Source organism: Aminobacter sp. HY435, from assembly GCF_027568395.1.
GTDB lineage: Bacteria > Pseudomonadota > Alphaproteobacteria > Rhizobiales > Rhizobiaceae > Aminobacter.
Genome location: NZ_JANKZL010000006.1, coordinates 111,131 through 168,499, shown reverse-complemented (window position 1 = coordinate 168,499; position 57,369 = coordinate 111,131). Strand labels below are relative to the sequence as shown.

At 64.6% G+C, this 57,369-nt stretch carries 48 protein-coding genes, 1 pseudogene and 1 riboswitch (2 of these 50 only partly in view); of the genes and pseudogenes, 27 read left to right on the top strand and 22 right to left on the bottom strand.

Annotated elements, in window-relative coordinates:
• The 8 genes from PCJ21_RS10125 to PCJ21_RS10090 form a co-directional block, all read left to right on the top strand.
• A protein-coding gene (locus PCJ21_RS10125) for an ABC transporter ATP-binding protein (RefSeq protein ID WP_269931274.1) crosses the window boundary here: on the top strand, positions 1–577 show its 3' portion. It extends 554 nt beyond the left edge of the window; 577 of the gene's 1,131 nt are visible here — the last part of the coding sequence; its start codon lies off the left edge, out of view; it ends in the stop codon at positions 575–577.
• Positions 578–679: 102 nt separating this feature from the next.
• The gene (locus PCJ21_RS10120) at positions 680–1,810 is read left to right on the top strand and encodes an ABC transporter substrate-binding protein (protein ID WP_269931273.1); all 1,131 of its coding nucleotides are present in this window, start codon (positions 680–682) and stop codon (positions 1,808–1,810) included.
• Between the two features lie 150 nt (positions 1,811–1,960).
• Positions 1,961–3,028, top strand: a complete 1,068-nt coding sequence (locus PCJ21_RS10115; protein ID WP_442866001.1) for an ABC transporter substrate-binding protein — start codon at positions 1,961–1,963, stop codon at positions 3,026–3,028.
• 80 nt (positions 3,029–3,108) lie between these two features.
• A complete protein-coding gene (locus PCJ21_RS10110) occupies positions 3,109–3,915 on the top strand; it encodes an HAD family hydrolase (RefSeq protein ID WP_269931271.1) in 807 nt (268 codons plus the stop codon).
• Positions 3,912–4,766, top strand: a complete 855-nt coding sequence (locus PCJ21_RS10105; protein ID WP_269931270.1) for an inositol monophosphatase family protein — start codon at positions 3,912–3,914, stop codon at positions 4,764–4,766. The genes PCJ21_RS10110 and PCJ21_RS10105 overlap by 4 nt, the downstream gene beginning before the upstream one ends.
• A 144-nt stretch (positions 4,767–4,910) precedes the next feature.
• Positions 4,911–5,735 (top strand): inositol monophosphatase family protein, encoded by an 825-nt coding sequence (locus tag PCJ21_RS10100; RefSeq protein WP_269931269.1) that lies wholly within the window; start codon positions 4,911–4,913, stop codon positions 5,733–5,735.
• A gap of 41 nt (positions 5,736–5,776) precedes the next feature.
• A complete protein-coding gene (locus tag PCJ21_RS10095; RefSeq protein ID WP_269931268.1) occupies positions 5,777–6,421 on the top strand; it encodes a dual specificity protein phosphatase family protein in 645 nt (214 codons plus the stop codon).
• A gap of 29 nt (positions 6,422–6,450) precedes the next feature.
• Entirely contained in the window at positions 6,451–8,181 is a 1,731-nt protein-coding gene (locus PCJ21_RS10090; protein ID WP_269931267.1) for a metallophosphoesterase family protein, read from the top strand.
• On the opposite strand, the gene PCJ21_RS10085 is transcribed toward PCJ21_RS10090, so the two are convergent.
• Both PCJ21_RS10085 and PCJ21_RS10080 read right to left on the bottom strand, forming a co-directional pair.
• Positions 8,139–9,158 (bottom strand): LacI family DNA-binding transcriptional regulator, encoded by a 1,020-nt coding sequence (locus PCJ21_RS10085; RefSeq protein WP_269931266.1) that lies wholly within the window; start codon positions 9,156–9,158, stop codon positions 8,139–8,141. The genes PCJ21_RS10090 and PCJ21_RS10085 overlap by 43 nt on opposite strands.
• A gap of 141 nt (positions 9,159–9,299) precedes the next feature.
• Positions 9,300–9,779, bottom strand: a complete 480-nt coding sequence (locus PCJ21_RS10080; protein ID WP_269931265.1) for an NUDIX hydrolase — start codon at positions 9,777–9,779, stop codon at positions 9,300–9,302.
• A 199-nt stretch (positions 9,780–9,978) separates the two neighbouring features.
• On the opposite strand from PCJ21_RS10080, the gene PCJ21_RS10075 reads away from it, so the two are divergent.
• The 3 genes from PCJ21_RS10075 to PCJ21_RS10065 all read left to right on the top strand — a co-directional run bounded on the left by PCJ21_RS10075 (position 9,979) and on the right by PCJ21_RS10065 (position 14,560).
• Positions 9,979–11,004: an ABC transporter substrate-binding protein gene (locus PCJ21_RS10075; protein WP_269931264.1), complete on the top strand. Its 1,026-nt coding sequence runs from the start codon at positions 9,979–9,981 to the stop codon at positions 11,002–11,004.
• A 3-nt stretch (positions 11,005–11,007) separates the two neighbouring features.
• Complete coding sequence (locus tag PCJ21_RS10070) at positions 11,008–13,263, top strand: ABC transporter permease (RefSeq protein WP_269931263.1); 2,256 nt, start codon at positions 11,008–11,010, stop codon at positions 13,261–13,263.
• 220 nt (positions 13,264–13,483) lie between these two features.
• Complete coding sequence (locus tag PCJ21_RS10065; RefSeq protein ID WP_269931262.1) at positions 13,484–14,560, top strand: ABC transporter ATP-binding protein; 1,077 nt, start codon at positions 13,484–13,486, stop codon at positions 14,558–14,560.
• Between the two features lie 621 nt (positions 14,561–15,181).
• Here the strand turns inward: PCJ21_RS10065 and PCJ21_RS10060 are convergent.
• From PCJ21_RS10060 to PCJ21_RS10030, 7 genes are all read right to left on the bottom strand, one after another.
• A complete protein-coding gene (locus PCJ21_RS10060; RefSeq protein WP_269931261.1) occupies positions 15,182–15,622 on the bottom strand; it encodes a YqaA family protein in 441 nt (146 codons plus the stop codon).
• Positions 15,623–15,639: 17 nt separating this feature from the next.
• Positions 15,640–16,038, bottom strand: coding sequence for a Cu(I)-responsive transcriptional regulator (gene cueR / locus PCJ21_RS10055; RefSeq protein WP_269931260.1), 399 nt, complete (start codon positions 16,036–16,038; stop codon positions 15,640–15,642).
• Positions 16,039–16,208: 170 nt separating this feature from the next.
• Complete coding sequence (locus PCJ21_RS10050; protein ID WP_269931259.1) at positions 16,209–17,693, bottom strand: multicopper oxidase family protein; 1,485 nt, start codon at positions 17,691–17,693, stop codon at positions 16,209–16,211.
• 70 nt (positions 17,694–17,763) lie between these two features.
• Entirely contained in the window at positions 17,764–18,198 is a 435-nt protein-coding gene (locus tag PCJ21_RS10045) for a hypothetical protein (RefSeq protein ID WP_269931258.1), read from the bottom strand.
• A 40-nt stretch (positions 18,199–18,238) separates the two neighbouring features.
• Positions 18,239–19,252, bottom strand: a complete 1,014-nt coding sequence (locus PCJ21_RS10040; RefSeq protein ID WP_269931257.1) for a 2Fe-2S iron-sulfur cluster-binding protein — start codon at positions 19,250–19,252, stop codon at positions 18,239–18,241.
• Positions 19,253–19,254: 2 nt separating this feature from the next.
• Complete coding sequence (locus tag PCJ21_RS10035; RefSeq protein WP_269931256.1) at positions 19,255–19,518, bottom strand: glutaredoxin family protein; 264 nt, start codon at positions 19,516–19,518, stop codon at positions 19,255–19,257.
• Between the two features lie 73 nt (positions 19,519–19,591).
• A complete protein-coding gene (locus tag PCJ21_RS10030) occupies positions 19,592–22,126 on the bottom strand; it encodes a heavy metal translocating P-type ATPase (RefSeq protein WP_269931255.1) in 2,535 nt (844 codons plus the stop codon).
• 269 nt (positions 22,127–22,395) lie between these two features.
• On the opposite strand from PCJ21_RS10030, the gene PCJ21_RS10025 reads away from it, so the two are divergent.
• The 7 genes from PCJ21_RS10025 to PCJ21_RS09995 all read left to right on the top strand — a co-directional run bounded on the left by PCJ21_RS10025 (position 22,396) and on the right by PCJ21_RS09995 (position 27,887).
• The gene (locus tag PCJ21_RS10025; protein WP_269931254.1) at positions 22,396–22,593 is read left to right on the top strand and encodes a heavy-metal-associated domain-containing protein; all 198 of its coding nucleotides are present in this window, start codon (positions 22,396–22,398) and stop codon (positions 22,591–22,593) included.
• A gap of 211 nt (positions 22,594–22,804) precedes the next feature.
• A complete protein-coding gene (locus PCJ21_RS10020; protein ID WP_269931253.1) occupies positions 22,805–23,650 on the top strand; it encodes a cytochrome c oxidase subunit II in 846 nt (281 codons plus the stop codon).
• Positions 23,651–23,721: 71 nt separating this feature from the next.
• The gene (ctaD, locus tag PCJ21_RS10015; RefSeq protein WP_269931252.1) at positions 23,722–25,491 is read left to right on the top strand and encodes a cytochrome c oxidase subunit I; all 1,770 of its coding nucleotides are present in this window, start codon (positions 23,722–23,724) and stop codon (positions 25,489–25,491) included.
• Complete coding sequence (locus PCJ21_RS10010; RefSeq protein WP_269931251.1) at positions 25,488–26,192, top strand: cytochrome c oxidase subunit 3; 705 nt, start codon at positions 25,488–25,490, stop codon at positions 26,190–26,192. Before ctaD ends, PCJ21_RS10010 begins: the two co-directional genes overlap by 4 nt.
• A 9-nt stretch (positions 26,193–26,201) precedes the next feature.
• On the top strand, positions 26,202–26,924 hold the full coding sequence (locus PCJ21_RS10005; protein ID WP_269931250.1) for a heme-copper oxidase subunit III family protein: 723 nt from the start codon (positions 26,202–26,204) through the stop codon (positions 26,922–26,924).
• Between the two features lie 9 nt (positions 26,925–26,933).
• Positions 26,934–27,317, top strand: coding sequence for a cytochrome C oxidase subunit IV family protein (locus PCJ21_RS10000; protein ID WP_269931249.1), 384 nt, complete (start codon positions 26,934–26,936; stop codon positions 27,315–27,317).
• A 99-nt stretch (positions 27,318–27,416) separates the two neighbouring features.
• Positions 27,417–27,887: an aminoacyl-tRNA deacylase gene (locus PCJ21_RS09995; protein ID WP_269931248.1), complete on the top strand. Its 471-nt coding sequence runs from the start codon at positions 27,417–27,419 to the stop codon at positions 27,885–27,887.
• Positions 27,888–27,959: 72 nt separating this feature from the next.
• On the opposite strand, the gene PCJ21_RS09990 is transcribed toward PCJ21_RS09995, so the two are convergent.
• Positions 27,960–28,796 carry a DUF2189 domain-containing protein gene (locus PCJ21_RS09990; protein WP_269931247.1) on the bottom strand — a complete coding sequence of 279 codons (837 nt, stop codon included), beginning with the start codon at positions 28,794–28,796 and terminating at the stop codon, positions 27,960–27,962.
• A gap of 246 nt (positions 28,797–29,042) precedes the next feature.
• On the opposite strand from PCJ21_RS09990, the gene PCJ21_RS09985 reads away from it, so the two are divergent.
• A complete protein-coding gene (locus PCJ21_RS09985; protein ID WP_269931246.1) occupies positions 29,043–29,441 on the top strand; it encodes a c-type cytochrome in 399 nt (132 codons plus the stop codon).
• Positions 29,442–29,776: 335 nt separating this feature from the next.
• Here PCJ21_RS09985 and PCJ21_RS09980 read toward each other — a convergent pair whose 3' ends face one another.
• Genes PCJ21_RS09980 through PCJ21_RS09965 form a run of 4 tightly spaced genes read right to left on the bottom strand, consistent with a single transcriptional unit; the run spans position 29,777 to position 32,969 of the window.
• The gene (locus tag PCJ21_RS09980; RefSeq protein WP_269931245.1) at positions 29,777–30,250 is read right to left on the bottom strand and encodes a hypothetical protein; all 474 of its coding nucleotides are present in this window, start codon (positions 30,248–30,250) and stop codon (positions 29,777–29,779) included.
• On the bottom strand, positions 30,251–31,132 hold the full coding sequence (locus PCJ21_RS09975; RefSeq protein WP_269931244.1) for a MurR/RpiR family transcriptional regulator: 882 nt from the start codon (positions 31,130–31,132) through the stop codon (positions 30,251–30,253). It abuts the gene before it with no gap.
• Positions 31,129–32,196: an ABC transporter ATP-binding protein gene (locus PCJ21_RS09970; RefSeq protein WP_269931243.1), complete on the bottom strand. Its 1,068-nt coding sequence runs from the start codon at positions 32,194–32,196 to the stop codon at positions 31,129–31,131. The genes PCJ21_RS09975 and PCJ21_RS09970 overlap by 4 nt, the downstream gene beginning before the upstream one ends.
• A 5-nt stretch (positions 32,197–32,201) precedes the next feature.
• Positions 32,202–32,969, bottom strand: coding sequence for an SDR family oxidoreductase (locus PCJ21_RS09965; RefSeq protein WP_269931242.1), 768 nt, complete (start codon positions 32,967–32,969; stop codon positions 32,202–32,204).
• Positions 32,970–33,161: 192 nt separating this feature from the next.
• On the opposite strand from PCJ21_RS09965, the gene PCJ21_RS09960 reads away from it, so the two are divergent.
• From PCJ21_RS09960 to PCJ21_RS09945, 4 genes are all read left to right on the top strand, one after another.
• Positions 33,162–34,397 (top strand): ABC transporter substrate-binding protein, encoded by a 1,236-nt coding sequence (locus PCJ21_RS09960; RefSeq protein ID WP_269931241.1) that lies wholly within the window; start codon positions 33,162–33,164, stop codon positions 34,395–34,397.
• A gap of 193 nt (positions 34,398–34,590) precedes the next feature.
• Positions 34,591–35,460, top strand: coding sequence for a carbohydrate ABC transporter permease (locus tag PCJ21_RS09955; RefSeq protein WP_269931240.1), 870 nt, complete (start codon positions 34,591–34,593; stop codon positions 35,458–35,460).
• Positions 35,457–36,284 carry a carbohydrate ABC transporter permease gene (locus tag PCJ21_RS09950; protein WP_269931239.1) on the top strand — a complete coding sequence of 276 codons (828 nt, stop codon included), beginning with the start codon at positions 35,457–35,459 and terminating at the stop codon, positions 36,282–36,284. The genes PCJ21_RS09955 and PCJ21_RS09950 overlap by 4 nt, the downstream gene beginning before the upstream one ends.
• Positions 36,285–36,322: 38 nt before the next feature.
• Entirely contained in the window at positions 36,323–37,795 is a 1,473-nt protein-coding gene (locus PCJ21_RS09945; RefSeq protein ID WP_269931238.1) for a M81 family metallopeptidase, read from the top strand.
• Between the two features lie 9 nt (positions 37,796–37,804).
• On the opposite strand, the gene PCJ21_RS09940 is transcribed toward PCJ21_RS09945, so the two are convergent.
• The 6 genes from PCJ21_RS09940 to thiC form a co-directional block, all read right to left on the bottom strand.
• Positions 37,805–38,767, bottom strand: coding sequence for a hydroxymethylpyrimidine/phosphomethylpyrimidine kinase (locus tag PCJ21_RS09940; protein WP_442865997.1), 963 nt, complete (start codon positions 38,765–38,767; stop codon positions 37,805–37,807).
• On the bottom strand, positions 38,758–39,363 hold the full coding sequence (locus PCJ21_RS09935) for a thiamine phosphate synthase (protein ID WP_269931237.1): 606 nt from the start codon (positions 39,361–39,363) through the stop codon (positions 38,758–38,760). Before PCJ21_RS09935 ends, PCJ21_RS09940 begins: the two co-directional genes overlap by 10 nt.
• Entirely contained in the window at positions 39,360–40,133 is a 774-nt protein-coding gene (locus PCJ21_RS09930; protein WP_269931236.1) for a thiazole synthase, read from the bottom strand. The genes PCJ21_RS09935 and PCJ21_RS09930 overlap by 4 nt, the downstream gene beginning before the upstream one ends.
• 245 nt (positions 40,134–40,378) lie before the next feature.
• Entirely contained in the window at positions 40,379–40,576 is a 198-nt protein-coding gene (thiS, locus tag PCJ21_RS09925) for a sulfur carrier protein ThiS (protein WP_269931235.1), read from the bottom strand.
• On the bottom strand, positions 40,560–41,549 hold the full coding sequence (gene thiO / locus PCJ21_RS09920; protein ID WP_269931234.1) for a glycine oxidase ThiO: 990 nt from the start codon (positions 41,547–41,549) through the stop codon (positions 40,560–40,562). The genes thiS and thiO overlap by 17 nt, the downstream gene beginning before the upstream one ends.
• Positions 41,546–43,372, bottom strand: coding sequence for a phosphomethylpyrimidine synthase ThiC (gene thiC, locus PCJ21_RS09915; RefSeq protein WP_269931233.1), 1,827 nt, complete (start codon positions 43,370–43,372; stop codon positions 41,546–41,548). Before thiC ends, thiO begins: the two co-directional genes overlap by 4 nt.
• Before the next feature lie 106 nt (positions 43,373–43,478).
• Positions 43,479–43,595, bottom strand: a riboswitch (TPP riboswitch).
• Positions 43,596–43,782: 187 nt separating this feature from the next.
• Here thiC and PCJ21_RS09910 point away from each other — a divergent pair.
• From PCJ21_RS09910 to lpdA, 4 genes are read left to right on the top strand one after another with little or no spacing between them, the layout of a single operon-like run.
• The gene (locus PCJ21_RS09910; protein WP_269931232.1) at positions 43,783–45,018 is read left to right on the top strand and encodes a 3-methyl-2-oxobutanoate dehydrogenase (2-methylpropanoyl-transferring) subunit alpha; all 1,236 of its coding nucleotides are present in this window, start codon (positions 43,783–43,785) and stop codon (positions 45,016–45,018) included.
• Positions 45,019–45,021: 3 nt separating this feature from the next.
• A complete protein-coding gene (locus tag PCJ21_RS09905) occupies positions 45,022–46,035 on the top strand; it encodes an alpha-ketoacid dehydrogenase subunit beta (RefSeq protein ID WP_269931231.1) in 1,014 nt (337 codons plus the stop codon).
• 3 nt (positions 46,036–46,038) lie between these two features.
• Positions 46,039–47,346, top strand: coding sequence for a dihydrolipoamide acetyltransferase family protein (locus PCJ21_RS09900; protein ID WP_269931230.1), 1,308 nt, complete (start codon positions 46,039–46,041; stop codon positions 47,344–47,346).
• Positions 47,347–47,350: 4 nt separating this feature from the next.
• Positions 47,351–48,748 carry a dihydrolipoyl dehydrogenase gene (gene lpdA, locus PCJ21_RS09895; RefSeq protein ID WP_269931229.1) on the top strand — a complete coding sequence of 466 codons (1,398 nt, stop codon included), beginning with the start codon at positions 47,351–47,353 and terminating at the stop codon, positions 48,746–48,748.
• A gap of 128 nt (positions 48,749–48,876) precedes the next feature.
• Here lpdA and PCJ21_RS09890 read toward each other — a convergent pair whose 3' ends face one another.
• Both PCJ21_RS09890 and PCJ21_RS09885 read right to left on the bottom strand, forming a co-directional pair.
• Positions 48,877–49,491, bottom strand: a complete 615-nt coding sequence (locus tag PCJ21_RS09890) for an invasion associated locus B family protein (protein WP_269931228.1) — start codon at positions 49,489–49,491, stop codon at positions 48,877–48,879.
• A 62-nt stretch (positions 49,492–49,553) separates the two neighbouring features.
• Positions 49,554–57,369 (bottom strand): annotated as a pseudogene (locus PCJ21_RS09885) (autotransporter-associated beta strand repeat-containing protein) (its annotated part continues 3,746 nt past the right edge of the window); the annotation flags it as partial.

The following is a 57,369-nucleotide window of genomic DNA, read 5'->3' as shown; positions in this document are numbered from 1 at the left end:
GCGCCTGCACGCCGAATTCAAGACGACCATCGTGTTCGTGACCCACGACCAGTGGGAAGCGATGACGCTCGCCACCACCATCGCCGTCATGAGCGAAGGGCAGTTGCAGCAGGTCGGCACGCCCAACGACATCTACGACCGGCCGGCCAACCGCTTCGTGGCGCAGTTCGTCGGCAACCCGCCGATCAACATCGTCGAACTTGGCGACGCAAAGTCAGAAGTGTCGCGGCTCGCCAATGGCTATCTCGGCTCGCGCTTTGCCGAGCTGCGGGATGCGGGCTCGATCGGCATCCGGCCGGAAGCGATACGCCTGGCGGACGCCGAGCGCGGCGTGGCGGAAGGGGCGCTGTCAGGTGAGGCCGAGGTGACAGGCATCCTGCCCACCGGCGGCAGCTGGATCATCGAGCTGACGGCATCGGGCGAGAAGCTGTTCATGACCACGCACCAGTCGCCGGAAATCGAGGTGGGCGAGGCCGTGACCTGGTGGACCAAGCCCAAGGCGCTGCATGTCTTCGACAAGACCGGCAACCGCATGGAGGCGGCCGACAGACTGATGCGGCCGGCAAAGCTGCATTGAGGAGATTTCGCGGGCGGTGGAGGACCGCCCGTCGGGAACAAAGCAGGACTATCGGGAAACAAGACGGCCGGCATGGCGCCGGCCCGACAGAGGGAGGAAAAGATGAGCAGGCATTTCGACGTGAAACGGCTTCTTGCTGCGACGGCGCTCAGCGTCGCTGCCGGCCTGTTTGCAGGTGCCGCGCAGGCAGAGGAGAAGTTCGATCTCAACGCGCTGATCGAGGCGGCCAAGAAGGAGCCGCCGCTCAGCGTCTATTCGAGCACCGGCAAGATCGTGAAGCAGGCCGAAGCCTTCAGCAAGAAGTACGGCGTGCAGGCGACCGGAACCAAGGCCAATGCTGCCGCCCAGCTCGAAATGGTGATCCGCGAGGGCCAGGCCAAGAACGTGCAGGGCGACGTGATCCAGATCAGCGACGTTCCGGCCGGCGTGGCGCAACTTGTGCCCCAGGGTTTCGTCGACAGCTGGCTGCCGCCTGATCTCGCCGACAAGATCCCGGCCAAGTTCCAGAACCCGCTGACCGTCTCTCAAGAGGCCAATGTCTTTGCCTACAACACCCAGCTCAACGAAAGCTGCCCGATCAAGAACATCTGGGAGCTGACGGAGGAAAAGTGGAAGGGCAAGCTCGCCATGCAGGACCCGCTCAACAAGGCGTCCTATGTCGACTGGTTCAACCAGCTTGCCACCCACGGCGACGACAAGGTTGCCGCCGCCTACAAGGCGCATTTCGGCAAGGATCTGGTGACCGACGAGGCGGGTGCGACTGCCGCCTGGGTCAAGGCGCTCGCCGCCAATGGCCCGCTGCTCACCGATGCCGACGAGGGCGCGGCCCAGGCAGCGGGTGCGCCGGACCAGAAGGAGCCCTTCATCGGCCTGATGAGCTCGGCCAAGTTCCGCAACAACAAGGACGTCGGCAGCAAGCTTGGGCTGTGCAAGGACCTGCAGCCCTTCGCCGGCTGGATGTATCCGAGCCTCGGCTTCATTGCCAAGGGCACCGACAGCCCCAACGCCGCGAAGCTCTTCATCCACTATCTGATGACCGAGGAGGGAATCGCCCCGCAGGCGGACGACGGCAAGATGTCGACCAACACCGATGCCAAGCTGCCGGATGACGAACCATCCGGCATCGGCAAGGTGCTCGACCAGATCTTCCCTTACGACGCGGCGACCGCCCAGAGCGACTGGGATGCGCGGCAGGATTGGCAGGACCTCTGGCGCGTCAATTACAAGAAATAGACGCCTGCAAGCGCAGCGCCCGGCAGGAAGCCGGGCGCCGGCGGCATGAATTTTGAACGGGAGGAAGAAATGACATCCACGTTTGGAATGAGCAGCAAGACAAGCAGGGCATTGGCATCGACCGCACTTGCAGGAATGCTCGCGGCAGCGATGTTTGGCGTGGTTCCAGCGCGTTCCGAAACCTTCGACATCAACGCGTTGGTCGAGGCGGCGAAGAAGGAAGCGCCGATCAACATCTATGACAGCACCGGCAAGATCGTCGAAATGGCCGAGAACTTCACCAAGAAGTACGGCGTGCAGGCGACGGGCATCAAGGTTTCGGCAAGCGCGCAGCTCGAAATGATCGTGCGCGAGGGCCAGGCCAAGAACGTCAAGGGCGACGTGGTGCTGATCACCGACGCGCCGGCCGGTTTGGCGCAGCTTTTGCCGCAGAAGTTCGTCGAGAGCTATCTGCCGCCAGACATGGCCGACAAGATCCCGGCCAAGTTCCAGAACCCGTTGGCGATCACCACCAACGCCGCGGTCTGGGCCTACAACACCGAGGCCTACGACGCCTGCCCGGTGAAGAACATCTGGGAGCTCACCGACCCGAAGTGGAAGGGCAAGGTTGCCTTCTACGACCCGCTGTCGAAGGGCACCTATCCGGACTGGTTCAACCAGACGGCGACGCATAACGATGACAAGATGAAGGCCGCCTACAAGGCGCATTTCGGCAAGGACATCGAGGTCGGTGAAGACAGCGCGACGGCAGCCTGGGTCAAGGCCTTTGCCGGGAATTCACCGCTGCTGGCGGACGCCGACGATGCGATCGCGGAAGCGGTCGGCGCACCCGGCCAGAAGGAGCCTTTCTTCGGCCTGATGAGCTCGGCCAAGTTCCGCGATAACGCCGACAAGGGCTTCAAGCTCGGACTTTGCGAGGGGCTCGAGCCGTGGCCGGGCTGGACCTATGTCAAGCTCGGGCTGATCGCCACCGGCACCAAAAGCCCGAACGCGGCGAAGCTGTTCATCCACTACATCCTGACGGACGAAGGCATCGCGCCGCAGGTGAAAGACGGCAAGCTGCCGACCAACCCAGACATCGGCCTGCCTGCCGACGAGCCTTCCGGCATCGGCAAGGTGCTGGACAAGCTGCAGCAGTACGACGCCTCGACGGCACTCGAGGACTGGGATGCGCGCCAGGATTGGCAGGACCTCTGGCGCGTCGCCTACAAGAAATAGTTTCCCGGTGGGCTAGGGACGGGGCCTTTCTCCTTCGGCTCCGTCCCTCTTTTTCCCGGGATCGCAGTGGAGACGGATTGATGACGAAAACCTCTGGCCGAACGCTTCTGGCGCCCACGGCGCTGCTGCTCGATTTTGGCGGCGTGATCGTGTCGACAAAGCACCTGCCTGGCTGGCGCGAGCGCCTGGCGGGGCATGTCCGCGGGCTGATCGACGCGGCTGGTGTCGCGGCGCCGGAGCTTTCGGTCGAACAGATCACCGACGACATCAAGGCGGCGGGCATTGCCGACTCGCACTGGAAGAATGCGATGTCGCGGCCGCTGGCGCCGCGCGAATTGCGCCATGAGGAATTCTGGGGCGACTTCGTCGCCGGCGACTGGGCAAAACCAGCCCAGGATGTCGTTGTCGCCGAGGCTTACGACCTGTGCCGCAAGATGGGCAACTGGAAGAGCGAGCGCAGACTGCGCAATGGCATGCTCGACCTGCTCGACGCAGCGGATGGGGCCGGTATCCCCGTCGGCATCGTTTCCAACGCGCTGTGCGGCCAGGTCCATATCGACTTCCTCGACGCCCACGGGCTGACCGGCCGCTTCGCGGTGGCGATCCACAGCGACGAGGTCAAGGTGCGCAAGCCGAACCCGGAGATGATTTTCCAGGCGACGCGGGCGCTTGGCGTCGAGGCTGGAGCGGCATGGTATGTCGGCGACAATTTCGACCGCGACGTGCTGTGCGGCAAACGCGCCTGCATAGGCGGAAACATCCTGATGGAAGACAAGGGCACCTACGACCTGCCCTATGAACTGAAGCTCAAGCCCGACGCCATCGTTGCCGATCCGGTCGGGCTGCTGGCGCTTTTCGTCCAGGCAATGCGCGGGATCGCGGCATGAACAGGCTCGAGGAATCCAGGTACCTGCGCGGCGTCGCAGAGCAGGCTTCGCAGCTGATGCGCGAACCGCTGCTTGCGGCGTTCCGGTCGAACATGGCCGTCGACTACAAGGTCGACCTGCATGATGTGGTGACGAAGCACGACAAGGAGTCGGAGGTTGCGATCCGAGCCTTCATCCTCGGCGAAGTTCCCGATTCGACTGTGCTCGGCGAGGAAGACGGGACCAGCGGCGAGGGGCGGGTGAAATGGTATGTCGACCCGATCGACGGCACCTCGAATTTCGCCCGGGGGTTCGCGTTCTGGTGCGTGTCGGTGGGGGTGGTGATCGACGGCGAGATCGTAGCCGGCGCCGTCTACGACCCCGTCACCGGGATGCTGTTTTCTGCTGATCTTGCGGGCTCTTGGCTGAACGGCGAGCCCTTGCGCTCGCGCGCCATTGCAGACGAGCGCCATGCAACGCTGATCACCGGTTATCCGGTGGCGCGCGACCTGCGCCTCGACGGGCGCGCGCAGGCGCTGGAGAACCTTGGCGAGCTGGTGGAGACATTCTCGACCTTGCGCCGGCCGGGCAGCGGCGCGCTCAGCCTTTGCCACGTTGCGGCCGGCTGGGTGGACGCCTCCGCCGGATTTGGCAGCAACCCGTGGGACGTGGCCGCGGCGGTCCTCATCCTCAAGCAAGCCGGGGGGAGCTACCACCCGCTGACGCTCGGCAAGGTCAGCGCCGACACCCACGACTTCATCTGCCCGGGCTACGTTGCCTTGGGCGAGGGGGCCGACTATCCGACGCTGATGCGCGTCGCGCGGCGCATCTCCGACAGCCGCGATGCGGCTCGCGCGCGCGATGCGGCATGATGGATGGAACGCGTGTGCATCCGCATGAAATATCAGGAATGCGTCTGGTTCTGCGAAGTGCGGAAACATTATTTGACTTAAGACGTTGACGATTTTGCACACCTGTGCAATTTGAGGTCAACTTTTACCACAGGCGGCATTGAAATGACGGTTCATGCAACAGCAACCGAAGCCACACCTGATACCGGTCTCGACCGGCGTGCCGCTTTCTGCCGGGACATAGCGCGCTCGGCGGGCGCGGTGGCGCTCGACGGTTTCACCAACCGCGTGGCTGGTTTTGGCATGAAGGGGCCGCAGGACTTTCTGACGGAGACGGATGCCGCCGTGGAGCGGCATCTCAAGGCACGCATCGCCGAAGCATTCCCCGAGGATGGTTTCCTCGGCGAGGAGGGCGGTGGGGCGATCAAGTCGGATATCTGGGTCGTCGATCCGATCGACGGCACGGCGAATTTCGCCCGCGACATTCCGCACTTCTGCATTTCGATCGCCTTCGTCAGCAATGGCGAGACCGAGATCGGCGCGATCTACAACCCGGTGCTGGACGAGCTGTATTTCGCCCGCCGCGGGCACGGCGGCACCCGCAACGGCAAGCCATTGTCGGTCGCCAGGACAAGCGATTTCGATGCCGCCTGCGTCGAGTTCGGCTGGTCGAACCGCAAGTCGAACGAGCGCTATCTCGACGTGCTGTCCAGCATCCTCGAGCGCGGCGCCAATGTGCGGCGCGGCGCGTCGGGTGCGTTGGGCCTCGCCTATGTCGCCGATGGGCGCTCGGACGCCTATGCCGAGCTGCACATGCATGCCTGGGACTGTCTTGCGGGCCTGCTGCTGGTCAAGGAGGCGGGCGGCGTGGTTGCGCCATTCCTGTCGCTCGGCGGGCTTACCAAGGGCGGGGAGGTGCTGGCAGCCGCGCCCGGGGTGGCGCAGGGCATGAGCGAGGCGACCGGCATCGCGCTCGAACAGTCGCGCTGACCGGCCCTCGCATCCAATCTGAAAGAACAAGACCCATGGATATGAACAGCCCGCGATATGAGCGTCCGGCGCTCAGCCTGATCGAGCGCGACATCTCGGAATATGGCGTCGACATCTATGTCGGCGGAATGGATGGGGCGGGCGATCTCGCGCTGCTCAAGCAGAACAACATCACCACGGTGGTCAACTGCGCGGTCAATCTCGATTTCAACTACGCCACAGAGCGCTTTGGCGAGGGCGAAGATGCGGACGCCATCTATGGCGTCGGTGCGGTGCGCTACTACAAGCTCGGGCTGATCGATGGGCATGGCAATCCCGAGACGATGATGCTGTCGGGCTTTTACCTGCTGCGCGGCGCCTTCAGCCAGGAACTGCCGGACAAGAAGACCTATCGCCGGCGTGAGAAGGGCAATGTGCTGGTCAATTGCCGCGGCGGGCGCAGCCGCTCGGTGACGTTGGTCGCGCTGTTCCTGCATGTCGAGATGCCCGACAGGTTCCCGACGCTCGACGATGCGCTCAACCATGTCCGGACCAAGCGCGAGCTTCGCCCGGACGAGTGGCATGAGGCGCCGAAGCCGATGCTGATCGCCGCCGCGCGAAAGGCGGCGCAGTGGATCGCCATGATCGATCGCGGCCTGCCGCCTGATCAGGGCATTGCCGCCGGCGCGGTGGTTGCGGACGACTGACGGACTATTCGTAGACAAGCGAGAATGACATGAAGATTGCCGTCATCGCTGACCCGCATTTCCACGACATCAACAACCGGCAGGGCGTTGGCGTGGGCGATGGGGTGGCTGTCCGCACCCTTGCCGACACGGCGGCTTCGACGCGCGTCTTCAACGAGAGCTATCACACGACGCGCGCTCTGCTCGACGACATCGTCCGGAGGGGCATTTCGCTGGTCGTCGTTGCGGGCGATCTTACCGACGACGGACAGCAATCGACTATGGCGGCCGCGACGATCCTGTTTGCCGACTATTCCAGGCGTTTCGGCCTGCGCTTCGTCGCGACGCCGGGCAATCACGATCTATACGCCATCCACGGCCGCCACCAGAGCAAGCGCTTCCTGAATGCCGACGGTTCGCACACGCTGGTGAGCAGCGATCCGGCCGTCGAACAAGGGCAGTCTATCGAGCGCGTCATCTCCGCGGAGATGTATTGCGGCGGCTATGGGCAGGCCATTCCGGCGATGGCTGCATTCGGGTTCTTCAGGCGCGAGGCCGACCTGCACTGGGAAAGCCCGTTCGGAAGCGATGACAGGCTGGAGGCGCGGACGTTCGAGATCGTCTCTGCCGATGGTCGTACGACACGGCGCATGATCGACGCGTCCTTCCTGGTCGAGCCCGTGGAGGGACTGTGGCTGCTGTCGATCGACGCCAATGTGTTCGAGCCACGCAATGGCGATCTCGATCCGAGGCTGGAGAAAAGCTACCACGACAGCACCGACGCCGGCTGGAACTCGATGCTGCGCAACAAGGGCTTCGTGTTCGACTGGATGGCGGATGTCGCAAGGCGCGCGCGCGCGCAAGGCAAACAGCTGATCGCGTTTTCTCACTACCCGATCATCGATCCGCTCAACGGCACTTCGGTCGACGAGGCGCGGCTGCTCAACGACACGTCGTTCCTGCGCCGGACGCCCAATGCCGAAGTTTCGAGGGCCGCAGCGGCTACTGGCATCAAGATCCATTTCAGCGGCCACCTGCACATCAACGACACGGCGGTCTTTCGCGCCGGCGACGACGTCCTGGTCAACGTTGCGGTGCCTTCCATGGTCGGCTTCCCGCCTGCCTACAAGATTGTCGACGTCGAGCGCGAGCGCCTCGACATCGAGACCGTCACCATCTCCGATGTGCCCGGCCATGATGCGGCGTTTGCGCTTTATCGCGTCGAGGCGGCACGCGAGGGGATTTCGGCGGCTGTTACGGACGCTGCGAACCACGCCGACTTCCTCAGTCGCCATCTCTCCGACATGGTTCGCCACCGCTATCTGCCCAAGGAATGGCCGCAGGATCTGGCCGTGCTTGTGCCGCATCTCCAGCTTGGCGATCTCGATGCCTTTGCCGGCACTGCCCGGCCGCTGTCGGTTGCGGATGCGGCAGATCGAGTGAGCGTCGGGGGAAGGGGCCAGGCGGAAGCCGCATGGGCCGCACTGCCCTTCTTCGAGATGGTCGTCGACTGGTACCGGCTGCGCAAGGGCAGGGAAATCGCGCACGATTTCATCGCCCCCGAACGCATCGCCGCCTATCGCCTGCTCGCCCAGCGCTACGCTTTGGGTTCATGGCCGCAGGGCAGCCTGCAGGACCGCCTCGCCTCGTTCATGCGCATGATGGTGGACTGGCTCGACAGCCAACCCTCGCGCGACTTTTCCATCGACCTCGCCACCGGCGCGGTCGAGCGCAAGGATCACTTGGGCCGCACCGTGCGGCGCCAGACCGGAGCGGCATGAAAGCAGACCCTCCCGCCGCGCACGGCATCGGGGTTTTCGCTGTCGAGCAAGGTGGTGATGTGCTCGGCGATCTGGGCGATCGGCTGGCGGAAGGTCGTCAGCTGGTAGGACGACCAGCTCGCCTGCTCGATGTCGTCGAAGCCGACGACGCAGAGTTCTTCGGGCACGTTCATGCCAAACTCGACGCGCGCCGCGTCCATGAAACCACAGGCCAAAAGATCGGTCACGCAGAAGGCGGCCTCGGGCCGATCGGAGCCGCTCAGCAACAGCCGACCCGCCTCGAATCCCGCGCCATAACCGGTCGGCCCGGCACGGGTGATGGTGACGCCGAGGCCGGCTTCCTGCGCTGCCTGCTCGAAGCCGCGCTCACGCGCGACCAGGCTTGGCGTGCCCGCCTGCGACGAAACCACGGCAATGCGGCGGCAGCCGGCGCGATGCAGCATGTGGAAGGCTTCGCGGGCAGCGACGCCATTGTCGACGGTGATGCTTTCGGGACCGTCGAGATGATCGTCGCGATTGATCAGGATGACGTGCTGGCCGCTGTTGATGCAGGTGTTGATCAGCGACGTCGGAGGCGTGCCCGACAAGACGACGGTCGCGTTGGCGCGGTAGTTCAGGGTCTGGCGCAGGGCGGCTTCGACGCTGTCGCTGTCGCCGGAGGTGTTGATGACCATGGCGACGCGGTTGATCGCCTGCAGGCGCCGGGTGATCGCATCGAGCAGGCGGGAATGGTACGGCGTGTTGATGTCGGCGCCGATGAGGCAGACGATGCCGCTGTTTTCATGGATGAGGCTGCGGGCCAGGTGATTGACGTGGTAGCCGAGTCGCTCGGCCGCCTCGAGAACCTTCTTGCGGGTGGTCTCGGACACGCTGGCGCCATCGGTGAATGTCCGGGACACGGCTGAGCGGGAAACGCCGGCCAGTTCAGCGACCTGCTGGGCGCTGACGAATGACCTGCCCGGCTTCAGTTCGGACATTGCGGGCTCCATTTTGGCACTACCTGGACACGGCTATTGGCCGTTGCACAAATGTGCAAAGCCTGCATCGTGATACAATCGGAAACCGGCCTGCGCAATCCTGCGGCCGCGATCCTGGCGAACAGAAAAACGGGCTGCTGTTCAGGCCGCGGCGTCGACGTGCTGGGCGATGTCGGCCAGCTTCAGGTTGCGGATCAGCGTGGACAATTCGGGTTCGTCGATCAGGATCGCCGCATCGGCGGGGCGCAGCCAGGCGCGCTGGCGGGCACCTGCTTCCTGCCAGTCCTCGATCTCGTCGGTGACCTCGATGAGGAAGGCGGTGACCTCGACATGGACGAAGCTGGTCGAGAGGCGCTTCCAGTAGCAATAGCTTCCAGCCGGCCTTTTCAAGGCTTTGCCAATGACGCCGGCTTCTTCGCGGGCTTCAATGAGGGCTGCCTGGCGGGCGCTCTTGCCTTTCATCGGCCAGCCCTTGGGCACGATGAAACGGTGCGTGCCGCGCGACGTGACAAGCATGACCTCAAGCTCGCCGTCACCGTTCACCCGGAACGGAATGGCCGCGACCTGGGCGATGCGCTCGCCCTTGTTCGCCTTGCGGATGGTCTTCTTGTCCTTTGGCATTTTCGCCCAGCAGGTCCTTTCGATGCGGCGGTTTCCGAGGCTTTGCACTTAAGTAGCATCACCGCCGGTTCTGCGTCATGACAGCCAAGATAGTGACATGAACACGATTGCAAAATGCGTAAAAACAACTCACTCTGCAACAGGCCAAGGCGACAGAAGATCGTTAGACGGCGAAAAATAATTGGAGGAAACTGAAAACATGAAAACTGCCTATTTGCGTTCGGCCGCGCTGGCCGCTGTTTTGGTTGCCGGTGGTACGGCTGCGCAGGCCGAAAGCCTGACCCTGTATTGCGCTGCCGACGAGGCATGGTGCCAGCAGATCAAGACCGGCTTCGAGGAAAAGACCGGCATCACCGTCGACATGACGCGCAAGAGTTCGGGCGAGACCTATGCCCAGGTTCGCGCCGAGGCCGGAAATCCCAAGGGCGACGTCTGGTGGGGTGGCACGGGCGATCCGCACCTGCAGGCAGCGCAGGAAGGCCTGACCGAAGAATATGTCTCGCCGATGCGCGGCGAACTGCACGACTGGGCGATCAAGCAGGCGGAAGCCGCCGGCAACAAGACGATCGGCGTCTATTCCGGTGCGCTTGGCTTCGGCTACAACAAGGATCTGCTGGCCAAGAACGGGCTGCCGGAGCCGAAATGCTGGGCCGACCTGACGAAGCCCGAGTACAAGGGCCAGATCCAGATCGCCAATCCGAATTCGTCGGGCACCGCCTACACGACGCTGGCGACGATGGTGCAGCTGTTCGGCGAGGACAAGGGCTTCGACTACATGAAGGCCCTGCACAAGAACATCAACCAGTACACCAAGTCCGGCTCGGCGCCGATCAAGGCGGCGGGGCTGGGCGAGACCACCATCGGCATCGTCTTCATGCATGACGCGGTGGCGCAGTCGGCCGCAGGCTTCCCGATCGTGACGGTCGCTCCTTGCGAAGGCACCGGCTACGAGATCGGCTCGATGTCGCTGATCAAGGGCGCGCGCAATCCCGAAGCGGCGAAGAAGTTCTACGATTGGGCGCTGTCGGCGGAAATGCAGGGCAAGGCCAAGGAGGTGAAGTCGTTCCAGCTGCCGTCGAACAAGTCGGCTGCGGTGTCCGAGCTGACGCCCGACATGTCGACCATCAAGTTGATCGACTACGACTTCAAGAAGTACGGCTCGAGCGACGAGCGCAAGCGACTGCTTGGGAAATGGGATACGGACGTCTCGACGCTGCCGCAGTAATCCATGCGCTCCCGCGACTTTAGCGGCGGCCTGCATCCGGCCGTCATCCTCTGGATGGCGGTCGGTTTGCTGGGCTTTGCCGTGCTCCCCTGGTATGGCATCGAAGATGGGTTCTTCGGTTTTTCCTGGCTGTTCGAGGGCTACCCTCTCGACAGCGAGCTCGCGCCTGCGCTGATCCTCAATCTCAAGGGCGAAAAGCTTTGGCTTGCGCCGATGGGCTTGCTGCTCGTCGCCCCCCTGCTGCTGTGGGGGCGCCGAAAATCCGATCCGCTGTTCGGCAGGGTACTGGTTGGCGTCGGCGCGGCCGGCTTTGCCTGGCTGCTGTTCCAGGGCTTCGCCATCGGTCTGCGCGGCTGGCAGTTCGGCTGGCTGCAGGAGCTCTTCGGCGAGCTCGGCGACCGCCAGTTCGGCATGGGCTATGGCGCGCTTTTGGTCGGCCTTGCTTTCCTGTTTCTGTTTTCACTTGGCCTCGCGGCGCGGGGCGCCGTCGGCGGCGATGTCTTCGTCGTTTCGACCATCGCCTTCATCGTTGTCGCGGTCGGCCTGTTCATCTTCATGCCGATCCTGCAGATGCTGGCCAATGCGCTGGTGACTTCCGAGGGCACCTATTCCTTCAGCGTCTTTCTCGGCAAGCTGTTCAGCGCCCGGCTTTGGGGCCTTGACTGCCTGGCCGGCGGCAGCCGTTGCGGCGTCGCCTGGAACTCGCTTTTCCTGGCCGTGCTGGTCGGCGTGCTGACCACGGTTCTCGGGCTGGTGTTCGCGCTGATGGTGACGCGCACCGGCTTCCGCCATGGCAAGCTGCTGCGCGCGCTGACGGTGCTGCCGATCATCACGCCGCCCTTCGTCATCGGCCTTGCCATCATCCTGCTGTTCGGCCTGTCGGGCGCCATCAACCAGTCGGTTTCGGAATTGCTGGGCATCCAGCCGACGCGTTGGGTCTATGGCCTGCCGGGATTGCTCATCGCGCAATTGCTGGCCTTCACGCCGATTGCCTTCCTGGTGCTGATCGGTGTCGTCGAGGGCGTCAGCCCGTCGATGGAAGAAGCAGCCCAGACGCTGCGCGCCAACCGCTGGCAGACCTTCTGGACGGTGTCGCTGCCGCTGATGCGGCCGGGCCTCGCCAACGCGTTCCTGCTCGGCTTCATCGAAAGCATGGCCGATTTCGGCAATCCGCTGGTGCTGGGCGGCAATTTCGACGTGCTTTCGACCGAAATTTTCTTCGCCATCGTCGGTGCGCAGAACGACGAGGCACAAGCTGCGGTTCTTGCCATTGTGCTGCTGGCCTTCACGCTTGTGGCCTTTTATGCGCAGCGTTTCTGGCTCGGCAAGAAGTCCTACACGACGATGACCGGCAAGGGCGACGCGGGCGTGCACCCGCATCTGCCGACCGGCCTCAGGCGCGCCGTCTATAGCGTCGCCGGCTTCTGGGTGCTGTTCACCATCGTCGTCTATGCGACGATCTTTTACGGCAGCTTCGTCAAACTCTGGGGTGTCGATCACAGCCTGACCTTCAATCACTACATCAAGGCCTTCGCCGTCGGCTGGAACGAGTTCGGCATCCACTGGAAGGGCTCGGCGTGGAGCTCGTTCTGGACGACGATGATGATCGCGCTGATCTCGTCGCCGCTGACCGCAGCCATCGGCCTGCTCACCGCCTATCTTCTGGTGCGCCAGAACTTCGCCGGCAAGAACGCCTTCGAGTTCGGCACGATGCTGTCGTTCGCCATCCCCGGCACGGTCATCGGGGTGAGCTACGTCATCGCCTTCAACGTGCCGCCGATCGAGCTGACCGGGACGGGCATCATCCTCGTTTTGTCCTTCATCTTCCGCAACATGCCGGTCGGCGTGCGGGCAGGCGTGGCGTCGATGTCGCAGATCGACAAGAGCCTGGACGAGTCGTCGCTGACGCTGGGGGCAAACTCCTGGCAGACCTTCCGCAAGGTGGTGCTGCCGCTGCTCCGCCCGGCGATTGTGGCGGCGCTCGTCTATTCCTTCGTGCGCGCCATGACGGCGATCAGCGCCATCATCTTCCTGGTCAGCGCCCGCTACGACATGTCGACGAGCTATATCGTCGGCCGTGTCGAAAACAACGAATACGGCATCGCAATCGCCTATTCGGCGGTGCTGATCGGGGTCATGCTGGCGGTGGTGGGACTGATGCAGCTGCTTGTCGGCAGCCGCAAGATAGGACGGCGCGGACATGACCTGGCGCAATCGCGCACGAATGTGAGCCAGCCGGCATTTTCGGGAGGTGGCTGATGGGTGCTCTTCTGCCGTCGATTTGGGACTTCCTACCCCCACCCCTAACCCCTCCCCACAAGGGGGACGGGAGCTGCCGGCGCACAGCCTTGCTTCAATCAGCCAGGGGAGCGGGAAGACCGACCGCTGGAGCCAAGGCGCAAGAATCCCCCTCCCCCTTGCGGGGAGGGGCTAGGGGTAGGGGTACTGCGGGACGCAGACAGAAATCGAGGAGGCGCTGATGGCCGAGATCAAGAGCAACGCCGCTTCGGTGGAGTTTCGCGACGTCACCAAGGTCTACGGCAAGAGCCCGACGCCGGCGGTGAACAATGTCTCGATGTTCGTCGAGGCGGGCAAGCTCGTGACACTGCTCGGGCCATCCGGCTGCGGCAAGACCACGACGCTCAGGATGATTGCGGGCCTCGAGATGGCGACGCGCGGACAGATCCTGATCGGGGGGGCCGACGTCACGACACTGCCGGCGACGGACCGCGACGTTTCGATGGTGTTCCAGTCCTACGCGCTGTTTCCGCACATGACGGTCACTGAGAATGTCGAGTACGGGCTGAAGTTCTCGGGTTTTGCCAAGAAGGAGACAGCCGACCGGGCGCGGGCAGGGCTCGAGCTCGTCGGTCTTGGCGGCTATGGCAGCCGGCTGCCGAGCGAGCTGTCGGGCGGCCAGCAGCAACGTGTCGCCGTTGCCCGCGCGCTGGTGCTTGAGCCGCAGGTGCTTTTGTTCGACGAGCCGCTGTCCAATCTCGACGCCAAGCTGAGGCGCCGTGTGCGCGAGGAAATCCGCGACATCCAGACCAAGCTCGGGCTGACGGTGGTCTATGTCACCCACGACCAGGAGGAGGCGCTGGCCGTCTCCGACCGCATCATCGTGATGAACAACGCAGTCATCGCCCAGGACGGCACGCCGCGCGAACTCTACGACGCACCGGCGGACGCCTTCGTCGCCGACTTCATCGGCGAGGCCAACATCTTCGACTGCGAGATCGCGTCGGTCGAGGGCGGACTGGCAAGCGTGCGGCTGGGCGGCCTCGAAACGAAGCTCGATGCACGCGGCATGATGCCGGGGGCGGCAAAGCTTGCCGTGCGGCCCAGCCGCATCGAGATCAAGCCGGCTGGGGCGGCGGGTACGATTCCCGGGCGCCTCGACAAGGTGACCTATGTCGGCTCCGACCTCGAATTCATGGTCGGCACCGAGTTCGGCGAGGTCTTTGCGGTGTCGCCGGATGTCGATGCGCCGTTCGTGCCGGGGCAGGACGTCGGGATTGGGTTTGCCGCGCGCGGGCCGGTGCTGATCAGGGCGTGATCGGGATGCTTGGGCTGCCCCTCAACCCCTGCCGGACCTTCTCCCCGTAAGGACGGGGAGAAGGAGGCGGGCCGCAACGCTGACGCCTCCCTTACCCCGTCCTTACGGGGTAAGGGGCTGCCAGGTCGTGCGTCCTTCGACAAGCTCAGGATGAGGCGCGCTGGCGCCGCCGGCCTTCACATCGCGAAGTTTGAAGCCCGGTTTCCAAATGGCCAAGTTGCAAGAAGCTGCGATTGCGCCCACGGTCCTCATCCTGAGCTTGTCGAAGGACGCACGACCTAGCGGCCATCGAATGTGCGGGGCCATGTTCTGCACCGGCCGTGGCTCCATCGATGTCACGGCATGGATTCCCGACACTCTCCGCTCGTTTCACTCGCTCACGAGGTCGGGAATGACGGAGAGCTTAGGCCGTCCATCAGGAGAGCGCCGGGCCGGACGACGGCTCATTGGAAGGCGTCAAAAGTTGGAACAGGCGCGCCTCTACAGCTCGTCATTCTCGACCTCGTGAGCGAGTGAAACGAGCGGAGAGTGGCGGGAATCCATGCCGTGAAGGGTCGTGACTTGCTGGGCTCCTTGGCGGCGTTCCCAGCGGATAGTCGCTCGCGCGCCACCCGCAATCCCTCACGAAACAAACCCCTGCGCTGCCGCCGCCACCGCCAGATAGCGTGTCAGTTTGGCGATGCCGACCAGTGCCAGAAAGCTCCACAGCGGCTCTTTCAACGTGCCGGCGATGAGCGTCAGCGGGTCGCCGATGATGGGCACCCAGGACAACAGCAGCGACCAGCGGCCATAGCGCCGGTACCAGTTTTCCGCACGGGCGAGTGCAGCCGGGCCGACCGGGAACCAGCGCCGGTCCCTGAAGCGCTCGACCTGGCGGCCGAGCAGCCAGTTGACCAGCGAGCCCAGAACGTTGCCAAGGGTGGCAACCGCAATCAGCAGGGCAAGTGAATAGCCGCCGTTGATGACGAGCCCGGCAAGCAGGGCCTCGGACTGGGCGGGCAACAGCGTCGCGGCGGCGAAGGCCGCGACGAAGAGGCCGCCATAGGCGGCGAGGCTTGTCATGGGAAAGCGTTCGCCGGCTACTGGGTCTGCAAGCGGCCGGACAGGCCGTCGATGATCGGGCAGTCGGGCCGGTTGTCGCCATGGCAATTGTGCACGAGGTGGCGCAGCGTGTTGCGCAGCTCGGTCAGCTCGGCGAGCTTGCGGTCGATCTCGGCAAGCTTGGTCTCGGCGAGGGCCTTGACGTCAGCACTCTCGCGTTCCTTGTCGCCGTAGAGCGACAGCAGCTGGCGACATTCCTCGACCGAAAAGCCAAGGCTGCGCGAACGCTGCAGGAAGCGCAGGCGATGCACGTCGGACATGGAGTAGTCGCGATAGCCGTTGTCGGCGCGGTCGGGGCGCAACAGACCGATGTCTTCGTAGTAACGGATGGTCTTGGCCGGCAGGCCCGACTTTTCCGAAGCGGTACCAATGTTCATCTGTCACTCCTCGATCAACTTGAGTGTCATATAAAGCTTCCAGTAACTGGAAGTTCAAGGGGCTGGCGAAATCGTGATGCAGGCCGGTGCAGGAAGCGCCGGCCCGCTATTTGGCTGGTGCATGATCTTTTCCGAAAACCGGCTTTCACTTTTCGGGATCATGCTCGGGCTCAATCGTCATAGGCCATCGAGGTCATCATGCCGCCGGCCATGTGGTAGAGATGGTGGCAGTGCAGCGCCCATTTGCCGGCATTGTCAGCGTCGAAGGCGATGGTCACCATGCCCATCTCGGCCGGCACCAGCACCGTGTCGCGCATCGCGCCGGCGAAGCGCTTGCCGTTGACGGCCACGACCTGGAAGGAGTGGCCGTGCAGGTGCATCGGGTGCGACATGGTGGTGTGGTTCATGAAGGTGAGTTCGAAGCGATCGCCGCCTGTCACTGCCAGCGGCTTGTCCTGGCCGTGCATGGCGCCGTCGAGCGTCCAGGCATAGTTGGGGCCTTCGCCCAGCATCATGGTGTGCTGGCGCGTGACGGCCTTGTCGACCAGCGGGCTGGCCGCGCGCAGCTTCTGCTCTAGTTCGACGCCGACGGCGGCGAAGTCTTCGTCGGCCATGCCAGCGAGCTTGCCGACCGATGCGCCCTTGGCAGCGAGGACTATGCCCGTGCGCCTGCGGCCGCCTTCCTGCACCGCAAACACCGGCCAGGCCGAAGCCTCCTTCGGCAGTTCGAGCAGGATGTCGAGGCGCTGGGCCACGGCGAACTCGAAGCGCGTGCCCTGAACCGGCTCGACCGGCATGCCGTCGACCGCGATCAGCTTGCCGTGAAGCTTGCCGAGATCGAGCCACATGTTGGTCGAGGCGGCACCGTTGATGAGGCGCAGGCGGACACGGGCACCCGGCTCGACGGCGAACACTTCGGGGTCGTCGAGGGTGCGGTCGTTGGCAAGCAGGGCGTCGTACTGCACGTCCTGCAGGTGGGACATGCCGCCCATCTGCATGCCGCCCATTTGTCCGCCACCCATCGCCATGCCTGGCATGTTGTGGCCTTCATGGCCGCCGCTCGCTGCAGGCGCTGGCGCCATGGCGCTCATGTCATGGCCGCCGGCCTTGAGTTCGGCGAGGATTTCCTGCGGATCGCGGAAGGTGAAGTCGTGAAACAGCACCACCACCTCCTGCACGTCCTGGCCGGCCTCGGCCGGGTCGCGCACGATCAGCGGGGCTGCGAGCAGCAGCTGCTCCTGCAGGCCGAAATGCGAATGCATCCAGAAGGTGCCGGGACGGGCGACGGGGAAATCGTAGTCGTGGCTGCCGCCGTCGGGGATCGGATCCTGCGAGATGCCGGCGACGCCGTCCTGCTGCCATGGCGGGGTGAGGCCGTGCCAGTGGATGGCGGTCGGCTCGCCGATGAGGTTCTTCAGCCTGACGCGGAAGTTCTCGCCGGCGTTCATGACGAGGCCGGAGCTGCCGTCAGCCTGATGCAGGCCGAAGACATTGGCCGCCTTGCCCTTGACCTCGATGACGCGCTTGCCGGCCGTGATGACCTTGTGGCCTTCGGCGCGGGCCGGGCGCGCCGGCAGGAGAAGGGACGGGACGATGGCAGCCGAAAGCGTTGCCGCCGATGCCGCGAGGAAGCCGCGGCGTGAAAGGGTATTCATGTCATTGTCTCCAAAACTGATTGTCTCCCGGCGCGGAAAGGCCGTGGCGTACGCGTCGAGACGCGTCAGTTCAGGAGAGGGATGGAGGCCTGAGATGCGGCGAGGCAATCGCGCCGTAAAGCGGCTCGGTCCTGGCGGGAGCCGGCGAGAAGGTCGCCAGGTCGGGGAAGGCCGTCGGCAGCGGCAACGGCGCGCAATAGCTGCACGAGGCAAGACATTGCGCCAGGCAAGCCTTCCCGTCCTGCGAGAGGCCGCCACAGCAGGCAATGCCAGCCTTGGCGTGATGCGATATGGTGTGGACGGCGTGTGGCTCGTGCTGGCTGCCGGCCTGATGGGCGGATGCCGCCTGGCCGAGCGCGAGGAAGAACAGCAGTGCCAGCGGCAACATCAGCCGCAGGATCTTGAACGCCTTGGCCCTGCCGTCGTCCATAACGGCAACGCGCGCACGGACCTGCCCGGGCCTGGTGGCGCGGAGAGCTTTGGGCGTGTCTGTGATGTGACGCATCGAATGCATGTCCTATCAATGGGTACTCGACCTGTTCTGGTCAAGCGGCGTTGTCGTTGCTTTCCTCAGGCGTGAAGAAGACGTCGGCGTCGATGTCATCAGGCGGCACGCCAAGCCCGCCGAGAACGGCCATGGCAGCATCGACCATGGCCGGAGGGCCGGCGACATAGGCCTTGGCACCGGCGAGGTCGTGGTGATCCCCGGCCAGCGCGTCGGAGACGAAGCCACTGCGCCAGCCATCGGACGCGGTCTCCGACAGAACCGGAATGAATGTCAGGTTGGCGAACGTCTGTTCCAGCGCGCGGAAGTGCTCGACCAGATAGAGATCGCGCTCGGCGCGGGCGCCGAAATAAACACGGATCGGCTGGGTCATATCAGCATGCAGCGCCGTCTCGACGATGGACTTGATTGGCGCGAGGCCGCTGCCGCCGGCAATAGCGACGATCGGGCCGGCGTGCGCCTCGCGCAGATAGGCCGAGCCTGATGGGCCCTCGATCCTGACCTTGTCGCCGGTCGCAAGCGACGCATGGATGCGGCCGCTGGTGAGGCCACCGGGCACGGCCCTGACGTGCAACTCGACAAGCTCCTCGTCGGGCCGGTTGGCCATCGAATAGTTGCGGGCCAGCGCACCTGGCATGGTCAGCGACAGATACTGGCCCGCTGCGAAGGGGAAAGCCGCACGGTCGGCAAGGGCGAGGCGGATCGCAAGGATGTCGTGCGTCATGCGGTCGATGGCGACGACCTTTGCATCCTGTGCGAGGGCTGGCTCTGCGTCGAAAGTCTCGTCGAGCCATTCGACGGCGACGTCGTCGCTGGGCACCGCGCGGCAGGCGAGGATGAAGCCGTCGGCGCGCTCCTGTTCGGAGAGCGCAAAGGGCGAGTGCTTGCCCAGCTCGACGTGTCCGGAAATCAGGCGCGACTTGCAGGCGCCGCAGCGACCCGAGCGGCAGCTGTGAGGGTAGGCGATGCCGGCGTCGAGAGCCGCCTGCAGGATCGTCTTGCTATCGCCGACCTGGATGCGGCGGCCCGGTTGGGGCAGGGTCAGGTAGGTCATGGTCAGGCCGCCCTTGTCAGGTCGAGTAGCGCCTCGATCTCGGCGCGCTGGGTCGGGAAGGTGCCGAAGAAGACATGCTTGCCGTCGATGATGGTGATGGGCGCGACGCGGACGCCGGTGCGGCGCTTGGCCTCGTCGGCGATTGCCGGGTCGCGCAGGTCATGCTCGACGAAAGGCAGGTTCTGGGCGTTCAGCCAGCGCTTCAGCGCCAGGCAGTCGGGGCAGGTGGGCGTGGTATAGATCTCGATCCAGGGAGCGTGCGGCATGGTGGCCTCGCGTGATGAGGAGATTTGATGTCGAAGGCAGGAGCGGCCCGCCTGAGACGACGGGCCGGAAACGTCACTCGGCGGGCGCGAGCGACGGGGCGCCGGATGCGGCCGTCGCGCGGGCTGGAGCCTTGAAGCGCTTCAGCCGCATCGCATTGCCGAGCACGAACACGCTCGACATCGCCATCGCACCCGCCGCCAGCATCGGCGACAAAAGCGTGCCGCTGACCGGGTAGAGCACGCCCGCCGCGACCGGAATGAGGGCGGCGTTGTAGGCGAAGGCCCAGAACAGGTTCTGCCGGATGTTGGCGATGGTGGCCTTGGACAGCGCGATCGCGTTGGTGACGCCGAGCAGGTCACCCGACATCAGCACCACGTCGGCACTTTCGATGGCGACGTCGGTGCCGGTGCCGATGGCGATGCCGACCTCCGCCTCGGCCAAGGCTGGCGCGTCGTTGATGCCGTCGCCGACGAAGGCCACCGCGCGGCCGCCGGCACGCAGGCGCTTGATGGCGTCGACCTTGCCGTCGGGCAGCACTTCGGCGACGACCTCGTCGATCCCGAGCTGGGCGGCGATGGCTTCGGCGGTGCGGCGGTTGTCGCCGGTTATCATCGCGACCTTCAGGCCCATGTCGTGCAGGGCACGAATGGCCTGCGGCGTCGTCGGCTTGATCGGGTCGGAGACCGCGATGACTGCTGCCAGCTTGCCGTCGACCGCCGCATAGAGCGGGGTCTTGGCCTTCAGCCCCATGCGGACCGCCGTCTCGGCGAAGTCCTGCACCGAGATGCCGAGCTTGGCCATGTAGCGGTCAGCGCCGACGGCGACGTTGTGCGTGCCGACGCTGGCGCTGACACCGAAGCCGGGCACCGCCTCGAAGGAACCGACCTCGGCCAAAGCGAGACCTTCTTCCTTGGCAGCAGCTACGATTGCCGCGGCGACCGGGTGCTCGGACTGGGCCTCAACGGCTGCCACGAGCGCCAGCACCTTGGCCCGGTCAAAGCCTGTCGCGACGTCCAGGTCGGTCATGACGGGCCTGCCCGCAGTGAGGGTGCCGGTCTTGTCGAGCGCGACGACCTCGGTCGACTTCAGCGACTGCAGCGCCTCGCCGTTGCGGAACAGCACGCCGAGTTCGGCAGCGCGGCCGGTGCCGACCATGATCGAGGTCGGGGTGGCAAGGCCCATGGCACACGGGCAGGCGATGATCAGCACGGCAACGGCATTGACCAGCGCGAAGGTGGCAGCCGGTTCGGGCCCGAAGAGCAGCCAGACCAGGAAGGTCAGTGCGGCGGCTGCCATGACGGCAGGCACGAACCAGGACGTGACCTTGTCGACCATTGCCTGGATCGGCAGCTTGGAGCCCTGGGCTGTTTCGACCATGCGGATGATCTGGGCCAGCAGCGTGTCGGCACCAACCTTGGTGGCGCGGTAGGTGAAACTGCCGGTCTTGTTGATGGTGCCGCCGACGACCTCCGCGCCCTCGCCCTTGCTGACGGGAATGGGTTCGCCCGAGATCATGGATTCGTCGACGAAAGACGAGCCTGAAAGCACGATGCCGTCGACCGGAACCTTGTCGCCGGGGCGCACCTGGACGACATCGCCGGAGACCACCTCATCGAGCGGAACATCGACGAAGGTGCCGTTGCGCTCGACGCGTGCCGACTTGGCCTGCAGGCCCATCAGGCGCTTGATCGCCTCGGAGGTGCGGCCCTTGGCCTTGGCCTCGAGCACGCGGCCGAGCAGGATCAGCGTGACGATGACGGCCGACGCCTCGTAGTAGACGTTGGCCGTGCCCGCCGGCAGCACGCCGGGCGCGAAGGTGGCCACAACCGAATAGGCCCAGGCAGCGGTGGAGCCGAGCACGACCAGCGAGTTCATGTCGGGCGCAAGCCGCAGCAGCGCCGGCACGCCCTTCCTGTAGAAGCGCAGGCCGGGGCCGAACTGGACGATGGTCGCCAGCACGAAGAAGGCGAGGTAGAGCGTCTGATTGCTGATGTTCATCATCAGCCAGTGGTGCAGCGCCGGGATGGCATGCGAGCCCATCTCGAGCACGAAGATCGGCAGGGTGAGCGTGGCGGCGATGGCGAAGTCGCGCTTCAGGCGGGAGAATTCGCGGTTGCGTGCGTCCTCGCGGCTGTCGGCGACGGCAGCGGTTGCCTGCTCGACGCGACGCGGCTCGTAACCGGCCTTGCGGATAGCGGCGTCGATGGCCGAGCGCGCGGTGCCGCCCAGCGTCTCGATGGTGGCGCGCTCGGTGGCGAGATTGACCGAAGCGGACTTCACTCCGGGCACTGCAGCGATGGCCTTTTCGACACGGCGCACGCAGGAGGCGCAGGTCATGCCTTCGATCTCGACTTCGATCGTCTCGACCGGCACGTCGTAGCCGGCGTTGCGGATGGCCGCGATGACGCCGTCCGAGTTGATCTCGCCGCCGAAGCTCACGTCGGCGCTTTCGGTGGCGAGGTTGACGGCCGCCGCGGTCACGCCCGGTACCTTCGAGATGGCGACCTCGACGCGGCGCACGCAGGAAGCGCAGGTCATGCCTTCGATCGGGAAGCTTTGCCTTGTGGTGCCTGCCGGCGCAGCGGGCGGGGTGAATGGAGCGTTCATGGACATGGACCTCTATGTCATCAATTTCGAACAGAGGTCTAAGGCTTCCAGTGTTGGGAAGGTCAACAGCTTTCGAGCAAGTTTTTCAGAATTGACGTAACTGGCTGAAAATATTGATCTATGTGCTTCCGGCGCGTGGCTTATGGCTTTGCCACCCATGGAAAAGTCGCGGTAACAAATCCGTGATCGACAAGCCGATTGACCTTACAGTCGCTGGAAACACCAGATTGCAGAAACGGCGCGATGCCGACCCAGACAAGGAGCTTGAAATGCTGAAGATGAATGTTCCCGACATGACCTGCGGCCATTGCGCTGGCATGGTCACCAAGGCGGTGCAGAGCGTCGACGCCGGCGCGCGCATCGACATCGACCTGAAGGCGCAGACGGTGTCGATCGAGACCGCGGCCGACGCCGCCAAGGTTACCCAGGCGCTCGACGCAGCCGGCTATCCCGCTCAGACGATCTGAGCCAGGTGGATATTCAAGGGCGGTGTGACGGGAACTCCCGCGCGCCGCCCTTTGCGTTTCAAAAGAACTTTCCATCGAACCCACGCCACTGGCGACTATCACGCGCGGCAGGCAATTGGCTCCCCTAGTATTTCGCCGGCATTTCAAGCTATGATGCCTCATGGCCTTCCTGCAGGGAAAGTTTCCCTCGGAATGCCGGGAGGAACAGAGGGTGGCCATTGCGCTCGTACTCGTTCTGATCGTTGTCGGCTCGGTGCTGTTTCATGTGCTGAGCCCTTGGTGGTGGACTCCGATAGCCTCCAACTGGGGCTATATCGACACGACCCTTGTCATCACTTTCTGGATCACCGGCGCAGTCTTTGCGGCCGTCGTGTTATTCATGGCCTATTGCGTCTATCGCTTCCGCCACAAGGAAGGGCAAAAGGCGCATTACGAGCCTGAAAGCAGAAAACTCGAGTCCTGGCTGACGGTGGCGACGGCCATCGGCGTGGCGGCGATGCTGGCACCCGGCCTCTACGTCTGGAAGCAGTTCGTCACAGTTCCCGATGACGCGACCGAGGTCGAGGTTGTCGCCCAGCAATGGCAGTGGAGTTTCCGCCTGCCCGGCGCTGACGGAAAGCTCGGCACGTCGAATGCGCGCCTGGTCAGTTCGGACAATCCGCTCGGCATCAATCCTGAAGATCCCAATGGACAGGACGATGTGGTGGTCGAGGCGGCGGACCTGCACCTGCCAATCGACAAACCGGTCAAGATGCTGCTGCGCTCGATCGACGTTCTGCACGATTTCTACGTGCCCGAGTTCCGCGCCAAAATGGATATGGTCCCGGGGATGATTACCTATTTCTGGTTCACGCCGACGCGTACCGGAACGTTCGAGGTGCTGTGTGCCGAACTTTGCGGGGTCGGCCACAATTTCATGCGGGGCGTGGTGATGGTCGACACCGATCAGGACTACGCCACGTGGCTGCAGCAGCAGTCGACATTTGCCCAGCTGTCGGATCCCGCCAAGGTCGGTGTGCTTGTCGAACCAGGAAGATCAAAGGCGACAGTGAAATAGGGAGACAGACACGGCGCGACCGCTTGAAGCGGCCTCACCGCGAACGCCAGAGCCAAGAGCAAGGTGCATGCATGGTCGACGTCACACCGCATGGAGCAGATTTTATCCCGCCCGCCGAAGTGGCCGAGGTCGAACTCTATCATCCGCACAGCTGGTGGACGAAATACGTCTTCTCGCAGGACGCGAAGGTGATCGCGATCCAATATTCCGGCACGGCACTGGCGATCGGATTGGTTGCCCTCGTGCTGTCATGGCTGATGCGCCTGCAACTGGCATTCCCGGGCACTTTCGACTTCATCACGCCCGAGGCCTACTACCAGTTCATGACCATGCACGGCATGATCATGGTGATCTACCTTCTCACCGCGCTCTTCCTTGGCGGATTCGGCAACTACCTGATCCCGCTGATGGTTGGCGCGCGCGACATGGCGTTTCCCTATGTCAACATGCTGAGCTACTGGATCTACCTGCTTGCTGTCTTGGTGCTGGTGGGGGGCTTCTTCGCCCCCGGCGGACCGACCGGGGCAGGGTGGACGCTCTATCCACCGCAGGCGATAACCTCGGGCACGCCAGGCGGCTCCGACTGGGGCATCATCGTGATGCTCGCCTCGCTGATCCTGTTCATCATCGGCTTCACCATGGGGGGCCTCAACTATGTCGTGACGGTGCTGCAGGGGCGCACCCGCGGCATGACCCTGATGCGGCTGCCGCTGACGGTGTGGGGTATCTTCACCGCAACCGTGATGGCGCTGCTGGCCTTTCCGGCGCTGTTCGTTGCCTGCGTGATGATGCTGTTCGACCGCGTCATCGGCTCGAGCTTCTTCATGCCGGCCATCGTCGAGATGGGCGAGCAGTCACCGCACAGCGGCGGCAGCCCGATCATGTTCCAGCACCTGTTCTGGTTCTTCGGCCACCCCGAGGTCTATATCGTGGCGCTGCCGGCCTTTGGCATCGTTTCCGACCTGATCAGCACCCATGCGCGCAAGAACATCTTCGGCTATCGCATGATGGTCTGGGCGATCGTCGGCATCGGTGCGTTGTCCTTCGTCGTATGGGCGCACCATATGTACGTGTCGGGCATGCACCCTTATTTCGGGTTCTTCTTTGCCACGACGACGCTGATCATTGCCGTTCCGACTGCGATCAAGGTCTATAACTGGGTGCTGACGCTGTGGCGCGGCGACATCCACCTGACCTTGCCGATGCTGTTTGCGCTCGCCTTTATCGTCACCTTCGTCAACGGTGGGCTCACCGGACTGTTCCTGGGCAACGTCGTGGTCGACGTGCCGTTGTCGGACACCATGTTTGTGGTCGCGCATTTCCACATGGTGATGGGAGTCGCCCCCATACTCGTTGTGTTCGGCGCGATCTATCACTGGTACCCGAAGATCACCGGCCGGATGCTCAACGAGGCGATGGGACGCTTCCATTTCTGGGTCACCTTCGTCGGAGCCTATCTTATCTTTTTTCCCATGCACTATGTCGGGCTGGTGGGCGTGCCGCGCCGCTATCCCGAACTCGGCGAAACCGCCTTCATCCCGCCCTCGGTCCACACGCTCAACGAATTCATCACCATCGCGGCCCTGACAGTCGGCTTCGCCCAGATGGTGTTCCTGTTCAACCTCATCTGGAGCATCCGCCACGGCAAGGAAGCGGGCGACAATCCGTGGCGGGCGACGACTCTCGAATGGCAGACGGCGAGCACGCCGCCGCCACATGGCAATTTCGGCAAGGAACTGCCTGTGGTCCATCGCTGGGCCTATGACTACAGCGTGCCCGGCGCGCCGCAGGACTTCATCGCGCAAAATGATCCCTGGCAACCGACAGGTGGTCGGGAATGAGCGCGATCCTCATCTTCATGGCCGGCCTTGCGGCCGTGGCGATCTGGTGGCTGACCCAGCAGCGGCTGACAGCCAAGCCGTGGCTGGAGGCCGGTTCGACCGACGCCTTTCCGCGCACCGAAGCGCCGGCCATCGAGCCGGCCAAGCTCGGGGTGGGCGTGCTTCTGGCGGTGATCGGCGCGATGTTCATGCTGCTTGTCAGCGCCTATTTCATGCGCATGGCCTATGCCGACTGGCAGGCGCCGCCGATGCCCAGGGTGCTGTGGGTCAACACGGCGATGCTGGCGCTGGCGAGCGTTGCCCTGCAATGCGCGGTGACGGCGGCCCATGGCGGGCAACTCGGCAACCTGCGCCTGGCACTCGCCATCGGCACGCTGGCGTCGCTGGCGTTCCTCGGTGGCCAGCTCGTAGCCTGGCGCGACCTCTCCGCAGGGGGCTATTTCGCCATCGACAACCCGGCGATCAGCTTCTTCTACATGATGACGGCACTGCATGGGCTGCACATACTGGGCGGGCTGGTGGCTCTCGGGCGGACTGACCTCCGCGCCTGGAGATCCGCACCTGCCGGCAGGTTGACGCTCTCGGTCGAACTCTGCGCGCTTTACTGGCATGGCCTGTTCGTCGTCTGGCTGGTGCTGTTTGCCGTTCTGATGGGCTGGGCGGCCGATTTCATCGACATCTGCCGGCAACTGCTGAGCTAGGAGGGACGGATGACTGAGTCCACGCTTGGACATGCCGATCACGCCGCGCCGCGGCCAGGCGGTGCGCGCGGCCTGGTAGCAGACTGGTCGTCCGACCAGAGGGCGTTCAAGAACGTCTCCTGGGGGAAGGCCATGATGTGGATCTTCCTGCTCAGCGACACCTTCGTGTTCGGCTGCTTCCTGCTCGCCTACATGACCGCGCGCATGTCGACGACGGTGCCGTGGCCCAACCCGGCCGAGGTCTTTGCGCTACACGTCGGCGGCACCGACGTGCCGTTGCTGCTGATCGCCATCATGACCTTCGTGCTGATCTCGTCATCCGGAACGATGGCGATGGCGGTCAATTTCGGCTACCGGCGCGACCGCAAGAAGACGGCTATCCTCATGCTTCTCACGGCGGCACTCGGCGCGACCTTTGTCGGCATGCAGGCCCTCGAGTGGACCAAGCTGATCACCGAGGGCGTGAGGCCCTGGGGAAATCCATGGGGCGCGGCGCAGTTCGGGTCGTCCTTCTTCATGATCACGGGTTTCCATGGCACCCATGTCACAATCGGCGTGATCTTCTTGTTGATCATCGCGCGCAAGGTTTGGCGTGGAGACTACGACGTCGGCGCGCGCGGCTTTTTCACCAGCCGGCGAGGCCAGTATGAGAGCGTGGAAATCATGGGGCTCTACTGGCACTTCGTCGACCTGGTATGGGTGTTCATCTTCGCATTCTTCTATCTTTGGTGAGGTGGAGCGATGGCACAGGCGGAAGCGCAGGATCATGGGCTGCATGGGCACGCGGAGCCGGCCCAGGCGATGGCGCACGCCGAGGGCCAGCAGCACCCGATAAAACTCTATCTCGTCGTGTGGGGCTGGCTGTTCATCCTCAGCGCCTGCTCCTATGCCGTCGACTATTTTGAGGTACAGGGCTACTTGCGCTGGGGCCTCATCCTCACCTTCATGATGCTCAAGGCCGGCCTGATCGTTGCGGTCTTCATGCATATGGCATGGGAGCGGCTAGCGCTTGTGTACGTCATCATCGTGCCGCCGCTGGTAATCCTGGTTTTCGTGGCAATCATGGTGATCGAATCCCGCTACACCGAGGTCATTCGCGCGCTGTCATTCGGCGTCGGCCCGTAGCGGTACACTGCGTTCTTCATTGACAGGGAAAATGATGGGAGGAGAATGAGGGTTCTCGTTCTCCTACGCGTCAGGACCTGCAACAGAAGGGCGCCTGCGATGACGATTGCAAGGAAACTCCAGGACTACATAAACGGCAAGGGTGTCCAGTTCGACACGGTTGCCCACCACCGGACCTCGACCACCAGCCAATCCGCGCAAGCGGCACATGTGCCCGGTCGGTTGCTCGCAAAATCGGTGCTGCTGCATCATGAGACGGGTTATGCACTGGCGGTCGTGCCGAGCAGCCATCGCGTCGAGCTCAACACGCTGCAAGAGGTGATCGACAAACGTCTCGGCCTCGCCTCCGAAGACGAAATCGGCCAACTTTTCAACGACTGCGACATCGGCGCGATGCCGCCGGTCGGGGCTGCCTATGATGTGCCGGTCATCCTCGATGAAAGCTTGAGCGTGGACGGCGACGTCTATTTCGAGGGTGGAGACCACAAGACGCTGGTGCATGTGACCGGTGCCGGCTTCAGGGACCTGATGGAGGGCGCACGCGTCGCGCGCTTCAGCCATCCTGCATGATGGCCGCCTGTTGCCGTGCGTGAGTGGCTGCAAAGAAATCGGCGGGCCGACGCCCGCCGAAACAGGAATGGGTTAGTCGAGCTTGCGCTCATGGACGGGTGCAGGCGCGACGGCTGGCTCGATCACCTTGCGGTAGAGGTGCCAGGTCGAATGGCCGAGCACGGGCAGGACCACGGCCAGCCCGACGAGCAGAGGCAGCGTACCGATCACCAGGCCGACAGCGACGATCAGGCCCCAGAGCAGCATCGGCCCTGGGTTCGCCATGATCGCGCGCGCCGAAGTCTCGACGGCTGTGTAGGCGCCGAGGTCACGATCGAGCAGCAGCGGAAAGGCGATGACCGTCGTGCTCAGCGCCACGAGGGCGAACAGGAAACCGATCAGGTTGCCAAGGATCATCAGTGTCCAGCCGCGCTGCGTGGTCAGCACATCGCTGGCGAATGCGGAGAAGGTCGCCGGCGCGCCATCGCCGTACAACCAGGAGAACAACGCCTGTGCGGTGAACAGCCACGCGATGAACAATGCCATCAACATGATGCCGAGGATGGCGATGGCCGGCATGGCAGGCGAATTCCTGACTTCGAGCGCGTGCCACCAGGAGGTATCGAGATCTTGCTCGCGTCGCCGGCTGATCTCGTAGAGGCCGATCGCCGCGAATGGGCCGAGCAGGGCGAAGCCGGTCATCAGCGGGTAGATGAGCTGAAGCGCGTTGCCGCCAGAGGTCCAGGTAATGAGGAATACGCCTACGATCGGATAGATCAGGCACAAGAAGACATAGTGTGAAGGTTTATCCCAGAAATCTTCAAATCCGAGGCGAAGTGCGTCGAAGACATCCGAAATCCCAATCCGACATATGGCGGGATGTTCGACGTCGCTGCCAGTGCCTGCTGCGTAGACATGGAAATTTGCCATGAACCATTCCTCCGAGATCGGGTCCGGTTCGGGTCGCGGCTCGCGGTGCTGCCGTCCAGCGTGTCTGGTCACGCAAAACCGCGACCTGCACCGGGGAAGATGATAGCAATCATCTCGGGCTTTGTCGCCCCGCGTCATTGTTGCTGGTGCGCGGCGCGGAAGCATGGAAACGCAGATGGCGCGTCGCCCCACGTAGCGCTAAGATCGTCTTCGTCGACGGGAGCCGGCCATAACAGGGAGATAGCCATGAAATCGACAGCATGCAGTGCCGCCGTCCTTCTTGCAGCTTCGTTTCTAGCCACTGCCACAGCGCATGCCGCAGGCGATGCCGCCGCCGGCAAGAAAGTCTTCGCCAAATGCATGGCATGCCATGAGGCGGCGACCGACAAGAACAAGATCGGACCGTCGCTGCATGGCGTGATGGGGCGAACAGCGGGTACGCTTGCAAGCTTCGAGGCAAAATATTCCGATGCGATGAAGGCGGCCGGGGCTGGTGGCCTGGTCTGGGACGAGGCCAACTTTGCCGCTTATGTGAAGGCGCCCAAGGAAAAGATACCTGGCAACAAAATGGCCTTCCCAGGCCTCAAGGACGATGCTGATATCGCCAATGTCATCGCATATCTGGAGGAAGTCGCAAAGCAATGATGTGCTTCGGCACGCTACGGCCATACGCAGCGCGCCAAATGCGCCTTATCTGAGCAGATTCTAATCATCGTGCGGGCCACTAGTCCGTTTGGACGAGGCTGCAATTCCCTGAAACGTGTGGATTGCCCGCGGGGGTCGCTACACATCCGGTCCCGCACTCTGGGTGCGGGTTGGGTGAACTTGTATTTCCGTGGTGCCTGGCGAATATATTCCGGCAGCTTTGCTGCCATACAAACTGCATGCAACAGTTTTAACTCATCTAGTTTTTTGTCTCCCTGGAGGGGAAAATTGCGGCTTTCATGGGGGACCCACGGAAGCCGCGACCTTTTTCGCAGCTACCTGTATTTCATGTAGCCGACGAAACCGGTGATCTTCCAGCGGTCGCCCGCCTTGCGGCAAAAATACAAAGTCTGCCAGTTGAGCACGTCGTCGCTGCCGTTGGCGCGGCGGATGGTGCCGTCGAACTTCTTGCGCGCGAGGGCGACGTCGCCAGTGATGTCGATTTCGGTCAGGCGTGTGGCACGGTGGATGCCGTCGGCCAGCGGCTCGGCAAATTCGGTCGCGGCCGTCTCTGCCGCCTGGCGCAGCCACTCGTCGCGATAGACTGATAGCGTCGGGAACGCGGCGTTCCAATCGTCGGGGTTGGACGAGCTGTGGGCATGGATGCCGAGGAAGCGCTGTTCGTCGAAGTCGCCTGCGACCATCGACCAGTCCTGGCCGACGAAAGCTGCGATGTCGCGCTCGACCAGCATCTCCCAGATCTGGGCGCGGTCGGCGTCGTTGGAGAAGGGGTTCTGCCTGGGGGTCATTCAGTCACCTAGAGGGAGCCTCGGGTCGTCGACCTTCAGCGTGTTGAGACTTTGCTTGATGCGGCGCAGACCTTCGAGAACCTTGGTTTCACGGGTCTCGGCGGTGGCGGTGGCGATCATGTCGAGGATGGCGAGCAGGGCAAAGCGCGACGAGGTCGGCTTGTAGATGTTGCCGTCCTCGATCGGCTGGAACGGGATCACGATGTCGGCGACCTTGGCTAGCGCCGAGGCAGGCGCGGTGACCGCCACCGAGCGGGCGCCATACTGGCGGGCGACCTGGACGGCATCGACCACCGACTTGGCGTGGCCGGAGACCGAGAAGGCGACGACGGTCGTTTCCGGCGTGGCGACGGCGGCATACATGCGCTGCAATTGGCCGTCGACCTGCGCGACGACCGAGATGCCGAGCCGGAACAGCCGGTTCTGCAATTCGGTCGCCATCATCGAGGAGATGCCGCCCGAGCCGAGGCAGAGCACGTTGCCGGAAGCGGAGATGCGCTCGGCTACCGAAACCAGCGTCGCCATGTCGAGATTGTCGGAGGCGCGCTGGATCGCTGAAATCGCGGCCTCGGTGACGGCTTTTGCAATGCGCTGCTCGCGAATGTCGCGGTTGAGCGGCTCGGGCCTGAGATACTGGCCGCCGATGGCAATCGCTTGTGCGAGGAAGAACTTGAAGTCGCGCACGCCGTCGCAGCCGAGGTTGCGGCAGAAGCGGGTAACCGTCGGTTCGCTGACGCCGACGCGCGCGGCGATTTCCGATATCGCCGCTTTCGATGCGAAGTCGAGATCCGAAAGCACCAGGCTGGCCAGCCGCCTGTCGGATCTGGAGCCGTCCTGCGTCATGACCTGAAGCCGGGTGATGATGTCGGCGATGTTGCTCATACGGGCAGGCCGGTTGCCTTGTCGAAAAGGTGGATGTTTTTCGGGTCGGCAGTGACGGGCAGGATGTCGCCCGGCCGCACGGAGACGCGATCGCGGAAGACGGCGCGCACCTGGTCGCTGCCGATCGTGCCGTAAATATGCGTTTCCGAGCCGGTCGGCTCGATGACGTCTACCTTCAAGCGCAACGCGTCGGCCCCATCCCGAATGATGAAGTGCTCGGGGCGAATGCCGGCCTCGACAGGGCCTGCCGCAGGCTGTCGGGCTCCGTTGAGTGACAGCTTTTCGCCCGATGCCGTTTCGAAGTAAGGTCGCGTCGCGGACAATCCGATGCTGCCGGCAATGAAGCTCATGGACGGCGAGCCGATGAAGCTTGCGACGAACTTGGTCGCCGGCCTGTCGTAGAGTTCGAGTGGTGCGCCCACCTGCAGGATCTTTCCATGGTTCATGACGACGATGCGGTCGGCCATGGTCATGGCCTCGATCTGATCGTGTGTCACGTAAACGACCGTCGATTTCAAGCGCTGATGCAGCGCCTTGATTTCGGTGCGCATCTGAACGCGCAATTGCGCGTCGAGATTGGAGAGCGGTTCATCGAACAGGAACACCTTCGGTTCGCGCACGATGGCGCGGCCCATGGCGATGCGCTGGCGCTGGCCGCCGGAGAGTTGGCGCGGATAGCGCTCGAGATAGGCGTCCAGGTTGAGGATCGCGGCGGCGTCCTTGATCTTGGCGTTGATCGCCGCCGCCGACTCACCGCGGATCTTGGGGCCGAAGCCGATGTTCTCTGCTGCCGTAAGATGGGGAAACAGCGCGTAGGATTGGAACACCATGGCGATGTCGCGCTTCTGCGGCGGCAATTCGTTGGCACGCACCCCGCCAATCAGGAGGTCGCCGTCGCTGATAGGCTCAAGCCCGGCGAGCATGCGCAGCAGCGTGGACTTGCCACAGCCGGATGGGCCAACGAGCACGACGAATTCACCGCTGTCGATGTCGAGGTTGATATCGTCGAGCACCGTGTGCTGGCCAAACGACTTGGTGAGATTGCGGAAGCTAACGCCGGTCATGCTCTTCACGCTCCCAGGATGTCGTCGATGAAAGGCAGGCATCCGGCGGTCAGCCCGGCATCGACCGGCAGCACAGCGCCGGTGATGCCAGAGGCGCGCGGCGAGGCCAGGAAGGCCACCGCCTCGGCCACTTCACGCGTGTCGACGATGCGGCCGAGCGGATAGAGCCGCTGCAGTTTGCCCAGCACCGCCGGGTCCTTCTCCAGGCGGTGGTTCCAGGCCGGAGTGCGAATGGAGCCGGGGCAGACGACGTTGGCGCGGATGCCCTGGCGGCCATGCTCGACAGCAATGGCGCGGGCCAAGGCGTTGATGCCGGCCTTGGCCGCGGCGTAGGCGGGATTGCCGAAGTGCGACAGCGCATTGACCGAGGAGATGAAGACGAAGGCGCCGGAAGCGCGCGCCAGCATCGGCCTGAGCAATGCGTTGGTGAGCGCGGCTACACCGGTCAGGTTGAGGTCGACCTCCGTTTCGATGCTCTCCTGGGTCAGCGCCGGCATGGTCTCGGCGCGGGTCCAGCCGGCATTGTTGACGACGATATCGGGCAGCCCACTGGTTGCGATCAAAGCCTGGGCGGAAGCAGCCAGGTTGGCACGGTCGGTCAGGTCGAAGGCATGGCGTCCGGCAAGCTCAAGCCCGTCCATCGCCGCCAGGCTCTGGTCGCAACCGATGATGCTGGCGCCGCGCTCGGCAAAAATTGCCACCAGCGCGCGGCCAAGGCCACCGCCGGCGCCGGTGATCAGTACGGATTTTCCAGTGAATTCGCTGTCTGGCATCGGTGGCGGGCTCCCGAGCGATCTTGGCCGCTTCTTGTCTCAGGACTATGGTCGAAAATGTAAATAAGCAACAAGATAATTTGCTTGATATGCCGAAAAAGGCAGATAATGTAAGAAAGTCACTTAATCAAATGGCGCGCCAAAGCGCCGGAGGAACCGGGCGCCTGCCCGCGGGAGCAAGGGAACATCGACATGGCGATTTCGAAATGGAAGGCCGGCCTTCTGGCCGGGTTGAGCGTGCTGGCGCTGGCGGCCCAGGCAAATGCAGGCGAAGTCAGGGTGACGGTTGCGGAATACAGCTCGAAGACCGGTCCGTACTTCCAGGAAGTGGAAAAGGCGTTCGAGGCGGCCAATCCCGGCATCGACGTCAAGTTCGAGGTCGTGCCGTGGGACGTGCTGCTGCAGAAGCTGACCACCGACATCACCGCCGGCACAAATGCGGATCTGTCGATCATCGGCACGCGCTGGCTGATCGACTTCGTCCAGCAGGGCATCGCCGAGCCGCTCGACGGCTACATCACGCCCGACTTCAAGGGCCGCTTCATCGATACGTTCCTGTCGCCGTCGGTCATGGACGGCAAGACCTACGGCCTGCCGATCGCCGCTTCGGCGCGTGCGATGTATTACAACAAGGAATTGCTCGAGAAGGCTGGCGTCGCCAATCCGCCGGCGACCTGGGCCGAGCTCAAGGACGCCGCGGCCAAGATCAAGGCGCTGGGTGGTGAGAATTACGGCTTCGGCCTGCAGGGCAAGGAGATCGAGACCGACGTCTATTACTACTACGCGATGTGGTCGCAGGGTTCCGAGATCCTCGACAAGGACGGCACGTCGGGCCTCGACAGCCCCGGCGCCATCGAGGCGGCCAAGCTCTACAAGTCGCTGATCGACGAGGGGCTGACCCAGCCCGGCGTCACCTCCTATGCGCGCGAGGACGTGCAGAACCTGTTCAAGCAGGGCAAGGTCGGCATGATGATCACGGCGCCCTTCCTGTCCAACCAGATCAAGGAAGAAGCGCCGAACCTGAAGTACGGCGTTGCCGCCATCCCCGCCGGCCCGACCGGCGCACGCGGCACCTACGGCGTCACCGATTCCATCGTCATGTTCTCCAACTCGAAGAACAAGGACGAGGCCTGGAAGCTGCTCGACTTCCTGTTCCAGACCGACTGGCGCGCCAAGTTCACCCAGGGCGAGGGCTTCCTGCCGGTGAACAAGGAAGAGGCCAAGATGGACTACTACGTCAACAACGCCGACCTCGCCGCCTTCACCGCGCTCCTGCCCGACGCACGTTTCGCCCCGGTCATCCCGGGCTGGGAGGAGGTCGCGCAGGTCACTTCGGACGCGATCCAGAAGGTCTATCTTGGCGAGGGCGATGTCGAGGCCACGCTCAAGGAAGCCGCGGCCAAGGCTGATGGCATCCTGAAGAAGTAAGCTCGTCGAACTACGGATGGCGTCGCTCGGACGTCGTCCTTCATCCCCCTCATCCGGCCCTTCGGGCCACCTTCTCTCCGTTGGGGAGAAGGGGCTATCGCGACGCTCTGGGACCTCCTCTCCCCTCGGGGAGAGGTCGGCCAAGCGAAGCGGAGGCCGGGTGAGGGGGTAGACCAAACGGATAAACCGGTCGATGCACAATCGCGCACTGCCCTATCTGCTGACGCTGCCGAGCCTGATCCTTGCAGCGGTGGTGATCTTCTGGCCGGTCCTCGACCTGATCCAGATCGCGACCCATGACGTCAGCCGCTTTGGCCAGCTGCGCGCCTTCAACGGCGCCGACAATTTCGCGGCATTGTTCGGCGATCCGGATTTCCTGCGCGCGCTGATCCGCACCGGTGTCTGGACCGTATCAGTGGTCGGCGGCGCGCTGCTGGTTTCAATCCCGGTCGCGATTATCCTCAACACCGATTTTTACGGACGCTCGATCGCACGGGTCATCGTCATGCTGCCATGGGCGGTGTCGCTGACCATGACGGCCATCGTCTGGCGCTGGGCGCTGAACGGCGAAAGCGGCATGCTCAACTCGGCGCTGCGCGGGATGGGCCTGATCGACCAGAACATCCAGTGGCTGGCGAGCGCGGCGACCGCATTTCCGATGCAGATCATGATCGGCATACTGGTGACGGTGCCGTTCACAACCACCATCTTCCTCGGCGGCCTGTCGTCGATATCAGACGACCTCTACGAGGCGGCGGCGCTCGAAGGGGCGGGGCCGGTGCAGCAGTTCCGGCGGATCACCTTTCCGCTGCTCAAACCCTTCGTGAACATCGCCATCGTGCTCAACACGATCTACGTCTTCAATTCCTTCCCGATCATCTGGGTGATGACGCAAGGCGGCCCGGCCAATTCGACCGACATCCTGGTCACCTATCTCTACAAGATGGCGTTCCGGCTCGGAAAGCTGGGCGAGGCGTCGGCGGTGTCGCTGATCATGCTGGCGATCCTGCTCGTCTTCACCGCCATCTACATCAGGCTCGCGATGCGGGGAGAACGGGCATGATCTCGCCAAAGCTGAAGCGCACCTTTATCGCCTGGGGGCTGTTGTTGCCGCTGGTCGTCGTGACGCTGTTTCCGTTCGCGGTGATGTTCCTGACGGCGGTCAAGCCGGCGCAGGAGGTGCTGACGCCGAGCTGGTGGCCGAGTGAGTTCCGCTGGCGCAACTTCGCCGATATGTGGGCCGCCACGGGGTTCGGCAGGGCGCTTGTCAACTCGCTTCATGTTTCGCTGATCGCCACTATCGGCGCCATCGCGGTGTCAATCCCCGCAGCCTACGCCATGTCGCGCTTCCGCTTTGCCGGCCATGGCGCCTTCCGCCAGTTTCTTCTGGTGTCGCAGATGATCTCGCCGATCGTGCTGGTGCTCGGCCTGTTCCGGCTGCTCGCCGCCTTCGGCCTGATCGAGAGCCTGAACGCTGTCGGCGGCGTCTACATGGCCTTCAACATCGCCTTCACCGTGTGGATGCTGCAGAGCTATTTCGACACCATCCCGCGCGATCTCGAGGAGGCGTCGTGGATGGAGGGCGGCAGTCGCTTGCTCACCCTGCGCAAGGTGTTCCTGCCGCTCTGCGTGCCGGCAATCGCGGTGACGGCGATCTTCACCTTCATCAATGCCTGGAACGAGTTCGTCGTGGCGCTGACCATGCTGCGCAGCCAGGACAGCTACACGCTGCCGATCCAGGTGTTTTCGCTGGTCGCCGGCCGCTACACGGTCGAATGGCACTACGTCATGGCCGCGACCTTGCTCGCCACGGTGCCCGTCGCCATCCTGTTCGTCTGGCTGCAGCGCTATCTCGTGCGCGGACTGGCGCTCGGGGCCGTCAAGTAAACAGGGCTGGCTCCCGCAATGACAAGAGAAACGATCTGATGCGCATCTTCACCGCCTCGCTGGCGACCGAAACCAACACCTTCTCGCCGGTGCCGACCGACCGGGCGTCGTTCGAGATGGCGTTTTATGCCGGCCCCGGTGAGCATCCGGAGACGCCGACGCTGTGTTCGTCGCCGATCGTCGCGCTGCGCAGGCGGGCGGCGGCCGAAGGGCTGACCGTCATCGAGGGCACCGCCACATGGGCCGAGCCGGGCGGGCTGGTGCAGCGTCAGACCTTCGAGGCGCTGCGCGACGAAATCCTCGGCCAGCTGCAAGCCGCACTGCCTGTCGATGCCGTGATCCTCGGCCTGCACGGCGCCATGGTGGCGCAGGGCTATGACGATTGCGAAGGCGACCTTTTGGCCCGCGTCCGCAAGATCGCCGGGGCCGATGTCGTGGTCGCCTGCGAGTTCGACCCGCACAGCCACCTGACGCCGAAGCGCGTGGCGGCCTGCAACGTGCTGGCGGCGTTCCTGGAGTTTCCGCACACCGATTTCTACGAGCGCGGCGAGCATGTCGTCGAGCTCGGGCTTGCGGCGGCGAGAGGCGAGATCAAGCCTGAAATCTCGACCTTCGATTGCCGCATGATCACGGTGTTTCCCACCAGTCGCGAGCCGATGCGTTCCTTCGTCGACCGCATCAAGGCGCTGCACGGCAAGGACGGCATCCTGTCGGTCTCGGTCATCCATGGTTTCATGGCGTCGGACGTGCCGGAAATGGGAACCCGCATCGTCGTCGTTACCGACAACGACAAGGCCAAGGGCGATGCGCTGGCCGAACGGCTCGGCATGGAGCTCTATTCCATGCGGGAAAAGACGGCGATGGAGATGGTCGGCGTCGATGCCGGCATCGACCAGGCGCTGGCGGCCCATGCCGCCAACCCGGCCAAGCCGGGCGTCATCGCCGATGTCTGGGACAACCCGGGCGGCGGTGTCGCCGGCGACGGCACTGTCGTGCTGCGCCGCCTGCTCGAGCGCGGCATTGGCAAGGTCGGCGTGGCGACGATCTGGGATCCGATCGCCGTCACTTTCTGCCACGCGGCGGGCGAGGGGGCTGTCATCGGCCTGCGCTTTGGCGGCAAGGCAGGGCCGCAGGCCGGCGAGCCGATCGACGCAACGGTCAAGGTGCTGAAGGTGGTGGACGAGGGTTGGCAAAGCTTCGGGCCGAGCCGTGTGACGCTCGGGGCAACGGCGCTGGTCCGCATCGAGGGCACCGAGGTCGACGTCATCCTGAACACCAACCGAACACAGACCTTCGAACCCGACATCTTCTCAAACCTCGGCGTCGATCCCGTGGCCAAGGACGTGCTGCTGATCAAGTCGACCAATCATTTCTATGCCGGCTTTGCGCCGATCGCGGCCCAGATCATCTATGTCGATGCGCCGAGCTCGTATCCGAGCAACCCGCGGGAGACCAACTACACCAGGCTCACGCGTCCACTGTGGCCACGGGTGAGCGATCCCTGGGCGTAGGCCGACCGGCTAGGCTGCCAGACTGGCTGCAAGCCGCGTGAAGACATGGCGCTTGGCTTTGCAGACGCTGGCTTCCAGGGTCTCGCCGAGCGCCAGATTGGCGGCGACGGCGCTCGCCAGCATGCAGCCTGTGCCGCGCATCGTGGCGATCAGGCGGGGAGCATCAAACACTTGCTGCATCCCATCGGCTGTCAGCAGCAGGTCGACCGAGCGGTTGCCTCCAGAGTGACCACCCTTGACCAGCACCGCCTGCATCCCTGTTTCCAGCAGCAGTTTCGCTTGGTGAACGACATGCTGCTCGGACGATGACACCGGCCGGCCAGTCAGCAGTGCGAGCTCGTGCAGGTTTGGCGTGACCAAGCGGCAGAGCGGGAACAGCTTGCGCTTGAGGACGTCGATCGCATCATCGTCCAGAAGCGCGCGGCCGGAGGTCGATGCAAGGACGGGATCAAGCAAGACTGGGACTGGCTTGCTGCTCGCCAGCACCGAGACGACCGCCTCGATCGTGGCAGCCGTTCCCAGCATGCCGATCTTGACCGAGGCGATGTGGCTGGCATGCAGTTCCACGCTCGGCTCCCTTTGCCCGCGGGATACCCCCACCCCTATCCCCTCCCCACAAGGGGGAGGGGGATTGTTTGGCGGGATCGCCAGCCCGGATCGCGTCGAACGAGCCGTCACGTTGGACGGGTGAACGCAAGTGTCCCCCTCCCCCTTGTGGGGAGGGGTTGGGGGTGGGGGTATCTTGCTTGACGTCGAACTGGCCGCAAACGCCGCGCGCATCTGCTCGGCGACGAGCTCGGGCGGCATCTGCTCGATCCGTTCGACGCGGGCATGCGTCTGCACCGTCACCGCTGTGACGGCGGCGCTGCTGCGCAACCCGAACGCGGAAACCGTCTCAACGTCGCGGACGATGCCGGCGCCGCCACTCGAATCCGAGCCGGCCACGATGAGCACATGCGGGGTCATCGCCACTGAACCGTCTCCGCCAGCCACTCGCGCGTCCGGACCTCCGGGGCGGCGTTGCGCGTGACGTCGGTGACGACGGCAGCACTGTCGGCGCCCTGGGCGAAGACACCTGCGATGCGCTCGACATTGAGCCCGCCAATGGCGACGAGCGGTGTGGCACCGACACGCCGCTTCCATTCGGCGATGCGGTCGAGCCCTTGCGGCGCCCACTTCATCGCCTTGAGGATGGTCGGATAGACGGGACCGAGCGCGACATAGTCTGGCCCAGCGGCAAGCGCCGTGTCGAGTTCGGTGTCGTCATGCGTGCTGAGGCCAAGCCTCATGCCGGCGCGGCGGATCGCTGCAACGTCGGCCTCGGCGAGGTCCTCCTGGCCGAGATGGACGAAGTCGCAGCCTTCCTCGATTGCAAGCCGCCAATGGTCGTTCACGACAAGCTGGCAGCCGTGGCGTCCGCAAACGGCCTTCGCCGTACGGATTTCGCGGCGCAGGCCGGCCTCGTCCATGTCCTTGATGCGCAGTTGCACCAGCTTCACGCCCAACGGCACCAGGCGCTCGATCCAGGCGGCGGAATCGACAATGAGGTAGAACGGGTCGAGCTTCATGAGAACGCTGCCATGCCGATGACGGGGGTTGAGGGGACGGCCATGTCGCGCGGTTCGAGCGGGCCGGCGAGGAATGCCTGCCGTCCCGCGTCGACCGCCTTGCCGAAGGCAGCGGCCATGGCGACGGGATCGCCAGCCTTGGCGACGGCGGTGTTGAGCAGAACTGCGTCGTAGCCAAGCTCCATGACGGTGGCCGCATGCGACGGGCGGCCGATGCCGGCGTCGACGATCAGCGGCACGTCGGGGAAATGGCCGCGCAGGCTGCGCAGGGCATCGAGATTCTGCGGGCCACGGGCCGAGCCGATCGGCGCGCACCACGGCATCAGCACTTTGCAACCGGCATCGAGCAGCCGCCCGGCGACGACCAGATCGTCGGTCGTGTAGGGGAAGACCTCGAAGCCCTCGGCGGCTAGGATTTTCGCTGCCTCGATCAGCCCGAACACGTCGGGCTGCAGCGTGTCGTGGTTGCCTATGACCTCGAGCTTGATCCAGCTGGTGCCGAACACCTCGCGCGCCATGCGCGCCGTGGTCACCGCTTCCTTGACCGAATGGCAGCCGGCGGTGTTGGGCAGAACGCGCACGCCAAGCGACTGGATCAGCGACCAGAACTGCCCGCCCGTCTTGCCGCCCGAGGCCTCGCGGCGCAGCGACACGGTGACGATGTCGGCGCCCGACGCGCCGATCGCCTCAGCCATGATGGCGGGCGAGGGGTAGAGGGCGGTGCCCAGCAGCAGGCGCGACGAGACCTCGATGTCATAGAGTTTCAGCATGGGTCAGGCTCCGTGAGCTGGAGTTGGGACAGTTGTTCGAGAAGGTCCCCCTCATCCGGCCTCCGCTTCGCTCGGCCACCCTCTCCCCGTTGGGGAGAAGAGATCGTCGGATGTCGGCGCTCTACCGGCGACGCGGGTCGACGAAGGTCTGGCGCTGTCGGGCGTAAACCTCCTCTCCCCAACGGGGAGAGGGTGGCCGAGCGAAGCGGAGGCTGGGTGAGGGGGAAAGGTGACGAGTGCATGCCTCACCCACCCTTCATCGGCGCGAGGATTTCGATACGGTCGCCCTCGGCCAGCGCGCAGCCGCCGCGTTCCCGTGCCGGCACCACTTCGCCATTGAGGGCGGTGGCGAGCCAGCCGCCGTCATAGTCGAGCTCGGCGAGCAGTGTGGCGAGCGTGGCGGCCGCGACCTCGTGGCTTTCGCCGTTAATGGTGAGCTTCATGGGCGCGCTCCTTCTTCGTCTCCTGGCCCAGGATCATGTCGGCCGCCTGCCGCGCCATCGCAGGCGCGAGCAGGAAGCCGTGGCGATAGAGGCCATTGATACGGATGTCTTTTCCATTGCGCTCGACGCGCGGCAGGTTGTCAGCGAAGGCGGGACGCACACCGACACCCGTCTCGACCAGTTCGGCCTCGCCGAAGGCGGGATGCAGCGCATAGGCGGCGTTGAGCAGTTCCATCACCGAGCGCGCGGTGATGGATCCCCCGACATCGCTTTCAATCATCGTCGCTCCGACCATGAACAGGTTGCCGGAACGCGGCACGACATAGACGGGCACGCGTGGGTGCAACAGCCGCACCGGCCGCGCCAGCGAGACCTCAGACGTCCTGAGGACCAGCATCTCGCCGCGCACGCCGCGCAAACCCGGCCGTGCGTCGGCCATGCCGGTGCAGTCGGCCTCGACGTCCGCCCTGCCGGGCGCCTGCACGGAGCCGTAGCCGAATTCGAAGCGCACGCCCATCCGCACGAGCTTTTCCTGCAGCCCGAGCAGCGCCTTGCGCGGGTCGAGATGCGCTTCCTCGGTGAAGAACAGCGCGCGCCCGAAACGTCCCTCGAGGTCCGGCTCGAGCGCGGCGATCGTCTCGGCATCCAGCTCGCGAAACCCCGACGTGCAGCGGCCGAAGCGGTCGAGTTCGGCGACGTCTCGAGCTGGCGCGACGACCAGCGTGCCGTTGCGCATGACGTGGCCGGGCAGGGCGGCCGACCACCAGTCGGGGGCGCTACGCCCAAGCGAGAGCACCGCCTCCTCGGCACTCTCGCGTTCGCACCAGGGCGCCAGCATGCCACCGGCCTGCCATGAGGCATTGCCGGCGACCTGCCTGCGTTTCTCGACCATGGTAACGCTTGCGCCGCGTGTCGCCAGCTCAAACGCGAGCGTCAGCCCGGCGACGCCCGCGCCACGGATCAGCACCTTCATGGCTGGCCTGCTGTCTCCGCGGGCTCTGTGCTTTCGACAGCCATGTAGAGGTCGCCGCCGTCGCGATACTTTGCCGCCATCGCCGCCAGCCCTTCCTTCTGCGCCTCGGCGCGGATGTCGTGGGAGATCCGCATCGAGCAGAATTTCGGCCCGCACATGGAACAGAAATGCGCCACCTTGTGCGCTTCCTTGGGCAAGGTCTGGTCGTGGAAGGAGCGCGCCGTTTCCGGGTCGAGCGACAGGTTGAACTGGTCCTCCCAACGGAACTCGAAGCGCGCCCGCGACAGCGCATCGTCCCTGACCTTGGCCGCCGGATGGCCCTTGGCAAGGTCGGCGGCGTGTGCGGCGATCTTGTAGGTGATGACGCCGACCTTGACGTCGTCGCGGTCAGGCAGGCCGAGATGCTCCTTGGGCGTGACATAGCAAAGCATCGCCGTGCCGAACCAGCCGATCATCGCCGCACCGATTCCTGATGTGATGTGGTCGTAGCCCGGCGCGATGTCGGTGGTGAGCGGCCCGAGCGTATAGAACGGTGCTTCGCCGCAGACCTCGAGCTGCTTGTCCATGTTCTCCTTGATCTTGTGCATAGGCACGTGGCCGGGGCCCTCGATCATCACCTGGCAGTCCTTGGCCCAGGCGATCTTGGTCAGCTCGCCCAGCGTCTCCAACTCGGCGAACTGGGCGGCGTCGTTGGCGTCGGCGATCGAACCGGGTCGCAGGCCGTCACCGAGCGAGAAGGCGACGTCATAGGTGCGGCAGATGTCGCAGATCTCCTCGAAATGCTCGTAGAGGAAGCTTTCCTTGTGGTGGTGCAGGCACCACTTGGCCATGATCGAGCCGCCGCGCGAGACGATGCCGGTGACGCGGTCGACGGTCAGGTGGATGTAGGCCAGGCGGACGCCGGCATGGATGGTGAAGTAGTCGACGCCCTGTTCGGCCTGTTCGACCAGCGTGTCGCGGAACACCTCCCAGGTCAGGTTCTCGGCGATGCCGTTGACCTTTTCGAGCGCCTGGTAGAGCGGCACCGTGCCGATCGGCACCGGCGCATTGCGGATGATCCAGTCGCGGATGTTGTGGATGTTGCGGCCGGTCGACAGGTCCATCACGGTGTCGGCGCCCCAGCGCGTCGCCCACACCATCTTCTCGACCTCCTCGGCCATTGACGAGGTGACGGCGGAATTGCCGATATTGGCGTTGATCTTGACCAGGAAATTGCGGCCGATGATCATCGGCTCGCTCTCGGGGTGGTTGATGTTGGAGGGGATGATGGCGCGGCCGCGCGCCACCTCGTCGCGGACGAATTCGGGCGTGACGAAATCGGGAATGGCAGCGCCGAAGCTCTCGCCGTCGCGCTGAAGCTTCACCCTGAGCTGCTCGCGGCCGAGGTTCTCGCGGATGGCGACGAATTCCATTTCGGGCGTGACAATGCCGGCGCGGGCATAGGCAAGCTGGGTGACGGCGCGGCCGCCGGTGGCGCGCAGCGGCGCGTTGCGGACAGGAAATTCCGGCGTCAGTCGTTCGCCCGACACGAAGCCATTGTCCTCGGCCTTCACCGCGCGGCCTTCGAAACGTTCGACGTCGCCGCGGGCGACGATCCAGTCCTCGCGCAGCCGTGGCAGGCCACGCTCGATGTCTGTCTTCATCGAGGTGTCGGTGTAGGGGCCCGAGGAATCGTAGACGGTGACGGGCGGCTCGCCGGCGCTCGGGTGCACCGAGATCTGGCGCATCGGCACGCGGATGCCGGGGTGCAGCTTGCCGGGTTTGTAGACTTTTCGCGACGCGGGAAGTTCGCCAACGGTGACGGTCGGGGTGTGGGCATTCATGAGTGAGCCTCCTGGTTGGAGACCCAGTCCATGCGATGAGGAGGAGGAGAGGTTTTGCCTGGGGACTTCGGGCGTAAACCCGAATGCCAAAGCCGGAAGAACCGGCCCGCTGCGCCTCGCACCGTCCCTACGCCAGTGTGAACTGGATCAGGTTCAACGGGTCACTGCGCTGCGCGAGCCAGCAGTATCTCAGCCCCTTGTCGGGACCCCCCTGGTGAGGCCGGCAACATGGGCGACGAATGCCGGTGCTGTCAACGGCCTTTCGCAGAGGCCGAGAGAATGCCAAAGTCCTGGTGTCGGGACCCCATTGCGGTTACCGATGCGATCGGATAATAGGTCAGCGTTACTGACATAAATTGTCTGCGGCGCAGGGAGGACCGATTGGCCTGCGCGCGACAGGAGGAGCATCCGTGACGGACAATCCCGCCCCGCTCAAGTTCCACGTGCCCGAGCCGGAAGTGCGCCCGGGCGGTACGCCCGACTTCTCCAACGTGCCGATCCCCAAGGCGGGTTCGGTCGACAGGCCGCCGGTCGACGTCGATCCCCGCACGATCCGCGACCTGGCTTATTCGATTATCCGCGTGCTCAACCGCGAGGGCGATGCGGTCGGGCCGTGGGCCGGCACGCTGACCGACGAGGAACAACTCGAAGGCCTGCGCCACATGATGACGCTGCGCACCTTCGATGCGCGCATGCAGATGGCCCAGCGCCAGGGCAAGACCTCGTTCTACATGCAGCACATGGGCGAGGAGGCGGTCAGCTGCGCCTTCCGCAAGGCGCTCATTCAGGGCGACATGAATTTTCCGACCTATCGCCAGGCCGGTCTGCTGATCGCAGGCGGCTACCCGATGGTCGACATGATGAACCAGATCTATTCCAACGAGATGGATCCACTGAAGGGCCGCCAGCTGCCGATCATGTATTCGGCCAAGGATCACGGCTTCTTTTCGATTTCCGGCAACCTGACCACCCAGTACATCCAGGCCGTGGGTTGGGCGATGGCGTCCGCGATCAAGGGCGACACCAAGATCGCGGTCGGCTGGGTTGGCGACGGCGCCACCGCCGAGAGCGACTTCCACGCAGCCCTCGTTTTCGCTTCGACCTACAAGGCGCCTGTCGTCCTCAACATCGTCAACAACCAGTGGGCGATCTCGACCTTCCAGGGCATCGCTCGCGGCGGCTCGGGCACGTTTGCGGCGCGCGGCCTCGGCTTCGGCATTGCCGCGCTGCGGGTCGACGGCAACGACTATCTCGCCGTCCACGCGGTTGCGAAGTGGGCGGCGGAACGCGCCCGCAACAATCTCGGCCCAACGCTGGTCGAATACGTCACCTATCGCGTCGGCGCGCATTCGACATCGGACGATCCGTCCGCCTACCGGCCCAAGACCGAGTCGGACGCGTGGCCGCTGGGCGACCCTGTCATCCGGCTGAAGAACCACCTCATCCGCCGCGGCCTGTGGTCGGACGAGCGCCACAAGCAGACCGAGGCGGAAATCCTCGAGGCGGTGATAGCGGCGCAGAAGGAAGCCGAGAGCCACGGCACGCTGCATGCCGGCGGCAAGCCGTCGACGCGCGACATGTTCGAGGGCGTTTATGCCGAGATGCCGCCGCATCTCCGTCGCCAGCGCCAGAAGGCGGGAGTGTAGCCGATGCCGCGCATGACAATGATCGAGGCCATCCGCAGCGCCATGGACGTTGCCATGGGCCGCGACGACAATGTCGTCGTCTTCGGCGAGGACGTCGGCTATTTCGGCGGTGTGTTCCGCTGCACCCAAGGTCTCCAGCAAAAGTACGGCCGGTCGCGCTGTTTCGACGCGCCGATCAGCGAACTCGGCATCGTCGGTGCCGCCGTCGGCATGGCGGCCTATGGGCTCAAGCCATGCATCGAGATCCAGTTTGCCGACTACGTCTATCCAGCATACGACCAGATCGTTTCGGAAGCGGCACGGTTGCGCTACCGCTCCAACGGCGAGTTCACCTGCCCGATCGTCATCCGCATGCCCACTGGTGGCGGCATCTTCGGCGGCCAGACCCACAGCCAGAGCCCCGAGGCGCTGTTCACTCACGTTTCCGGCCTCAAGGTGGTGGTTCCGTCCAATCCGCTCGACGCCAAGGGCCTGCTGATTGCCTCGATCGAGGACCCCGATCCGGTGATCTTTCTGGAGCCGAAACGATTGTACAACGGCCCCTTCGACGGCCATCACGACCGGCCGGTCACGGCCTGGTCGAAGCATGAGCTGGGCGAGGTTCCGGAAGGCCATTTCACCGTGCCGCTCGGCAAGGCGGAGATCCGCCGGCCGGGTTCCGCCGTCACCGTTCTCGCCTATGGCACCATGGTCTATGTCGCGCAGGCGGCAGCCGAGGAGTCTGGCATCGACGCCGAGGTCATCGACCTCAGGACGCTCCTGCCGCTCGATCTCGACACCATCGTCGCTTCGGTGAGGAAGACGCGCCGCTGCGTGGTGGTGCATGAGGCGACGCTGACTTCGGGCTTCGGCGCCGAGCTCGTGTCGCTGGTGCAGGAAAACTGCTTCTACCACCTCGAAGCACCTGTCGCCCGCGTCACCGGCTGGGACACGCCCTATCCGCATGCGCAGGAATGGGACTACTTCCCCGGCCCGAAACGGGTGGGCGAAGCGCTGATCGAAACGATGGGGGCCTGAAACATGGGCGAACATGTCATCAAGCTTCCCGACGTTGGCGAGGGCGTGGCCGAGGCCGAGTTGGTCGAATGGCACGTCAAGATCGGCGACCTGGTGCGCGAAGACGCCGTGCTGGCTGCCGTCATGACCGACAAGGCGACGGTCGAAATTCCGTCGCCGGTCGACGGCGAAATCCTCTGGCTCGGCGCCGAGATCGGCGACACGGTTCCGGTCGGCTCGCCGATCGTGCGCATCAAGGTCGCTGGCGGCGCACCGGCCGAAGCCGAGCTTGCCGCTACGCCGGCTGAGGCGAAAACCGAAGTCGAAGGCACTGTTTCAGAACCCCCGAAACCCACTCCTGTGCCGGCTAAGAAAGCGGAGCCGGCCACGAAAGCTCCTGCATCTTCCGCGGCGCTCAGGCCTGCATCACGGGGCGCGACCATCGGCCTTCCACGTCCCGAGGGCGAGCGGCCGCTGGCATCGCCCGCGGTCAGGCTGCGGGCCAAGGAAGCCGGCATCGACCTGCGCCAGGTCCCCGGCACCGGACCGACCGGACGCATCACGCATGACGATCTCGACGGTTTTGCAGCGCGAGGCGCGGCTGTTCCCGCCGCCGGATTGCAGGCGAAAACCGAGGTCGAAGAGATCAAGGTCATCGGCCTGCGCCGGCGCATCGCCGAGAAGATGGCGCTGGCCAAGTCGCGCATCCCGCACATCACCTATGTCGAGGAGATCGACGTCACCGCCCTTGAGGAACTGCGCGCCAAGCTCAACGCCTCGAAGAAGCCGGACAGGCCGAAGCTGACGCTGCTGCCCTTCCTGATGCGGGCGCTGGTCAAGGCGGTCGCCGAGCAGCCGCAACTCAACGCGACTTATGACGACGATGCCGGCGTCATCCACCGCCATGCCGGCGTGCATATCGGCATGGCGGCCCAGACCCCCGGCGGCCTTGTGGTGCCTGTCGTCAGACACGCCGAGGCGCGCGACCTCTGGGATTGCGCGACAGAGGTCAACCGCCTCGCCGATGCGGCCAAGGCGGGCACGGCGACGCGCGAGGAGCTGACCGGCTCGACAATCACCATCACCTCGCTCGGCGCCATGGGCGGTGTCGCCACCACGCCGGTCATCAACTATCCGGAAGTGGCGATCGTCGGCGTCAACAAGATCATGATCCGACCGATGTGGGACGGCACCCAGTTCGTGCCACGCAAGATGATGAACCTGTCCTCCAGCTTCGACCACCGCGTCATCGACGGCTGGGACGCGGCGGTCTTCGTCCAGCGCCTCAAGGCGCTGCTTGAAGCGCCGGCAATGATCTTCGTGGAGGGCTGAGGCTGTGAAGGAAATCTCCTGCAAGCTTCTCGTCATCGGCGCCGGCCCCGGCGGCTACATCTGCGCCATCCGGGCCGGCCAGCTCGGCATAGACACCGTCATCGTCGAGGCGGTCAAGCCCGGCGGCACCTGCCTCAATGTCGGCTGCATCCCCTCCAAGGCGATGATCCACGCCGCCGACGAATATCTCAAGGTAAGCGAGATGGCTGGGGGCACCAGCCCGCTCGGCATCAGCCTGTCGACGCCTGTGCTCGATCTCGCCAAGACCGTCGCCTGGAAGGACCGCATCGTCGGCCGCCTGACAACCGGCGTCGCCGGCCTGCTCAAGAAGGCCCGAGTCAAGTCGGTGCAGGGCTGGGCGCGCTTTCGCGACGGCAAGACCGTCGAGGTCGATACCGAAACCGGCCTGCAGGTGATCCGCGCCGAGACCATTGTGATTGCCACCGGTTCGGTCCCGGTCGAACTGCCGTTCCTGCCGTTCGGCGGGCCGGTGATCTCGTCGACCGAAGCGCTGGCGCTCAAGCAGGTGCCGGCAGCGCTCGCCGTCGTCGGGGGCGGCTATATTGGCCTCGAGCTCGGCACCGCCTTTGCCAAGCTCGGCTCAAAGGTCACCGTGGTCGAAGCACTGCCACGCATCCTGCCGCAATACGACGCCGAACTGACCCGGCCCGTCGCCAAGCGGCTCGAGGCGCTCGGCGTCAAGGTTTTGACCGGCGCCAAGGCCAAGGGGATTTCCTCCAAGGGCGATGCGCTGCTGGTCGAGGCCGCCGACGGCAGCGAGCAGAAGATATCGGCCGACAAGGTGCTGGTGACTGTAGGCCGCAAGCCGCTTGTCGAGGGCTGGGGCCTCGAAGAGATCGACCTCGACCGCGATGGCCGCTTCATCCGCATCGACGAGCAGTGCCGCACCTCGATGCGCGGCATCTATGCCATCGGCGACGTCACCGGCGAGCCGATGCTGGCGCACCGGGCGATGGCGCAGGGTGAGATGGTCGCCGAGATCGTTGCCGGCCACAAGCGCAGCTGGGACAAGCGCTCGATCCCCGCCGTCTGCTTTACCGACCCCGAGGTCGTCACCGCTGGCCTGTCGCCAGACGAAGCCAAGGCAATGGGCATCGAGATCAAGTCGTCGCAGTTCCCGTTCTCGGCCAATGGCCGGGCGATGACCCTGCTTGGGGAAGACGGCTTTATCCGCATCGTAGCCCGCGCCGACAACCATCTGGTGCTCGGCATCCAGGCAGTCGGCACCGGCGTCGCCGAGCTTTCCTCCGCCTTCAGCCTGGCCATCGAGATGGGCGCGCGCCTGGAGGATATCGCCGGCACCATCCACGCGCATCCGACCCAGGGCGAAGCCTTCCTCGAGGCCGCGCTACGCACGCTCGGCCACGCGCTCCACATCTGACCCGGGCCTGCTTCGTCCGACGTCGTCGAATGAGCATGAAACCTCCGACCCCATCTATTGGGGTTGGAATGCCGGCGCTGAAACAAGGTAGGAAGGCCGAGCGACGGTCCTCACCATGTTTCAGAGGGTCACTTACCTGTGCCTGCCAACTCGACCAATCGCTGATAGGCCGGCTTGAAACCCTTCAGCGAGACGTCGGTTTTCACTGGCTGGCCGTTGTCGGCAGTCATCAGCACGCTCGCGGTCTCGGCGTTCGCGAGCTTCCCGAGAAGTTCTTCGGCCAAGTCGATCTCGGAGACACATCCGGCAGGCAGGCACGTGCGATAGGCACCGCGCAGGACTTCCTCCTCGGCGATGTTGACGCTGACGCCGTCCGACAGACGCAGGCCGAACGGCAGCACCATTGTCGCCCTGGCGCCCTGGTCGGTGTTGCCGATTGCTACCATCAGCACGCGCTGGCCGGTGCCTTGCTGCAACAGTTCCTGGCTCATCTGGCAGGTGCGTTTGGCCTGTTCGCCTTCCATCCTGTTGGCGCATTGCACGGTCCATGCCTCGTAGGTTTCGGACAATGTGCTCGGCCCCTGCACGCCTTCGGCCGTCTGGGCCATGGCTGTGGTCGTTAGTGTCGCGGCGCTCAGAGCGAGCAGCAGATGCCGGGCAAATTTGGGGGTCTTCATGGTGTTCTTGTACTCGTTCTGGTGAGTTTGGCATCGATGGGCCTTGCGGTTACAAGCCTGGCCCATCGATATCGAGGATTGGTTACCACAGCGTCGCTGACGCGATGTGGTTCCATAGCTGGCGGGCGCTACCAGTTCATCCGGAAGCCGACGGTACCACCGATGGCATTGCTGCCGCCGATGTTCTCCAGGCTCGTGTTCACGTGCGCTTCGCCATAGACCGAATATTTGTCGCCGGCCCAGTTGTAGGAACCGCCGACTCCGAGACCGCCGCGCAGGCGGTCGTCCCGGCTTGCGAAAGCGGCGCCGGCGACGTCGATCTCCGACCTGCCCAGCAAGTCATAGTACACATTGGCAATGCCGTAGACCCGCGCGCGGGTGACTTGCCCGTCTCCGTCTCGCCATTCGACATCATGGTTGGCTGCGATACCAAGGCGAGCCACGAGGCTGCGGCTGCTGCCAAGCGACACATCGGCCCCGAACGTATCGGTGAAGTCGTCGAACCGGACCGAGGAATAGGCAAGCTGGGCCTGCGGCGTCAGTGACCAGTTGCCGGAGAGGGCGACGCGCTGCCCGGCTTCGATGCTGAGGCCGTAGCCCATGCCGTCGTTCCCCTCGACCAGGTTGCGACCGGCGGTCGCCGATTGCAGATCGCTGTCGTACCACGTGACCTGCGCCTGGCCGTCCAGGTAGAAGCCGTTTTCGCCGTACCAGGTCAGCGTCGCCCCCAGGCCAATTCCGGAGGAGTCGATGCCACCGACGCCAAACGTCGACCAGACGCTGGACGAGGCGAGGCCGTATTGAGCGAACACGCCGCCGATCAGGCGTCCGGTTTCGGTTTCCATGAGCAGCCCGTCGATGCCGGTCTGCAGCTTCCACGTATTGGCGTTGTAGTCAGCACCGCTCGTCGAGATTTCCGGCTCAAACTCGGCATGGGCCGCTTCGATGCGCGCCCAGATGCCGTTGCTGTCGGCCGGGGTCTGCCCTTCGGCGGTCAGGCGCGCACCATCGGTGCGGGTTCCCCAGGCCCTGTTGCCGACACGCTGCTGCAACGTGCCGAGCTTGTTGAGCTGTTGGAGCGAGCCGGCATAGCTTTCATAGATCGGCACGCCCGGCTGGTAGAGCTCGCCCGGCCCTGTGGGATTGAGCAATGCGGAACGCAAGTACCAGTCGCCGTCGGTCGGCGTCGAAACCCCGCCCTTGTAGAGCCGGTATCCGTAGGCGCCGGCGACGATCGCCTGCTCGCCCCCGAACACATAGTCGCCGTCGAGCGCGAAGGTGCCGTTGGATGCGCCGCCGACATCGATGATCTTGATGCCCTCGACCGTCTGCTCGCCGAGGCCGCCCCGATTGGTCACGTCGACGATCGTATTGCCCGAGGTGGCGCCGGTGATCGCCAGGCGGCTGGTCGCCGATGCGTCGTCGCCAAGCACGGTCGCGATCTCGATGCGACCGTCATTGCCGGTGTAGTCACCTTGAATGGTCAAGGTGCCAATACCGCCGAGCCCGGCGGCGATGATGCCGCCATTGGTCGTGGCGCCAACCTTGCCGGTGCCTTCCAGCCGGCCACCAACGGTCACTTCAAGCGTGCCACCCAGCGCGCCATTCACAACCAGCGTACCGCCATAGACGCTTGCAGCGCCGCCATAGGCGCTGCTGTCGGCGGTGAGCAGCAGCCTCCCGTCGCCTGCCTTGTTGAACGCACCGGTGCCGGATAGCGCGCCGTTGAGCGTCAGGCTGGTAGCGGCGTCGGTCAGGAACGTGCCTTCGCCGGTGAACGTCACTGTGCGATCGCTCGTCATGTCCGCCGTCGTCTGCAACGCGCCGCCGTCGAAGGACAGGCTGCCGGAGGCCGCGCCCAGAGCGGTATCGGCCGCCACCTGCAAGGTGCCGCCTGCCATCAGGGTGCCGCCGCCATAGCTGTTCACCCCGGAGAGGATCAGCGTGCCGGCATCGCCCTTGACCAGTTGGCTCGTCCCGGACAGTTCGGCGGCAATCGTCGCCGTCATCGCCGCGCCGGCCGTCGTGCCGTCGCCGACGCGGATCGTTGCCTGCGTGCCGGTGAGTTCCAGCGCCTCGCCTTCGATGCTGTAGCCGTCGGTGGCGAACTGCATGCCGGTGGCGGCGACCTGGCCGAGGCTGTTGTCCACCGTCACGGTGCCTGCGGCACCGGTGAAGATGGCATAGGAGCCGTTGGCGTAGGGGGCGTTGATGGCGCCGGTGGCATCCGTCCAGTTGTCGTTGCCGGGCTTGTTGAGCCAGGTGCCATCGCCGCCGGCGATTGCGCCGTCAAACTTCGGCCCGGCGTCGCCGTCCCAGTAGTTCAGCGTCAGCCCGGCACCGTTCACCAGATTGATCTGGTTGGCCACAGACGTTTGCAGGAACACGTCGCTGTCGGCGGGCATGGAGCCAAGCGCCAGGCCGTTGTCGGTGAGCGTGCCGTCATAATTGATGACGCGGTAGATACCGGCGCCAAAGGCGCCGCCCGCTGTCTCCGAGACGTTGAGCGTGCCATCGAGCACGAGATCGCCCTCGACCTCGATGAGGTCGTTGAGCGTGCCTCCGGCGACATTGGCCGCGCCGAACTGCATGTTGAGCGCCGAACCTGCCGCCAGTGCGAGATCGCCCTTGATGGTCAGCGTGCCGACGACACCCGCCCCGCTGCCGGGTTCGAGCATGCCGCCGTTGGCGATGGAGACATTGCCGCCGATGATGCCGGCGCCTCCGAGCTTAGCGCCGCTGGCGACGCTTGTCGCTCCCGTCGCTGCCGACTGGTCTCCGTTTACGAGCAAGGCGCCCGCATCGACCTTCGTCGCACCAGCATAGCTGTTGGCGCCGGTCAGAACCGTGGTGCCCGTTCCCGTCTGCGTGAACGCGCCGCTGCCGGAAATGGCGCCAGCCAGAGCCATCAGGTCGGAGCGATTGGCAACGAGCAACCCGTCATTGACGATGTCACCCGCAATGCTGCCAAGCGTACCGCCATTGCCCAGTTGCAGCGTGCCGTCGGCAATCGTGGTGCCGCCGAGATGGACTGCATCGGTCAGCAGCAACAGTGTGCCATCGCCGTCTTTGGTGAGCCTGCCGCCGCCGGAGATCGGGCCATCCAGCGCCAGCGTGGTCCCGGCATCGGTGAGCAGCGTTCCGTCGCCAACCATCGCGACATAGCGGTCGGTCGAGAAATCGGCTGTCGTCCGCAGTGTGCCGCCGTCGAACGACACGCCGCCGAGGGCGGCGCCGAGATTGGCGTCGGCGCTGACCTGCAACACGCCACCCCTGATCAGAGTGCCCCTGGTGTAGCCATTGGCGCCGGTGAGAACCAGCGTGCCCGTGTCGGACTTGACCAGACGCGAATTGCCGTTGAGGGCCGCATCGATGGTGGCCGTGGTCCCGGCACCGCCTGTCGTGCCGTCGCCGACGCGGATCACTGTATCGGGTGCACCGACCAGATTGATCGCGTCGCCGCCGACCGAATAGCCGTCGGTGATGAACTGCATGCCCGAGACGTTAACCGCGCCGAGGTTGTCGTCGACCGTGACCGTACCTGCAGCGCCCGCGAACACGGCAAACGCCGCATCCTCGAACGGTGCATTGGCGACGCCGTCCTCGGTCCAGTTGTCATTGCCGGTGCCGCCTGCAGCCGCCTGCCAGGCGCCGTCTCCGCCGTCGATCGTGCCATTGTTCTTGGGGCCGGCATCGCCGTCCCAGTAGCGCAGCGCCAGGCCGGCGGTGTTGACCAGATTGACCTGGTTGGCGATCGAGGTCTGGACATAGAAGTTCGGCGAGGGGAGGTTGACCGTCCAGCCGCTGTTCGTCAACGAGCCGCCGTAGTTGAAGACGCGGTAGACGCCGGGGTCGAAGCTGCCGCCGGCGGAGGCATCGACGTTCAGCGTACCGCCGAGCGTCAGGTTGCCGCCGACATCGATCAGGTCGTTCAGCGGTCCGCCCGGCACATTGGCCTGGCCGAAGCTGAAATTCTGCACCGAACCGGAAGCGAGCGTGAGGTCGCCAACAATGCTCAGCGTGCCCGGCGCGGTGCCGAGATCGCCCGGATTGATCGCGCCGCCACTGGCGACCACGACGTTGCCGCCGATGGTGCCGATGCCGCCGAGCGTGCCGCCGGCATTGACGGTGGTGAGCCCGGCCGCCCCAGTCTGGTCGCCGTTGATGTAGAGGCTGCCGGCGTTGATCGTCGTTGTGCCGGAATAGCTGTTGGCGCCGGTGAGCACCGTTTCACCGGGGCCGTTGTGATGAAGGGAACCCAGACCGGAAATCGCGGACGAGAAGGTGTAGTTCGCATCGCTGTGATTGAAGTTGATACGATTGCCGAGCGCGGCCATCGTCACAGCGCCAGCGTCAAGCGTGCCCGCACGGGCAGCAGGCCCGCCTTCCGCGCCGCCGATATTCAGCGCGGCGTTGCCGGTCCCCATGGCAAACGTTCCACCGCCCACCCTGACCAGGCCGCCATCGGCGATGGTGAGCGTGCCGGCACCCGCACCAGTGCCGATGGTGAGACCGCCAGTCGTGGCGAAGCGCGAGTCCGTGCCCGAGACCAAAACCGACGCCGGTCGCGCGGCCGACACCGATCCGATCGTAGCGGTGGTGAAGCTTGCCGTGCCGCCGTCGAGCAGCGAGAAGCTGCCGTTGGTCATCGCCAGCGTGCCGGTGCTCGTCCAGTTGGAATTCGCGCCCGTGATCGTGACGGTGGGAGCCGTGTTGTTGCCCGCCACTGCACCGATCAGGTTCGTGCCAGTCGACGTCAGGGTGCCACCATCGCTGATGATGGCGTTCGCGATCGACGTTGCGCTGTTGGCCGCAATTTCCACCGCGCCTGCCAGTTCGACGAGCGAGCTAGCACCGGAGATATTCAGATTTGCTGCCGAACTTCCGACAGGGCTTGTCTTGCGAAGCACCAGTCCGCCTGTCGTCGCTCGCAGAACGCCGCCATTTTCGACGTTGATCGTCGCAGCCGAAGATCCCGACTGCGCGATGATCGATGCGGCCTCGAAGGTTGAGCCGACACCCGAAACAGTCAGCCCGCCCTGGCTGACGCCCAACCCACCTCCCGATGAAACCGTGTTGCCGGCGGTGATACGAAGCTGGCTGAGGTTGACCCCGGTGGCGCCACCATAGCTGCTATCGGCGGTGAGGGTCAGAACTCCCTGGTTCTGGGTTACCGAACCCGAGCCGCTGATCACGCCGTCAAAGCTGTAATTGGCGGTGCGATTGAAGGCGAGGGCGCCGTTGTTAAGGATATCGCCGGCGATTGAACCGGTGGTGCCGGTATTGCCGATCTGCAACGTGCCTTGGCTGATCGTTGTGCCACCGGTATGCGTAGCATCGCCCGTCAGGATCACCGTACCGGCACCAGCCTTGGTGAGCGATCCGGCGCCGGCAATGCCGCCCGTCAACGTCCAGAACGTGCCGCTATCCGTGTTGATCGTGCCGGCTCCGGCCAGCGTGACCGCGCGATTGGAGGCGAAGTCCGTTGTCGTATTGAGCGTGCCGCCGCCGAAGCTCAGGCCGCCCGCGGCGGCACCGAGATTGGCGTCACTGGCGATCCTGACAGTGCCGCCATTGATCGCGGTGCCGCCGGTGTAGGTGTTTGCACCGGTCAGCACCAGCGTGCCGGCATCGGTCTTGACCAGCTCCGTGTTGCCGCCAAGCACGGAGTCGATGGTGGCCGTCATGCCCGCACCCGCCACCGTGCCGTCACCGACCCGGATGGTCGATTGTGGCCCGACCAGTTGGAGAACGCCGCCAGCAATGACATAGCCATCGGCCGCAAACTGCATGCCTTCGGCCGTCACTGGACCCTGGCCGTTGTCGATCGTGACGACGCCGCCGGTGCCCGCGAAGATGGCAAAGGTGCCGTCGCTGTACTTGTCATTCAACAGGCCATTGGCTTCCGTCCAGTTATCGTTGCCGTTGCCGGAACCGGCCTGCCAGATGCCGTTGCCGCCATTGACGATGCCGTCGAACTTGGGGCCGGCATCGCCGTCCCAGAAGCTGAAATTCGAGCCGCCGGCCACAAGATTGACCTGTCCCGTTACCGAGGTCTGGACCACGCCGGTGCCGCTCGGCAGGGTGCCGATGTCCAGTCCGTTGTTGGTCAGGGCGCCGGTGTAGCTGATGATGCGGTAGATGCCGGGGCCAAAGGTGCCGCCCGCCGTTGCGGAGACATCCAGCGTGCCGTCGAGCGTCAGGTTGCCCTTGACGTCGATCAGGTCGTTGAGCGCCCCGCCGACGGAGCCTGCCTGGCCGAACTGCATGGCCAGCTTGGATGCCGCATCGAGCGAAAGGTCGCCGTTGATGGTGAGCGTGCCGGCGCCGTTGCTGCCCGGTGTGATGGTGCCGCCGGCGACGACCACATCACCGCCGATGATGCCGGTGCCGCCAAGCGTTGCGCCGGACTGGACGGTTGTCAGGCCGCTCGCGGCCGACTGGTTGCCGTTAACGAGCAGCGTACCTGAATTGACGTTCGTCGCCCCGGTGTAGCTGTTGGCGCCGGTCAGGGTCGTCGTCCCAGACCCGATCTGGCTGATGCCGCCGGCACCCGAGATCAGGCCGCCATAGCTGTGGCTGTCGGAGCGGTTGAAGGCGAGCGCACCCCCGGCAACGATGACGTTGCTGGTGATCGAGCCGGTCGTGCCGCCATTGCCCAGCACCAGCGTGCCGGCGTTGACGACGGTGTTGCCGGTAAAGCTGTTGTTGCCGGTCAGCACCCAGGTGCCGCTGTCGTTCTTGGCGAGAATGGTCTTGCCGGTGCCGGCATCGCCGATCGAGCCGGCAAGCGTGTTGTTGCCGGTGTTGGTGCCGCCAAGCGCAATGGTACGGTTCTGGTTGGCGCCTGCAAGGGTCACCGGTCCGGTGTCGGTGAAGACGATTGCGCCCGTGCCGGAGGATTCGATGAAGGTTACACCCGCCGAAAGCGTGAACAGGCGGTTGGTGGTGTCGCCCCCGCCGGTGTAGCGCAGCGTCGAGCCGTTGCCGATGATCAGGTTCGACGCGGCCGCCGACGATGCGCCAAGGCTGGAGGCCAGCCCGCCGTCGGCGAGCTTGTCGACGCCGAGCACGCCGCCGCTGATCGTGGTGACGCCGGTATAGGTGCTGCCCGGATTGGTCAGGATCCAGGTGCCGGTGCCGCTCTTGGTCAGCGAGGTGACGCCGGTGCCGTTGTTGGTCAGTTGGGCGCCGAGCTTGTTGTCGCCGGTGTTGGTGCCGGCGAGCGTCAGCGTCTGCGCGGTATTGGCCGCGGCGAAGGTGACAGCCGCGCTGCTGGTGAAGTCGATCGCGCCCGTTCCCCAGGATTCGAGCGAATTGCCGCCGGAAGCGCCCAGCGTGAACCGACGATCCGTACTGCCGCCGGAACCGATGTAGCGCAGCGCCCCGCCATTGATGACGAGATTGCTGGCGTCGGCGCTGGACATGCCGATCGAGCTGGCAACGCCGCCGTCGTTCAGGCACGCGACGTCCAGATAGCCGCCATTGACCGTCGTGCTACCGCTATAGCTGCTGTCGCAGCCGGTCAGCCTCTGGATCCCGGTGCCGTTTTTGACAAGGTTGCCGATGCCGCTAATCGCGCCCGCGTAATGGGAGGTATTGGAGGAATTGCCCGCCGAGATGGTGAGGGTCGCCCCGCCGAGCTCGACATTGCCGCCGGTCGTTCCACCACCGACAAGAATCGAAACGCTCGTATCGAAGCCGTTCAGGTCGAGCGTTGCCCCCGCGACGTTGGAGAATGAAGCAGGCCCGCCGCCGCCCAATGCGGTCGCTGAGCCAGCACGCAATATTCCGCCTCTGACATTGGTGCCGCCGCTGAAGCTGTTGACGCCCGACAGGACCAGGGTGCCTGCGCCGTCCTTGTTCAGGCGGCCACTACCCACCACATTGCCCTGGAACTCAAGCGTCGTTGCGGCGTTGGTAACGCCGAGATAGCCCGCACCG

What these genes read in the sequence shown, in the direction of transcription:
- PCJ21_RS09980 (WP_269931245.1), bottom strand. Translation starts at nt 30,250, where the DNA reads ATGACCCCCAGGCAGAACCCCTTCTCCAACGACGCCGACCGCGCCCAG.
- thiS (WP_269931235.1), bottom strand. Translation starts at nt 40,576, where the DNA reads ATGAAGCTCACCATTAACGGCGAAAGCCACGAGGTCGCGGCCGCCACG.
- PCJ21_RS10005 (WP_269931250.1), top strand. Translation starts at nt 26,202, where the DNA reads ATGACTGAGTCCACGCTTGGACATGCCGATCACGCCGCGCCGCGGCCA.
- PCJ21_RS10075 (WP_269931264.1), top strand. Translation starts at nt 9,979, where the DNA reads ATGAAAACTGCCTATTTGCGTTCGGCCGCGCTGGCCGCTGTTTTGGTT.
- PCJ21_RS10060 (WP_269931261.1), bottom strand. Translation starts at nt 15,622, where the DNA reads ATGACAAGCCTCGCCGCCTATGGCGGCCTCTTCGTCGCGGCCTTCGCC.
- PCJ21_RS09990 (WP_269931247.1), bottom strand. Translation starts at nt 28,796, where the DNA reads ATGGCAAATTTCCATGTCTACGCAGCAGGCACTGGCAGCGACGTCGAA.
- PCJ21_RS09955 (WP_269931240.1), top strand. Translation starts at nt 34,591, where the DNA reads ATGCACAATCGCGCACTGCCCTATCTGCTGACGCTGCCGAGCCTGATC.
- PCJ21_RS10085 (WP_269931266.1), bottom strand. Translation starts at nt 9,158, where the DNA reads ATGTCCGAACTGAAGCCGGGCAGGTCATTCGTCAGCGCCCAGCAGGTC.
- PCJ21_RS10010 (WP_269931251.1), top strand. Translation starts at nt 25,488, where the DNA reads ATGAGCGCGATCCTCATCTTCATGGCCGGCCTTGCGGCCGTGGCGATC.
- PCJ21_RS10025 (WP_269931254.1), top strand. Translation starts at nt 22,396, where the DNA reads ATGCTGAAGATGAATGTTCCCGACATGACCTGCGGCCATTGCGCTGGC.
- PCJ21_RS10065 (WP_269931262.1), top strand. Translation starts at nt 13,484, where the DNA reads ATGGCCGAGATCAAGAGCAACGCCGCTTCGGTGGAGTTTCGCGACGTC.
- cueR (WP_269931260.1), bottom strand. Translation starts at nt 16,038, where the DNA reads ATGAACATTGGTACCGCTTCGGAAAAGTCGGGCCTGCCGGCCAAGACC.
- PCJ21_RS09965 (WP_269931242.1), bottom strand. Translation starts at nt 32,969, where the DNA reads ATGCCAGACAGCGAATTCACTGGAAAATCCGTACTGATCACCGGCGCC.
- PCJ21_RS09975 (WP_269931244.1), bottom strand. Translation starts at nt 31,132, where the DNA reads ATGAGCAACATCGCCGACATCATCACCCGGCTTCAGGTCATGACGCAG.
- PCJ21_RS10000 (WP_269931249.1), top strand. Translation starts at nt 26,934, where the DNA reads ATGGCACAGGCGGAAGCGCAGGATCATGGGCTGCATGGGCACGCGGAG.
- PCJ21_RS10090 (WP_269931267.1), top strand. Translation starts at nt 6,451, where the DNA reads ATGAAGATTGCCGTCATCGCTGACCCGCATTTCCACGACATCAACAAC.
- PCJ21_RS10095 (WP_269931268.1), top strand. Translation starts at nt 5,777, where the DNA reads ATGAACAGCCCGCGATATGAGCGTCCGGCGCTCAGCCTGATCGAGCGC.
- ctaD (WP_269931252.1), top strand. Translation starts at nt 23,722, where the DNA reads ATGGTCGACGTCACACCGCATGGAGCAGATTTTATCCCGCCCGCCGAA.
- PCJ21_RS09950 (WP_269931239.1), top strand. Translation starts at nt 35,457, where the DNA reads ATGATCTCGCCAAAGCTGAAGCGCACCTTTATCGCCTGGGGGCTGTTG.
- PCJ21_RS09945 (WP_269931238.1), top strand. Translation starts at nt 36,323, where the DNA reads ATGCGCATCTTCACCGCCTCGCTGGCGACCGAAACCAACACCTTCTCG.
- PCJ21_RS10035 (WP_269931256.1), bottom strand. Translation starts at nt 19,518, where the DNA reads ATGCCGCACGCTCCCTGGATCGAGATCTATACCACGCCCACCTGCCCC.
- PCJ21_RS09905 (WP_269931231.1), top strand. Translation starts at nt 45,022, where the DNA reads ATGCCGCGCATGACAATGATCGAGGCCATCCGCAGCGCCATGGACGTT.
- PCJ21_RS10030 (WP_269931255.1), bottom strand. Translation starts at nt 22,126, where the DNA reads ATGAACGCTCCATTCACCCCGCCCGCTGCGCCGGCAGGCACCACAAGG.
- PCJ21_RS10080 (WP_269931265.1), bottom strand. Translation starts at nt 9,779, where the DNA reads ATGCCAAAGGACAAGAAGACCATCCGCAAGGCGAACAAGGGCGAGCGC.
- PCJ21_RS09970 (WP_269931243.1), bottom strand. Translation starts at nt 32,196, where the DNA reads ATGACCGGCGTTAGCTTCCGCAATCTCACCAAGTCGTTTGGCCAGCAC.
- PCJ21_RS10110 (WP_269931271.1), top strand. Translation starts at nt 3,109, where the DNA reads ATGACGAAAACCTCTGGCCGAACGCTTCTGGCGCCCACGGCGCTGCTG.
- thiC (WP_269931233.1), bottom strand. Translation starts at nt 43,372, where the DNA reads ATGAATGCCCACACCCCGACCGTCACCGTTGGCGAACTTCCCGCGTCG.
- PCJ21_RS10050 (WP_269931259.1), bottom strand. Translation starts at nt 17,693, where the DNA reads ATGAATACCCTTTCACGCCGCGGCTTCCTCGCGGCATCGGCGGCAACG.
- PCJ21_RS10045 (WP_269931258.1), bottom strand. Translation starts at nt 18,198, where the DNA reads ATGCGTCACATCACAGACACGCCCAAAGCTCTCCGCGCCACCAGGCCC.
- PCJ21_RS09930 (WP_269931236.1), bottom strand. Translation starts at nt 40,133, where the DNA reads ATGCTGAAACTCTATGACATCGAGGTCTCGTCGCGCCTGCTGCTGGGC.
- PCJ21_RS10070 (WP_269931263.1), top strand. Translation starts at nt 11,008, where the DNA reads ATGCGCTCCCGCGACTTTAGCGGCGGCCTGCATCCGGCCGTCATCCTC.
- PCJ21_RS10115 (WP_442866001.1), top strand. Translation starts at nt 1,961, where the DNA reads ATGTTTGGCGTGGTTCCAGCGCGTTCCGAAACCTTCGACATCAACGCG.
- PCJ21_RS09935 (WP_269931237.1), bottom strand. Translation starts at nt 39,363, where the DNA reads ATGAAGCTCGACCCGTTCTACCTCATTGTCGATTCCGCCGCCTGGATC.
- PCJ21_RS10120 (WP_269931273.1), top strand. Translation starts at nt 680, where the DNA reads ATGAGCAGGCATTTCGACGTGAAACGGCTTCTTGCTGCGACGGCGCTC.
- PCJ21_RS09985 (WP_269931246.1), top strand. Translation starts at nt 29,043, where the DNA reads ATGAAATCGACAGCATGCAGTGCCGCCGTCCTTCTTGCAGCTTCGTTT.
- thiO (WP_269931234.1), bottom strand. Translation starts at nt 41,549, where the DNA reads ATGAAGGTGCTGATCCGTGGCGCGGGCGTCGCCGGGCTGACGCTCGCG.
- PCJ21_RS10105 (WP_269931270.1), top strand. Translation starts at nt 3,912, where the DNA reads ATGAACAGGCTCGAGGAATCCAGGTACCTGCGCGGCGTCGCAGAGCAG.
- PCJ21_RS10040 (WP_269931257.1), bottom strand. Translation starts at nt 19,252, where the DNA reads ATGACCTACCTGACCCTGCCCCAACCGGGCCGCCGCATCCAGGTCGGC.
- PCJ21_RS09900 (WP_269931230.1), top strand. Translation starts at nt 46,039, where the DNA reads ATGGGCGAACATGTCATCAAGCTTCCCGACGTTGGCGAGGGCGTGGCC.
- PCJ21_RS09995 (WP_269931248.1), top strand. Translation starts at nt 27,417, where the DNA reads ATGACGATTGCAAGGAAACTCCAGGACTACATAAACGGCAAGGGTGTC.
- PCJ21_RS09960 (WP_269931241.1), top strand. Translation starts at nt 33,162, where the DNA reads ATGGCGATTTCGAAATGGAAGGCCGGCCTTCTGGCCGGGTTGAGCGTG.
- PCJ21_RS10100 (WP_269931269.1), top strand. Translation starts at nt 4,911, where the DNA reads ATGACGGTTCATGCAACAGCAACCGAAGCCACACCTGATACCGGTCTC.
- PCJ21_RS09890 (WP_269931228.1), bottom strand. Translation starts at nt 49,491, where the DNA reads ATGGGCCAGGCTTGTAACCGCAAGGCCCATCGATGCCAAACTCACCAG.